The sequence below is a fragment of the Actinomyces succiniciruminis genome, from assembly GCF_900002405.1.
Classification (GTDB): Bacteria; Actinomycetota; Actinomycetes; order Actinomycetales; family Actinomycetaceae; genus Actinomyces; species Actinomyces succiniciruminis.
Genome location: NZ_LK995540.1, coordinates 90,661 through 141,838 on the forward strand (window position 1 = coordinate 90,661; position 51,178 = coordinate 141,838).

Sequence of the window (51,178 nt, forward strand, 5' to 3'; positions counted from 1 at the left end):
GGGGCCGGGCTGGTCTCCGCCGCCGGCTACCTGGCCTGGGCCGGCGGCACCGCCGTGCGCCACGAGGCCGACCGGTGGGAACCCACCGTCGTCGATGCGGCGGCGGGCCTGACCACGGGCGTCGTCGACGCCGCCGACCCTCACCACCTGCTGGCCGGCGCGGGCCTCGGCGGGCCCGCACTGCCACCGGGGCAGCGCAATGTCGGTGTCGGCGGCTCCGGGGTGAGGGTGGACTCCGGCCCCAAACCGGTTATGGGCACCTCCACCATGGACCAGTCCGTGCACGCCCCGGCGGGCGTGGCCGGCGCGGTCGGCGGCTTCATGCTCGCCGCCGCGGTGGTGTGCGCGATCCTCGCGCTGGTGCTGGGCAGCGAATGGCTGTTGGGCACGCTGGCTCTTGCTATCGGTGGCATCCTCGCCGTCCGCCTGGCTGGAGACTGGCTCGGCGCGATCTGACCGCGAGATGCGCGAGATCGGCGGCAGTTTCGCGCCGAGGTCGGCGGTAGTTACGCGCCGAGGTCGGTAGAAGTTACGTGCCGAGGTCGGTCGATATGGCGGCCTAAGCGATTCACACGGACGCGGCCGGGTAGGCTGGGCCTGGACTCGCTCCCGCCCGACCGCATCCAGGAGGACCGATGGGACGCATCGTCGTCGAGGTCATGCCCAAGCCCGAGATCCTTGACCCGCAGGGCAAGGCCGTCATGGGCAACCTACCCCGCCTAGGATTCGACCAGTTCACCGGCGTGCGCCAGGGCCGCCGCTTCGAGCTCACGGTTGACGGTCCCGTCACCGACGCCCACCTGGCCGCCGCCGCCGAGGCCGCCGAGAAGCTTCTGTCCAACCCGATCATCGAGGACGTCGTCTCCGTAACCGCCGACCCGGCCGACGGCGCGGACGCCGCGTCGAACCCTGAGGAGGCCTGAGTGACCCGCATCGGCGTCATCACCTTCCCCGGCACGCTCGACGACGTCGACGCCGCCCGCGCGGTCCGGCTCGCCGGCGCCGAGCCCGTCTCCCTGTGGCACAAGGACGCCGACATCCACGGCGTGGACGCCGTGGTGGTCCCGGGCGGCTTCTCCTACGGCGACTACCTGCGCTGCGGCGCCATCGCCCGCTTCGCCCCCGTCATGGACGAGGTCATCGCGGCCGCCGGGCGGGGCATGCCGGTGCTCGGCATCTGCAACGGCTTCCAGATCCTCACCGAGGCCCACCTGCTGCCCGGTGCGCTGATCCGCAACGACCACCAGAAGTTCATCTGCCGCGAGCAGCGCCTGCGCGTGGAATCCACCACCACCGCCTGGACCAACCTGTTCGAGGAGGGGGAGGAGATCGTCGTCCCGCTGAAGAACGGTGAGGGCAACTTCATCGCCTCCCCCGATGAGCTGGACCGCCTCGAGGGCGAGGGGCTCGTCGTCTTCCGCTACCTGGACAACCCCAACGGCTCCGCGCGCGACATCGCCGGCGTGCGCAACCAGCGCGGCAACGTCGTCGGACTCATGCCGCACCCCGAGCACGCCGTCGAGCCCGGCTTCGGCCCGGACTCTCCGGCCGGCGCCCGGCAGGGCGTAGACGGCCTGCGCCTGTTCCAGTCCGCCATCAGCGCGCTGGTCGGCGCCTGAGTTCTAGTCGCTGGCCGGCGTCACGCCGGTTGCGCGTCAACTCCGCCGCCCGGCGGTCTACTCCGTGCGCCACCTTCGGGCCTACCCCCGACGGCCGGGTGGCGCGCCAGCAGCGTTTGGGGCCGTCATGCGGGTGCGCTGCAACTGCAGGCAACAGTAGGGACGATTGTCCCATTGCACTTAGTTAAGTAAGTGAGTTAAGTTGTGGCGGTCGGTAGAGACCGTGACCGATCCAGCGGCGACGTACTTCCCCGGCCGCGTCGAGAGGTCCTCGCCAACGATGGCGAATACGGAAAGTAGGCACGCAATGCAGCTGCGCAACACCCCCACCACCCGCCGCTCCTTCCTGGCCTCGACGGCGGCGGTCGCCGCCGTCGGCACCCTCGCCGCCTGCGGGGGCGGCTCGGGCTCGAACTCCTCCGGCGGAGGGGCGGGCGGCTCGGGCGGCACCCTGACCATCTTCAACGGCGCCACCGGCACCGTCACCGCCAACTTCAACCCCCAGAGCCCCACGGCACTACAGCCCACCCGCGGCGTGATCTACGAGCCCCTGTTCTTCTACAACCTCGTCACCGGCGAGGAACCCCAGCCGATGCTGGGCACGGAGTACAGCTGGAACGACGACGGCACGGTCCTAACGGTCAAGACCCGCGAGGGCGTCACCTGGTCCGACGGCGAACCCTTCACCGCCAACGACGTGGCCTTCACCTTCAACCTCATCCAGAAGACGCCGGCACTGAACACCTCCGGACTGGCGGCGACGGCCGAGGCCCCCGATGACACCACCGTCGTGCTCACCTTCCAGCAGACGTCCTTCACCTCGGAGGCGGACACCCTGGGCAACCAGGCGATCCTCCCCGAGCACCTGTGGAAGGACGTCGCCGAGCCCGACACCTACACCAACGAGCAGCCCGTCGGCACAGGCCCCTTCGTGCTGGACAGCGTCTCCTCTCAGTCCTACTCCCTGGTCGCCAACGAGAACTACTGGAACGGCAAGCCGAAGGTCGAAGAGATTCGCTACATCTCCCTGGAGAACGCCGACTCGGCCTCCGCCTCGCTGGTCGCCGGCGAGGTCGACTGGATGAGCGCGTTCCTGCCGAGCATCGACGACATCATCGCCTCCAACCCCGACCTCACCTACGTCAACACCCCGACGCTGACCAGCTGCATCTACGCCTCCTGCAACCCCGACCTCGGCTCCACCGGCCCGCAGACCGATAAGGCGGTGCGGCAGGCGATCTACTACGCGATGGACCGCAGCCAACTCAACCAGCTGGCCGGCGGCGGGCTCGCCGGCGAGGCCTCCCCGTCCTACCTGGTTCCCGGGCGCGACGACGACTGGATCGCCGACCAGGACAACCTGGTCGTGCCGCAGAGCCCCGACGTCGACAAGGCCAAGCAGATCCTCGAAGACGCCGGCTGGACCGAGGGGTCCGACGGGGTCCGCGTCAAGGACGGCGAGCGCCTGGCACTGAACATCCAGACCGTGACCGGCTGGTCGGACTTCATCTCCATCAACGACACCCTGGTGCAGCAGCTCGCCGAGGTCGGCATCGAGCTGAGCACCTCCCAGGTGTCCTGGAACGAGTGGAACCAGAAGGAGGTCACGGGCGACTTCCAGCTCTCCCTGGACTCGCTCAACCTGGGCGCCTCCACCGACCCCTACTTCACCTACAACCGCATGCTGCACTCCGACAACACCGAGCAGGTGGGGGATTCCGCCACCGGCGGTAACTACAGCCGCTACGTGAACGAGAAGGTTGACGCGGCCATCCGTGCCGCCGGGCAGACCAACGACCCCGAGGAGAAGAAGGCGCAGTACGCGATCGTCCAGGAGCAGATCGCCGAGGACCTGCCCTACATCCCGATCTACGTCAACTCCATGCTCACCGAGTTCAACACCTCCCGCTACACGGGCTGGCCCACCGAGGACGACCTGTACGCGCTGCCCGCCTCCTGGGGCAGCTGGTCTACCGGCATCATCCTGCAGCGGCTGGAGCCCGCGTCCTGAGCCGCGGCGACGGCGGACCCGCCACAGGTGAGTCCGCCGTCACCGTATGCAGGCACCGACCACTCGGAACCCTAAGGACCCCAGGTTGCGTTTTCTCCTACGAAAGATCGGGTTTTACGCCATCGCCCTGTGGGCGGCCGTAACCCTCAACTTCCTCCTGCCCCGGCTGCTGCCGGGCAACCCCGTTGACATCATGGTCTCCCGCCTGGCCACGCATGGCCAGGTCAGCCCCGCCACGCGGCAGGCGATCGAGGCCCTGCTGGGCGCCGACACCGGTGCGAGCATGTGGGATCAGTACGTGCAGTACCTGGGCCAGCTGCTGCGCGGCGACCTCGGCGTATCCGTGGCCTACTTCCCGACCCCGGTAGGGCAGGTCATCGGCCAGACGCTCCCCTGGACGATCGGGCTCGTCGGGCTGGCGACCATCATCTCCTTCCTGCTCGGCATTGTGCTGGGTACGGCCGCCGGCTGGAAGCGCGGACACTTCTTGGACAACATCATCCCCGGGCTGACCATGCTGCAGTCCGTGCCCTACTTCTGGCTCGCGCTGATCCTGCTGTTCCTGTTCTCCTCCACCTGGCGGATCTTCCCGATCCACGGCGGCTACGACGTGTACGGCACCGTGGTCGGACTCAACTGGCCGTTCATCAAGTCGGTCGTCTACTACGGAATCCTGCCGGCGATCACCATCGTCATCTCCTCGGTCGGCGGCTGGACGCTGGGCATGCGCAACATGATGGTGTCCACCATGAGTGAGGACTACATCCTCACGGCGGAGGCCAAGGGCCTCACACCCCGCCGCATCCGCACCTGGTATGCGGCTCGCAACGCCGTCCTGCCATCCATCTCGGGCTTCGCCATCTCCCTGGGATTCGTGGTCGCCGGCTCGCTGGTCACCGAGCAGGTCTTCTCCTACCCCGGCATCGGCACCGCCCTGTACCAGGCAGTGAACAACAACGACTACGCCCTCATGCAGGGGATCTTCCTGGTGATCACCCTGTCCGTGCTGGGCGCCAACCTGATCGTCGACCTGCTGTACGGCGTCATCGACCCGCGCACGCGCGCCCGCGGCTGAAGGAGGCTCCACCATGTCCACGCAAACCTCTACCGCGGCTGGCAGCAGGCCCGCCCGCAGGAGCGGCAGCCGTTTCCGCCTCCGCGTCACCCCCAAGCTCGTCGTCGGCACCACGATCGTCGTGCTCACCATCCTGTTCGGGCTGATCGGACCGCTCGTGGTCGGCAACCCCTCGACCGTGCGCAACCTCGGCATGACGGCGCCTTCCGGCGAGTTCCCGCTGGGCACCACGCAGACCGGGCAGGACGTACTCGCTCAACTCACCTACGCCACCCGCGGGTCGCTACTGATCGGGCTGATCGTCGGCAGCCTCACGCTGCTGCTGTCCGCGTTCTTCGGAGTCGTGGGCGCCTTCATCGGCGGCATCGTGGATGACCTGTTCTCCCTGTTCACCAACATCATGCTGGTGATCCCCGGGCTCCCGCTGGTCATCATCATCTCCAGCTACGTGCCCAAGAAGAGCATCTGGCTGGTGGCCTTCATCCTCTCGCTGACCAGCTGGGCGGGGTCCGCGCGGGTACTGCGCGGCGTCACCCTATCGGTGCGCAATCGCGACTACGTGCTGGCGTCCCGCGTGAGCGGGGAGAAGACCTGGCGGATCCTGACCATAGAGATCCTGCCCAACCTGATCCCGCTGCTGGCCTCCCAGGTGGTCGGCGCGGTCATCGCCGGCATCCTCGGCGAGGCCGGGCTGTCCTTCCTCGGCCTGGGCGCTTCGGGCTCCTTCACCTGGGGCACGATGCTGTTCTACGCCCAGAACGGACTGGCACTCAGGCTCGGCGCCTGGTGGTGGTTCGTGCCGCCGGGCCTCATGCTCGCGCTCTTCGGCGCGGCACTATCGATGATCAACTACTCGATCGACGAGACCATCAACCCGAAGCTGCGGGCGGCCACGGACGCGAAGAAACGCCGTCGTGCACGCAAACGCTCCGAGTCCGCCCGCAACCGCACCCCCCAGAAGGTCGCCGCATGAGCCCCCGAACCACGATCGACGGCACCGTCCGGCCTGCCGGCCGCTCCCCCCGGCCCGCCGTCCTCGATATTGAACACATGTCGATCGACTACGACGTCGACCCACCCGTACACGCCGTCAAGGACGTGTCCCTGACCCTCCACCGCGGTGAGATTCTGGGCCTGGCGGGGGAGTCCGGCTGCGGAAAATCAACGCTCGCCTACGGCGTGGTACAACTGCTCAAGGACCCGGCCCGCCGCGTGAGCGGCTCCGCGGTCTTCCACTCCCGCGAGGGCTACGACATCGACCTGACCGCCCTGACGGGCGCCGACCTGCGGGCCGTGCGCTGGGACAAGATCGCCATGGTCTTCCAGGGGGCGATGAACTCCCTGAACCCGGTGCTCAAGGTCAAGACCCAGCTGGGCGACGTGCTGACCACCCACCGTCCGGAGATGAGCAAGCAGCAGCGGCTGGAGCGCAGCGGCGAACTCCTGGAGAGCGTGGGCGTGGACCGCAATCGCCTGGACGCCTACCCCCACGAGCTGTCCGGCGGCATGCGGCAGCGCGTCATGATCGCCATGGCGCTCGCCCTCGAGCCGCAGATCCTGATCATGGACGAGCCCACCACCGCGCTCGACGTCGTCGTCCAGCGGGAGATCCTCCAGGAGATCTCCCGGCTGCGGGAGGAGCTCGGCTTCGCGGTCATTTTCATCACCCACGACCTGCCGCTGTTGCTGGAGATCTCCGACCGCATCGCCGTCATGCGCGACGGGGTGGTCATCGAGCTCGACGACGCCATCGAGCTGTACACCCACCCCAAGGAGGAGTACACCAAGCAGCTGCTCAGCTCCTTCCCGTCGCTGACCGGCGAGCGAGGCGCGTTCGTCCGCACCCGCCGCACCCACGTTAAGGAGCAGTCATGACCGTCCTTGAAGCGCGGAACCTCGTCAAGGAGTACACACTCCGCAACGGGCTGCACACCTCCACCCTGCGCGCGGTGGATGACGTCTCATTCCGGCTGGTGCCGGGGAAGACCATTGCGCTGGTCGGACAGTCCGGCTCCGGCAAGTCCACCATCGCCAAGCTCCTGCTGCAGCTCGAGTCGCCCACCAGCGGCGAGATCCTGCTCGACGGCGAGCCCGTCAGCCGCCGCGGCCGGGGACTGGCACGCTACCGCAGCACCGTGCAGATGGTCTTCCAGGACCCCTTCGCCTCCCTGAACCCCTACCACACGATCGGCCACCACTTGGCGCGTCCGGTCCGGCTCCACAATCCGCACCTAGGCAAGGACGCGGTACGCGAGGGGGTGCTGGAGCTGCTGCGCCGCGTGCGGCTGGATCCGGCCGACGACTACGCCGATCGCAAGCCGCATGAGCTGTCCGGCGGCCAGCGCCAGCGCGTGGCCATAGCCCGTGCCCTGGCCCCCGACCCGGGCATCCTCATCGCCGATGAACCGGTGTCCATGCTGGACGTGTCGATCCGCCTGGGGGTGCTCAACCTGCTGGCCGAGCTGCAGCAGGACAACGACCTCGGCGTCCTGTACATCACTCACGACCTGGCCACCGCCCGCCACTTCTCCGACGAGATCATGGTGCTCTACCACGGTGACGTCGTAGAACGCGGGCCGGCAGACACGGTGATCCTCCACCCGAACCACGAGTACACCAAGCGGCTCCTGGCCGCCGCCCCCGACCCGGAGCGCCGCCTGGCCCAGCTGCGCCGTCAGCAGGGGGCGAACCAGTGACACCCCCGGCAAACCCGCAACCCCAGCGGTGGCTGTTCACCGGCGACTCGATCACCGAGTGGGGCCGCATCGATAAGCGCGACCCGCACGACCTGGGACACAACTACGTGCAGCTCCTGGCCGAGGAACACCTGGCCGGGCGCACGGTCCTGAACACCGGCATCGGTGGGGACCGCCTGGTGGACCTCGCGGAGCGTTGGCAGCGAGACGTTATCGATCTGGCCCCCGACGTGCTCAGCGTCTACATCGGCATCAACGACACCTGGCGACGCTATGACGAGGGCATCATCTCTCCCATTCCCGACTTCGAACGGCGGCTGCGGGAACTGCTCGCTCCATTCGCCGCCGCCGGCACGCCGCTGGTCCTGGTCTCCCCCTTCGTGCTGCCCTACACCGGGGAGGACCGCAGCTGGCAGGAGGACCTGAACCCGCGGGTGCGGGCGATCGCACGGATCGCCCAGGAGCTCGAGGCCGTGTACGTGCCGCTGCAAGAACCCATGACGGCGCTCGCGGCCCAAATCGGTGATGCCGCCGTCGCTGCCGACGGCGTCCACCCCACGCCCGCCGGCCACCGCGCCATTGCCGACGCCTGGTGGCAGGCCTGGCGGGCCGCCGGCATGGACGCCCCGGAATCATCCGCACACTGACCACTCAGGAAAGACCGCCCATGATCACCACGACCACGCTGAACTCCGGCTGGCGACTGAGCCATCTGGCTGGCGCCGTCCCGGAGGAGCCCCGGATCCCCGAGACGGTGCCGGCAACCGTCCCCGGCTGCGTACACACCGACCTGTTGGACGCCGGCCTTATCCCCGACCCGCTGGACGCCGACAACGAGGAGCGCCTGGCCTGGATGTGGCGCTGCGACTGGCGCTACGAACTGCGCTTCGAAGCCGCACCGGCCGCGCCCGGTGAGCATGTCGAGCTGGTATTCGAGGGCCTGGACACGATCGCCACGGTCACCCTCAACGGCGTCGAGCTGGGCCGCACCGACAACCAGTTCCGGCAGTACCGGTTCGACGTCGGCCACCTGCTGCAGGCCGGTGAGAACCGCCTGGTGGTCGACTTCACCTCCGCGCTCAACGTGGCCGAGGAGCGCGAGCGCCTCCACGGCGAGTACCCGTTCGTCAACGCCCACCCCTTCCCCATGGTCCGCAAGAGCGCCTGCTCCTTCGGCTGGGACTGGGGGCCGGTGACGATCACCGCCGGCATCTGGCAACCGGTGCGCCTGGAGCGCTGGTGCGGGACCCGGGTACGCGGCGTGCGCCTGGGGGTGGACCTGGAGGGGAGTGTGGGCGTCGCCCGGCTGGTCGCCGAAGTCGAGCGGGACCCGGACGCGCCGGCCGCGTCCCTGGCCTACGCCGTCGCGGGAACCACCGTGGAGGCAATGGCCGAAGCCCCCGGCATCAGCGAGGTCGTGCTCGAGGCGCGCGTGGCCGACGCCGACGTGTGGTGGCCGCGCGGCTATGGTGACCAGCCCCTGTACGAGTCGACGTTGCACCTGGACGGGGAACCCGTCTGGTCCCGTCGCGTCGGTTTCCGGCACATGGAGGTGGATCTGACGCCCGATGAGATCGGGACGCCGCTGCGGCTCAAGGTCAACGGAGAGCTGGTGCTGGCCAAGGGGGTCAACTGGATCCCCGACGACGTCTTCCCCACCCGCATCACCCGTGCCCGCTACCGGCGCGCCCTGGCGGACGCGGTGGAGGCTAACTGCAACACCGTGCGCGTGTGGGGCGGCGGCATCTACGAGTCCGAGGACTTCTACGACGCCGCCGATGAGTTCGGGCTGCTGGTGTGGCAGGACTTCATGTTCGCCTGCGCCGCCTACAGCGAGGATGCCTGGCTGAGGGACAACGTCATCGCCGAGGCCCGCCAGGCGGTGGCCCGGCTGGGTGGACGCGCGTGCCTGGCACTGTGGTGCGGCAGCAACGAGAACGAGACGGCCTTCCAGGACTGGGGCTGGAAGGAGCGCCTGCGGGGCCGCGCCTGGGGGCAGGGCTACTACCGGGAGATTCTCCCGGCGATCGTCGCCGAGCTGGATCCGAGCACTCCCTACATCCCCTCCAGCCCGTTCAGCCCTGATCCCGAGGCCGAGGCGAATAACCGCACCGACGGCGACACGCACGTGTGGGACGTGTGGAACGAGCTCGATTACCTGCACTACGCGGACCAGACGCCGCGCTTCGCCTCCGAGTTCGGCTTCGGCGGGCCCATGGCCTACTCCACCCTCACCGCCGCGGTGCACGATGAGCCGCTGGACGTGAGCGGCGCGCAACTGGCCGTGCACCAGAAGGCCGAGGACGGCTTCACCAAGCTGCGCCGCGGGCTGGAGGCCCACTTCCCCGAGCCGGTCGACTTCCGCCACTGGCACTGGGCCACTCAGCTCAACCAGGCGCGCGCCCTCGACTTCGGAGTGCGCCACTTCCGCTCGCTCCAGCCGCACTGCACGGGATCGCTGATCTGGCAGCTCAACGACTGCTGGCCGGTCATCTCCTGGGCCGTGGTCGACTCCGCCGGGGTGCGCAAGCCCGCCTGGTACGCGTTGCGCCACGCCCAGCAGGACCGCATGCTGTGCCTGGAGCCCGCCGAGGGCGGCCGGGTCCGGCTGGCGGCGGTCAACGACCTGGCCGAGCCTTGGGTCGCGCACGTCAGGATTGGATACGGCACGCGCTACGGGTTGGAGGTCGCGTGGGAGGAACGCCGAATCGAGGTCGCGCCCCGCGCTGCCGCCGCGGTCGAGCTGGCCCTGCCGGAGGATCCGGATGGCTTCCTCATGGCCGAGGCCGACGACGCCCGCCGCGTCGTCTGGTTCGTGTCCACCGACCGCGAGGCCGGCCTGCCCGAATTCGACGCGGACGTGAAGGTGGCCCGGATTGCGGGCGGCTACCGGGTCGACGTGACTGCGCGAGTGCTGTTGCGGGACGTGGCGGTAACCGCCGATGCCGAACGGCCCGGCGCCGTCGTCGACGACATGCTCACCACCCTGCTGCCCGGCGAGCAGGCCTCATTCACTGTCCTGACCGACGGCGAACCGACAGACCCGCAGGTGCTGGCCACCTGGCCGGTGCTGCGCAGCGCCAATCATTTGGCCGGCTGACCGCGACGGCGATCGGGCCTATTGCGGTCACGTGCCGCCGTCACGGCTGCGGCGTCACCTCCGCCACGGAGGCGCGCCGCAGCCAGTGGTGGGCGGGCTCGGGAACTTCGAAGGAGGTCTGCCCGGACTCAATGCGCAGCACGCATTCGGCGATGGTCCGGCCAAACGCATGTACATCCTGCGCGATCGCGGTGATTGGGGGTGAGGCCAGCTGGCAGGAGGAGGAGTCGTCCCAGGCGATGAGGCTGACGTCGTTGGGCACGACGGCGCCCAGAGCGGAGGCGGTGGCCAGCCCGGCCAGCGCCATGGTGTCGTTGTCGTAGATGATTGCCGTCGGACGCGTGGCCGCGGGGAGCTTCAGCAGCTCCGCGGTGGCCCGCTGACCGGAGGCCTCACTGTAATCACCCGGGACGATGCGCAGCTCTACGCCGAGCTCCTGTGCCACCCGGCGGGCCATCGTGTCCCGGATCAGGGTGTGTGCCAGGTGCTCGGGGCCGCTTACGCGGGCGATGCGCTCGTGGCCGAGCTCGTGCAGCCGCTCCATCGCCCCGCGGGTTGATTCGGCGTTGTCGGAGACGATCGAGGCGGTGCCAGGCGCAGCCTGCTCCACACCCGCGTGGAGCGTGGCCAGGCCCAGCTCATTCAGGAGCGCCGGACGCGGATCGTCCACCAGCGGGTTGACGAGAATCACCCCGCGGACGAAGGCCTCGGCGGCCCAGCGGCGATAGACCTCCAGCTCCTCGCACAGTCCGGGAACTTGATGCAGGAAGAACAGTACAGAGGTGCCGCGCAGGGTCTCTTCGATGCCGTCGGCGTTCTCCGACCAGAAGGACTCGGCAGTAAGTAGTCCCCGGGGGCGGGCGAGGACCATGCCCCAACGGTGAGTGTCCGAGCCGGTAGTCATGTGGGCCTTTCAGTCTTAACCAATTGCTGGTCGGGCCGAGATCAGCGGCACCCGGGAAGCCGGCCGGTGTTAGCCGGGACGCCCCCTATCCTAGGTCGGAACGGGGATGTGGCCTGCCGCATTTGTCCGGGATATCGGGATTTTGCGGGATTACGAAGGAGGCAGTGGATGGTACGAGGTACCGATACCAAGGCGCTGGTGTTCGACCTCGTGCGCGCTCTGGACCGCACCTCACGGGCGGAACTGGTCAAGCGGACCGGGCTGACCGGAGCGTCGATCTCGACCATTACCCGTCGCCTGTTGGATGAGGGGTTGCTTGAGGAGACCGGTAGAGCTCCATCAACCGGCGGGAAGCCGCGAACCTTCGTGCGGGTTGCGCCGGACGCGAGATATGCGGTCGGTGTGCACCTGACGCGCACCGACATGGTGCTGGTGCTGACCGACCTGTTGGGCGCGATCATTGGACGCACCCGGAGAGAGCTGCCAACGGGCCCGCGGGAGGGCGCGGGACAGGATGGTCTGCGGGCGACGGTGCAGGAGGCCATCGCGGAGATCATTGCCGGCACCGGAATCGACGACGCCAAGTTGGTTGGTACCGGCGTGGTGCTGGCGGGACCCGCCGACCGCGGTCTGCCCGGGGCGGCCTCCGTGACCGACCGCGATGAGCTGCGCGCGGCGTTGGAGCGGTCGACCGGCATGCCCGTACTCATGGAGAACGACGCCACTGCGGCGGCACTAGGCGAATGGTGGGTTTCTCCGAGCGGGCGCGCAGACGACGCCCTGGTGGTCTACCTGGGCGCCGGCATCGGCGGAGGACTGCTGGTCGGCGGGCGCTTGCAGCGGGGGACCTCGGCCAATGCCGGCGAGCTCGGGCACGTTTGCGTGGACCTCAACGGCCCGGTGTGCACCTGTGGGGCCCGCGGCTGTGTGGAGGCGGTTGCCGGACCACAGGCGGTGGTGTCCAGGGCGCTGCTGGACCCCGACATTGCCGGGCCCGCAGGATTGGGAGCGCAGGTCGGTTCACGCGGTTCGGTCGAGGCGGACTTCGCGGCGGTCGCCCGGGCCGCACACCTGGGGAACGAGTCCGCGCGGCATCTGCTAGATGAGTCCGCTCGCGCCCTGGCAGTAGCGATACGGTCGGTGGTCAACGTGCTGGACAATGCGGCCGTCATCCTCACCGGGCCGAGCGCTGCCGGCGCCGGCGCGATTTACCTGCGGGCCATTGCGAGCGAACTCAACCTGCGCTATGGGGCGGCCGCATCGCGTCCGGTGTCGGCGAGGCTTTCACCGAACTGTGGCACCGCCGCGGCGCTAGGAGCCGCAGCCATGGTTTTAGATGCCGCAATCCGCTCCTCCTGAACGGGCTCTTCCGGTTTGTGGGTGTGGCGGGTGCTGCCGGCCTAGTTGGGTTGGGTGTGGGTGTGTGCCCGGGTGCCCCCGTCGGCGGCGGAATGTCAGAATTCGGCACTAAGGCCGTCGGCGACCGCTAGGGCCGATTTGGAAACCGCATGATTCCAACGTTCTGCCCATGGCCGCGGGCAGCGTCGGAGCTGTTTATGCCGATCCTGGACACTTTGGGCCGCCACGCACGGCACTCGGTGCCGACGGCGGGCCGTGGGCGGACAGGCCGCCCACGTGTCTGACACCACCCAACCCCCGCCTCCACACCCGCAAACCGGAAGAGTCACTGACTGTCGAGCGGGGTGCAGGCGTGCTCGCCGGCCGACCCGGCGGAGAACGAAACGACAAATGCATGGTCGCATCCACATTGCCTGTGGAAAATGTCGGGAAGTGCTGGTTGGGAATAGCGGTGATCGGGTGGCAACTGGTGGACTGCGGGTGGATGTCGGTGCGGCCGGCAACACCGGGAACAAGGCGCATGCGCCCGCGGATTACCGGCGGCCGGCTGCCGGAGGCGACGTTGCAGAACCGCATAATTGCAACGATTTGACCGGGCGGCGCGGGTGGTGGTACTGGCCGCTCGACGCGGTACGATTCCAGCCCGACGCCGGACTGTCGGCCCGTGGAGTGGGTGGCCCGATGGTCGCCCACAGGCTAAGCGGCGGCATTTCCGGCATCGCCAGGTCTGTGCACAAACCTGTGGATCAATTCTGTGGATAACCGTTGGTGGGGTGGGGCGCGGGCAGACGTCGGCGGCGGCGCCGTCCTCTCGCGAACGGCCCCGCCGCCGGTGTGGTTCTGCTCACTCCAGGGCGCCGGCGATGGCGTCGACCAATTCCAGCAGGTGACGGTCGGGCAGGAACTCCCGGCGCACCGACTCGTGCGCCGCCAGCCCCATGTCGTGTGCCCGCTCCGGGAAGCGCAGCACGTCGGCCACGGCCTGCGCCCACGCGGCGCCGTCGGTGGGGTCCACCAGCACGCCGTCGACGCCGTCGTCGATCTGGTCCTGAATGCCGCCCACCGCAGAGGCGACCACGGGCGCCTTCTTCCACATGGCCTCCGCCACCGGCAGCCCGAAGGCCTCCACCAGGGAGCGCTGGGTGACCACGTCGGCGACTCGCTGCACGGCGTTGACCACCATGGCGTTGACGTCCCGGTCGTGCATGGGCACGGCGGCGATGTGCACGCGCGAGGCCACCGACTCCGGCAGCAGGTCCCAACGGTCCAGCACCTCGCCCAGCACCGCCGCGGACTCGGCGTCGCGCTCGGGGTCCGGGTCCGGCCCCACCAGCAGCAAGTGCGCGTCGGTCGGCAGCGTGGCCACGTTGTCCGCGAAGGCGTCGATCAGCTCCTTGGCGCCCTTGAGGCGGTCCCAGCGGGACACCTGCGCGATAACACGCACGCCCTGCGGCACCGGCAGGCCCGCGCCGGCAAGCGTGGGCAGCTCGCGAAGCGCGTCGGGCCGCCCGTCCTCGTGCACGAAGGCGACCGCGTCGAAGGGTGGCTCGCCGGCGAACACGCCCGCCAGCCTCGCCACCGACCAGGCCTCGTCCAGGTCCAGCACCCGGTTCTTGGGGGAGTCGGGGTTAATCGAGGGGGCAATCACCGCGCAGCGCTCCGGCTCCACGAAGGGCGGCCGGTAGTTGGGGCGTGAGACGACGACGAGGTCCACCTCCTCCAAGTAGCGGTCCAGGAAGGCCCAGGCGCGCTGGCCGGCGTCGCCGGTGTCCTGAGCGCCCAGGTGGCAGCGCCAGATGACGGTGGCGCCGGCCGCCTTCAGCGCCTTGGCCAGGCCGGCCGTGGGCGGGTCGTGCAGGATGACCACATCGCCGTCGCGAATGTCGTCGACGATGTTCTCCGCGTTGGAGGCGATCACGTGCTCGTAGATGTCGCGCTGCTTCTCCGCGAGCTTGCCGCCGTCGCCGCGGTCGCCGTGAATGCCGGCGTGCAGGCGGGCTGCGATCGTGTTGAACTCGCGCGGCGCGTCCAGCACCAGCCAGCGGGCGTCCACGCCGATGTCCAGCGCGTATCCGACCAGTGGGGCGACGATCTCCGCCGGCCCCGACGCCGCCGCCGACGTGGGCGTGATGGTCCAGACGGTGCGTCCCTCCAGGAGGTTGCGGGCCGCGGCGACGCCGTCGCGCAGGCGTCGGGTGGCGACCTCGTCCAAGTGGCTTTCGAGGTCCGACAGTGGGAGCGGGGCGACGTCGATGGTTCTCATGTCCCGATACTGCCCCAAAGCCGTGTGATGCGCAGCGCTTTCGACGGCGCGCCGTGCGTTTCAAGGTGTTGTGTCACCCTCAGTTGTCCGCACCGGCTTGCGCGTCGGGAGGCGCGGGGGAGAGGCTAGCCGGGTAACGAGTGTGTGGAGGAGTGGTTGTGTGCGGGTGCCGCCCGCGATCCCCTCCCTGCTCGGTTCGACACGCCTGAAGGAAAACAGTCATGAGCCAGAGCCCCAACATCCCCGATCCCGGCCAGCCGCAGTACACGCCGCAGCCGACCGGATACGGGTCGCCTTCCGACCCCTACGGGCAGGCCGCGACCTCCGGCTATGCGCAGGCGACGCAGCCCCCGGCCTACGGCAATGCGCAGCCGAGCTATCCCTACAGTCAGCAGCCGGCGTATGCGGCCCCCGGTTACGGGGCGCCCTACGGGCAGGCGGGGTATGTGCAACCCGGCTACACGCAGCCCAAATCGAAGGCCGCTGCGGCGGTGCTGGCCTTCTTCCTCGGCGGCCTGGGGATCCATAACTTCTACCGGGGGCAGACCCGCAAGGGCATCATTCACCTGTGCTTGGTTGCCGCGGTGGTCGTGCTTTTCATCATCGGTGGCGTAGTCATTGCGGCGAACACGGATGACTTCGGATATACGCCGGACGGGCCCTCCGCTGCGGCTGGACTCATCTTCATGATCGCTTGGCTCGTCGCCCTTGGGAACCGCATCTGGGCCTTCGTGGAGTTCATCATGATCCTGGTCTCCAACGACGGCAGCCTCCAGTGAAGGCGCTCCGCGCCGTCTCCTCAAAGTAATCGCCCCCGAGGTCGGTCGACGTTACCGCCGAGGTCGGTCGTTGTTACCACCGAGGTCGGTCGATGTGGCTGTCCGGGCGGGATTTGGCGGCGCGGTGATCCTGGGCCGTTGGTGTTTCACTGAAGGAGTCGGTTGTGGAGACGCTTGCTGATTTCGACGAGCGCGTCGGCGCATTCCAGACCGACTCGGTCCCCGTCGAGCCGGTGCTCGGGCTGCCCGCGTCCCTGGAGGAGAAGGTGGCCCGACGAGTCGGCGTGCTGCGGCCCTTCTATGGGGACACGATCGCCTACTTCCTCGACGATCAGGATCGAGAGCTCATAGGGGCGATCGCGCATGACCTCCACGGCCGTTTCGGCGAGTCGTTGTCGCTGCCGCTGCCCGTGGAGATGGCCCATGTGACGCTCCACGATCTCCATTCCGGCTCGGACCGGGCGCGGGTGTGGCCGCTGGTCGAGGCCTGCGCGGCGACGGCCGCGGAGCTGGTCGCGCGGGCGCGTGCGATCGGCCCGATCCGCACCAGGTGCACGGCGGTCTTCAACCTGGTGAATACGAGCGTCGTCGTCGGGATCCGGGCAGTTGACGAGCGCGAGCACCACAGGCTGCTGTCCGCTCGCGCATTGTTTGACGAGATCCTGCCCTCTGGGCCGTTCACGCCCCATATCACGCTCGCCTACTACCGGCCGGAGGCGCCCGCTGCGCTGCCTCCCGACGAGCTTCGCGCCACGCTCAGGGAGCTGACCGGCGCGGTTGGGGACAGGCCTGTTGACCTTCTCCCGGAACGCCTGCACGCCCTGCATTTCGACTCCATGAGCAACTACTGGGTGGCCGAGCGGTAGCAGCCGGCGCGGCGGAGTCCGGATCGCGAGCGTGTGCGCCGCAACCGCGACGCCGGAGCTCTGGTACGCCTGGCCGGGGTGCGCCGATCCCCTCCCCGTAGACGCCGCCCGCGGTGCCTCCCGGCCGCTCGCGATCCCCCGTCCACAGGCATGCAGGCGACCATCACCTGGACGGCGGATGGGCGGCTGTCACAACGACCGACCTCGGCACGTAAGATCTACCGATCTCGCGAGTTGGGGCGGCGGACACGGGGGCGGAATAGGCGTGGGGCGGTCGCGCCGGGTAACCTCGGTCCCGGTTCCACCGCCCACCCAGGAGCAGCCATGTCCGCCGTCGAGCCCAACGCCGTGACCGAACCCGCCCGCCCCGCCCGGGCCGCCGACCACCCCGACACCGTCGCCCACGCCGCGGCCACCCCCGACCAGGCGATGCCCTACCGCGAACTCGGTCTCAAGGACGAGGAATACGACTCCATCAAGACCATCCTCGGCCGTCGCCCCACCGCCGCGGAGCTGGCCATGTACTCGGTGATGTGGTCCGAACACTGCTCCTACAAGTCCTCCAAGCTCCACCTGCGCCAGTTCGGGGAGAAGACCACCCCCGAGATGCGCGAGCACCTGCTGGTCGGCATGGGGGAGAACGCCGGCGTCGTCGACATCGGCGACGGCTGGGCCGTCACCTACAAGGTCGAGTCCCACAACCACCCCAGCTTCGTCGAGCCCTACCAGGGCGCCGCCACCGGCGTCGGTGGGATCGTGCGCGACATCATCTCCATGGGTGCCCGCCCCGTGGCCGTCATGGACCAGCTGCGCTTCGGCGCCGTCGACCACCCGGACACCGCCCGCGTGGTGCACGGCGTAGTGGCCGGCGTGGGCGGCTACGGCAACTGCCTGGGCCTGCCCAACATCGGCGGCGAAACCGAGTTCGACCCCTCCTATCAGGAGAATCCGCTCGTCAACGCCCTGTGCGTGGGCGTGCTGCGGCACGAGGACATCCACCTGGCCAACGCCTCCGGCGCGGGCAACCAGGTGGTCCTGTTCGGTGCCCGCACCGGCGGTGACGGCATCGGCGGTGCCTCCATCCTCGCCTCGGAGTCCTTCGAGGACGGCATGCCCGCCAAGCGGCCGAGCGTGCAGGTAGGCGACCCCTTCATGGAGAAGGTCCTGATCGAGTGCTGCCTGGACCTGTTCGCCTCCGACCTGGTGCTCGGCATTCAGGACCTCGGCGCCGCCGGCATCTCCTGCGCCACCAGCGAGCTGGCCTCCAACGGCGACGGCGGCATGCACGTGGACCTGGAGAACGTGCTGCTGCGCGACCCCACCCTCACGGCCGGGGAGATCCTCATGAGCGAGTCCCAGGAGCGGATGATGGCCGTCGTCGCCCCGGACAAGCTCGACGACTTCATGGCGGTGATCGACAAGTGGGACGTCGAGGCCTCCGTGATCGGCGAGGTCAACGGCTCCGGCCGGCTCACCATCGACCACTTCGGGGAGCGGATCGTGGACGTCGACCCGCGCACGGTCGCCCACGAGGGCCCCACCTACGACCGCCCCTACGCCCGGCCCGCCTGGCAGGACGCCCTGAACGCCGACACCTCCGACGCACTGGCCCGGCCCGAGACGGTCGCCGAGCTGGCGGAGCAGGTGCGCGCCGTCGTCACCAGCCCCAACCAGGCCTCCGCGGCCTGGGTCACCGACCAGTACGACCGCTTCGTGCGCGGCGCCACCGCCCTGGCCCAGCCCGACGACGCCGGCGTCATTCGCGTGGATGAGGCCACCGGCCGCGGGGTCGCCATCGCCACCGACGCCAACGGCCGTTTCACCAAGCTCGATCCGGCCACCGGCGCCGCCCAGGCGCTGGCCGAGTCCTACCGCAACGTGTGCACCGTGGGCGCCCGCCCGCTGGCCGTCACCGACTGCCTCAACTTCGGCTCCCCGGAGGACCCCGACGCCATGTGGCAGCTGGTCGAGGCGATCACCGGCCTGGCCGACGCCTGCCGCGAGCTGGGTGTGCCCGTCACCGGCGGCAACGTCTCCCTGTACAACTCCCACGGGAAGGTCAAGGGACTGCCCGATTCCTCCATCAACCCGACCCCGGTGGTGGGTGTGCTGGGTGTGATGGATGACGTGCGCCGGGCCAACCCGTCGGGCTGGCAGGAGGAGGGCCTGGCCATCATCGCCCTGGGCGAGACCCGCGACGAGCTGGACGGCTCCGCCTGGACCCGCGTGGTACACGACCACCTGGGCGGGCTGCCGCCGCGCGTGGACCTGGAGGCCGAGGCCGCCCTCGGGCGGGTGCTGGTGGCCCTGAGCGAGGCGGACCTTCCCGACGGCTCCCGGTTGGTGCGCGCCGCCCACGACCTGTCCACCGGCGGGCTGGTGCAGAGCCTGGTCGACGCCTGCCTGCGCTTCGGCGTCGGTGCGGCCATCGACCTGGCCGCCCTACCTGGCGACGTGGACGACTTCACCGCCCTGCTGTCCGAGTCCGGCGCCCGCGCCCTGGTGGCGGTGCCGGAGGCGGCCGTGCCCGCGGTGGCGGCGGCCGCCGAGGCCGAGGACGTGCCCTGGGGACGCCTGGGCACCACCGGCGGGGACATGCTCGTCGCCACCGGCACCGACCTGCTGGCCGACGGCGGCTCCGGCCGCCCGCTGGTGCTGGACCTGGATGAGCTACGCGCGGGGGTGGACGCTACCCTGCCGGCGCTATTCGACTGAGCTCAACCGAGCTGGTCCGGAAGACGTCTGAACCCGTCCGGAGCGGGTGTGTGGCTGCTTGCGCTGCCCGCGACTCAGGGGCGTTTTGCCAGCACAGGATGGGTTTCTTGATGCCGAGCACGTTTCGAAGGCCACTTCGTGGTCTACCACGCCACTTTGCGTTTTGCTGAATACCTCTGAGCCCTTCAGTAGACCGCTAAGTGGTGTAGTGGACGGTGAACCGGCGTAGCCGTGCGTCGTCCTGGGGCGGTCTACTCCCTTGCGCAGGAGGCCTCGATGTGGCTGACATCGAGCCGGCATACCGTTTTCCAGTCGGAGCAACGGGTAGTGGCGCGTGACATCATACATGGACCTCTGAGGACTGTGGTTCATGTGCGACTTGTTCGCCTGTCGCCTATCGAGGCTGACATGTTGATTCGGTTCGATTCAGGCCGAGTTGAGCCGTCACTGCTCTTGTATGCCCGTGGCCGGAGGTGTACGCTCGTGATCAAGTCCTCAGAGGAGTTGAGCTGGTATGGCCCCGTCTCGTATCGACACCGCAGTTGCCGAGTTGCTGCGTCGCGTCGTGGACGGCACCTATGCCGTGGGCTCGGCTCTGCCGGGGGAGGAGGCGCTCGCCGCCGTCCTGTCCGTCTCCCGGCTAACCGCGCGCGAGGCGGTGCGGGTCCTGATTACACGGGGGGTCCTCTCGGCCCGCCAGGGATCGGGCACATACGTCAACGATCCCGCCGACTGGCAGGACCTGGCCAGCCTGGTCGCCCTCGCCCGCCACGAGGGCTCGGAGCACGAGATCGGCCTGGCCCTGCTCGAGGTGCGCCGCATGATCGAGGTCGGCAGCGCCGGCATCGCCGCCGCCCGCATCACCCCCGAGCGGCTGAGCGAAATGGAGGCAACCATCGCGGCCCTCAATGCTGCGGACGCCGCCGACGACGTCGAAGCCGCCACCGCCGCGGACCTCGCCTTCCACGACCACATCATCGAGGCCACCGGAAACCTCTTCATCCACGCCACCTTCGCACCCCTGCGGCAGGAGCTGATGACTGCGCGGCGGGTCACCTCCGCCCACCACGAGGTGCGCGCACACGCCATCGCCCAGCACGAGCGCATCCTCCTGGCCCTGCGCCTCGGCTCCCCGGACGCCGCCAAGGCAGCCATGCGCGCCCACATGGATCAGACCACCAACGACCTTCTGGAATACGCAACCTGACCGCTCCGCCGTACCGGCGTGCGGCCTGAGGCCGGCAATCCGGACGACGCCGACAACCTCATATCCGAGAACATCAGTCACAAAGGAGTGCACTCATGAAGACGCTGGACGAGCTCACCACGGGCATCCCCGCCGGCCCGGCCGTGGATCCGGCACAAGTATCCGCCGCCTTGACTCGGGCGCTGGTCGTCCTCGACGACGACCCCACCGGCACCCAGTCGGTCGCCGACCTGCCGGTGGTAACCGGGTGGGCGGTCGAGGACCTGGAATGGGCCCTCGCCACCGGCGCCAGCGCCGTTTACGTAATGACCAACTCGCGCAGCCTCGACCCAGCCGAGGCCGCCCGCGTCAACACCGAGGTCGTCACCAATGCCCTGGCTGCAGCCAACTCCGTCGGCAGGGAGATCGCCTTCGTGTCCCGCTCGGACTCCACACTGCGCGGCCACTTCCCGCTGGAGCCCGACACCATCGCCGACCTGTTGGAACGCGCCGGTACGCGGGTGGATGGCATCGTCCTGTCGCCCGCCTTCCCCGACGCTGGACGCATCACCGTGCACGGTACCCACTACGCCGGCAGCGCGCAGACCGGTTTCGTGCCCGTCGGAGACACCGAGTTCGCCGCCGACAAGACCTTCGGCTACCGGGCCTCCTACCTGCCCGAGTGGGTAGCGGAGAAGACCGCCGGCGTCACCCGGGCGCAGGACGTCGTAGTGATCGACCTGGAGATGCTGCGCACCGATGAGGACGCCGTCGTCGACCGGCTCACCTCCGTGCACAACCGCACGCCGACCGCCGTCGACTGCGTGGAGGAGAACGACTTGCTGCTGCTGGCCCGCGCCCTCCAGCGGGCGGAGGCGGCCGGCGCGAACTTCGTCTACCGCGTCGGCCCGCCCTTCGTCCGGGCACGCATCGGGCAGGTGCCGCACGCCCCGCTCACCCCCGAGCAGGCCCGTCCGGCCGACTTCGCCCCCGCCTCCGACGCCGCCGGTGGGCTCATCGTGGTCGGTTCGCACGTGGGCCTGACCGGGCGTCAGGTCGACGCATTGCGCGAGGCCACCGGCACGCCCGAAGTCGTAGTCGACGTCCCCACCGTGCTCGACCCGGACCGGCGCGACGCCCACGTCGAACAGGTCGCCGAACAGGCCGCCGCCGCGCTGCGTGAGGGCAACGTGGTGGTCCGTCGCGGCGGCGCCTTCGTGGCAGGACGAGACGCCGAGGAGTCCCTCGAATTCGCCCGACGCGTGTCCGCCGCCGTCGTCGAGATCGTCCAGCGCATTGTCGCCGCCCGCTGCCCCCGTTTCGTCATCGCCAAGGGCGGCATCACCTCCTCCGATGTCGCCTCCCGCGGCCTGGGCATGCGTAGGGCGCTGGTCCGCGGTCCCATGCTGCCCGGCATCGTCTCCCTATGGGAGCCGCAGGACGGCCCGGCCGCGGGCGTCCCCTACATCGTGTTCGCCGGCAACGTCGGCGACGAGAACTCACTCACCGCCGTCGTGCGCACCCTCAACGCCTGATCGCCTCGCCGGGCGGCGGTGCTGCATACCTCACCATTTCCCATCAACACCCGGGGGCAGTTGCCCCACAACCGATCAAAGTAGATCTCATCATGACCACCACTGTTGCCGTCTTGGGACTAGGCGCCATGGGCCTGCCCATGGCCACCAATCTCTCCCAGACCTTCACCGTCCGCGGCTTCGACATCTCGGCCGAACGACTGGCCCTCGCACAGCAGGCCGGAGTCGTGCCCGCGGCCTCGGCGGCCGACGCCGTGGGCGACGCCGACGTCGTGCTGGTGGCCGTCCGCAACCAGGCGCAGTTGGAGGAGGTGCTGTTCGGCCAGGACGGCATCGCCGCCGCCATGCGCCCCGGCGCCGCGGTCCTGCTCACCTCCACGGTGGGCGGGGCCGGCGTGGAGGCCGTCGCCGGTCGGCTGCGAGACATGGGTCTGTTGCTGGTGGACGCCCCCGTTTCCGGCGGGCCGGTGCGTGCCGGTACCGGTGACCTGCTTGTGGTCGTCGGCGCCGATGATGAGGCCTGGGCAGTGACCGAGGATGTGTTGGAGGCGATGTCCTCCACGCTGGTGCGCGTGGGCGACGAACCCGGCTACGGCCAGTCCATGAAGACCGTGAACCAGCTGCTGTGCGGCGTGCACATCGCCGCCGCCGGTGAGGCACTGGCGCTGGCCCAGGCCCTCGGCCTGGACACGGAGGCCGCGCTGAAGGCGCTCATGGCCGGCGCAGCGGAGTCCTTCATGCTTGGCGACCGTGGGCCGCGCATGCTGCAGGCCTACGACGAGGACGGGCCCGAGGTGCGTTCACGGCTCGACATCTTCGTCAAGGACATGGGCATCGTTACGGCCGCCGCCAAGTCGGTCGGGTTGTCCACTCCGGTGGCGGCCGCCGCCGAGCAGTTGTACCTGCAGGGGGCGCGGCGCGGCCTGGGAGCGCAGGACGACTCCACGGTCATCACCGTGATCGCGCCCGAGCAGGACTGAGGGCGGGACCATGTCCACCACCGTCCTGCTGTTACTGGCGGTAGCGGCGATAGCCGTTCTGCTGGTACTGGTCATCAAGGCCAAAATGAGTGCCTTCGTGGCCATGATCCTGGTGTCCATGGTGCTCGCGCTGGCCGCGCGCATCCCGATCGGGGACGTGGTTCAGACGATGATCGACGGCATGGGCAAGACCCTCGGGTCCGTGGCCATGGTCGTCGGCCTGGGGGCGATGCTGGGCCGGGTCATTGAGGCCGCCGGCGGCGCGGAGGTCCTGGCCGAGCGCTTCACTCGGATGCTGGGGCGTGAGCGCGTGGTTGCGGCCGTCGTCGCGGCCGCCTTCATCCTCGGCATCCCGATCTTCTTTGACGTCGGCTTCATCATCCTGGCGCCGATCGTCTTCGGCTTCGCCTACATTGCGAAGATCAACCCGCTCAAGATCGGCCTGCCGGTGGCGGCGACGATGCTCGCCCTGCACGTGGTCATCCCGCCTCATCCGGGGCCGGTCGCCTCGGCGGCCACGCTCGAGGTTGACGTCGGTTTGCTGATGCTGCTGGCCCTGCCCGTGTGCGCGTTGGTGGCGGTCGTGGTCTACTTCACCTCCACGCGACTGGGCCTGGAGGCGGTTCCGGTCGGCCCGACGCCGCTCGGCAGCGTCACGGAGGCCGCCGAGTCCACCTATACGCCCGGCGGCGCGGTGCCCCGGGCGCACGCCACCGGCCCCGGAACGGTCGTCTTCCTGATTCTCGAGCCGATTGTGCAGATCATGGTGGGCACCGTCGGGCAGATGCTGGTGGATGAGGAGTCCTCCGCCCACGCGGTGCTCGGATTCATCGGCTCTTCGACGACGGCGCTGCTGACCGCCGTGCTGCTGGCCTACTTCATCGTCGGCCATCAGCAGGGGTGGTCCTTGGAGCAGCGCGGCAAGATCCTCGACTCCGCACTGCCCGATGTGGCCACCATTGTGTTCGTCACTGGCGCCGGGGGAGTGTTCGCCGGCGTGTTGGTGGCCAGCGGTATCGGCGATGCGCTGGCGCAGGCCCTGGTGACCGCGCACCTGCCGATCCTCTTGACCGCCTTCGTCATTTCGGCGGCGCTGCGGGCCTCGCAGGGCTCGGCGACGGTGGCGATCCTGACCACGGCAGGGCTGCTGGCGGACGCGATTGCCAGCGGCGGCTACTCGGCCCTGCAGGTGGTGCTGATTCAGATGGCGATCGGCTTCGGCGCCCTGGGCTTCTCCCACATCAACGACTCCGGCTTCTGGATCGTCACCAAGTACATGGGCCTGTCCGTCAAGGACGGGCTGAAGAAGTGGACCCTGCTGTCGACCGTCGGCGGACTCACCGGCTTCCTGCTCACCGGCGTCGTCTGGCTGATCGCCTGACTCCGGCGCCCCTGGCGTCGGCCTACAGCCGCGCCGTCCAGGCGACCTCCTCCGGCCCGACACCGGGCAGGACCTGGCCGCAGACGATGGCATCGGCCCGCTCCCAGGGGCGGTCGGCGGCGAAGAAGGGCCGTTCGGCCGCCTGCCAGTGGTGCCAGAACCGCACCGACTCTTCGGCATCGCCGTTGGTGCCGTCGGCGATGTCCCGGCCGATGCCGCGCTCCTCGGCGACGGCGTAGTCGGTCTGGACCCACAGGTGCGCGTCCACCAGCTCGACCACCGCCCGCATACCGGCACCGGTGCCCTCCACCAGCACCAGCGGCGTGCCGGCGGCGATGGTGATCGCTCCGGTGCGGCCGTGGCGGGGCCAGGCCGGCGGCGTGAACTCCAGTGCGCCGTCGGCCCGCAGCCGCGTCAGCGCCTCTACCAGTAGGTGGTCCCACTGGTAGAGCGGCTCATTCCAGTCCAGGTCGTCGATGTGCAGTACCCGTGCGAGGGGCTCCAGCGCGGCCAGCCGGCGCGTAAGGGTGGTCTTCCCGCTGCCAGAGCGCCCGTCGACGGCGACGATGACGGGACGGCCCGTCGGCTCGCTCGCGCGACCGAGCGCGTATCGGAGCAGGTCGGGCAGCGCGGTGACGGTCCAGGAGTGGACCGCCGGCTCCTCGGGTTGCAGGCGGATGTCCCGCAGGCCGGGCATGGTGCGCGAAGCCGACGCGGCTGCGGCGTCGGACTGATCAGAGGGGCTGGGCATGGGGCAACCCTAGAGTCCGACGGAGATAGTGCAGAGGAGTAAGAGGAGACGGCTGAGTCTGAGCGGGCAAACATCGGCGGAGACCCATGCGGTGCTAACCCGGCTGCCCGGAGATGCGCGCGTGAGGGGAACGTTATGAGGCGGTCGGAGTCGCCGTCGAGGTGGTCACTGCCGGATCAGTGCACCGGCCACTGCTTGCCTCCCGGCGGCGCTCGCCAAGACGGCCTCGATGCCGGTTTGCGGGTGTGGTGGGCGGGGGTTGGCGTGGTGCCTGGGGTGTGTGGTTGCTTGTGGGTCGGGTCGACTGGCCCGTGTCTCCTTGGACCGTCTGGCTGCACTTGGACCGCCCCAGACGCACTCCCAGGCGGTCCAACTGCAGATTCGCAGTCCAAGTGGGGATCTGGAGCAGGTACGGGCGCCGGTCCCGGCCGGTCCCACCGCCGCCTGTCCGCCTGCGGTGGTTCGCTGTTGGCGCTTGTTACCGTGCGCAGCGGCCCAAAGTGTCCAGGATCGGCATAAACGACTCCAATGTCGCCAGCGGCCGTGGTCAGAACGTTGGAATCATGCGGTCTCCCGATCGGCCCAAACGGTCGCCGACGGCCTTTGTGCCGAACTCGGACATTCCGCCCCCGGCGGGGCACCTGGACACACGCCACTCACCCGCCAGCACCCAACCCACCTGCCCGCCTACCAGGCCGGCAACACCCACCACACCCACAAACCGGAAGGCCTGATTGGGCGTTATTACGCCGCATACCGGTAGCCGATGCTGTCATAGATGTTGTTGGCCAGGTCGCGGATGGCGCGGAGGAGGACGATGCCGAACACGATCTTCGGCAACCCACCCCCCGCGTCCACCAAACATAGTCAATCGGCCACAGCCCATAGGACCGTCCGGGAGACCGGTGAGGCGGCGTAGACGGACCGCATGCTGTCACCGCCTCGACCGACCTCGGCACGTATCGTCTACCGACCTCGGCACGTAACATCTACCGACCTCGGCGTGTTCTCGGAGGCGGTGGGACGGCGCATGGGGGCCCGCTCGGTGCCTGGCTGCGGCCGGGCGGCGCTCCTAGCCTGAGGCTGCGCGGCCGTCCGGGCTGCGGGAGAGGAACCACCATGACCGCCACCACCGACGAATCCGTCTTCGCCGCCGAGAACGTCTTCGGCAAGGGTGAGTTGAACACCGCCTTCGCCCAGTACTTCATCGGCGACAGCTACCTGAACAACCTCATCGACGACCCCGAATGCGTCGTCGGCGTCCACAACGTCACCTTCTCGCCCGGCTGCCGCAACAACTGGCATATCCACCACGCCACTTCCGGCGGCGGCCAGGTGCTCATCTGCACCGCCGGCTCCGGCTGGTATCAGGAGGAGGGGCAGGACGCCGTCTCCCTCGAGCCCGGGTCGGTGGTGTTCATCCGCGCCGGCGTCAAGCACTGGCACGGTGCCAAGGCCGACTCCTGGTTCTCCCACATCGCGCTCGCGGTTCCCGGGGAGAACACTTCCAACGAGTGGCTCGAGCCCGTCGACGACGTCGCTTACGCTGCTCTGTGAGTGGCCCCCGCGTTCGCGGTCGCCACTGCCTCCCTCTCCCCAGCCTACGGTCGAAACATGAGATGTTTCGTCTCAGTTACCGGCGGGGTGGGAGTGTTTAGCCCAGCGCGGGATGCCCGCCCTGCTCAACGACGTGCTCCTGCGCAGCCATCGCAGTCGCGATACTGACAGGTGAAGGAGTTCCCCATGCAGGACGTCGTTGAGAAGGTTTATGAGCAGGTTGTGGCTCGCAACCGCGGGGAGGCCGAGTTCCACCAGGCCGTCCGCGAGGTGCTGGAGTCGCTCGATCCGGTAATCGCCAAGCACCCCCACTACGCCGAGAATGCGCTGCTGGAGCGCATTGTGGAGCCGGAGCGGCAGATCATGTTCCGGGTTCCGTGGGTCGACGACGCCGGCGAGGTCCACGTCAACCGCGGTTTCCGCATCGAGTTCAACTCGGCGCTTGGCCCCTACAAGGGGGGCCTGCGCTTCCACCCGAGCGTCAACGCCGGCATCATCAAGTTCCTCGGCTTCGAGCAGATCTTCAAGAACGCGCTCACCGGCCAGGGCATCGGCGGCGGCAAGGGCGGCTCCGACTTCGACCCGCACGGCAAGTCCGACGCCGAGGTCATGCGCTTCTGCCAGTCCTTCATGACCGAGCTGTCCCGCCACATCGGCCCGAACACCGATGTCCCCGCCGGTGACATCGGCGTGGGCGGCCGTGAGATCGGCTACCTCTTCGGTCAGTACAAGCGCCTGCGCAACAGCTACGACGCCGGCGTTCTGACCGGCAAGGGTCTGGCCTGGGGCGGCTCCCTGGTGCGCACCGAGGCCACCGGCTACGGCACGGTCCTGTTCGCCCAGTCCATGCTGGCCACCAAGGGCGACTCCCTGGAGGGCAAGACGGTCGCCGTCTCCGGCGCCGGAAACGTCGCCATCTACGCCATCGAGAAGGCGCAGCAGCTGGGCGCCAAGCCCATCACCTTCTCCGACTCCTCCGGCTACGTCGTGGACGAGGCCGGCGTGGACCTGGAGCTGCTCAAGCAGGTCAAGGAGGTCGAGCGCGGCCGCGTCGCCGACTACGTCTCTCGGCGCCCCGGCGCCCGCCTGGTCACCGAGGGCCGCCCCTGGGACGTCCCGGTCGACGTCGCCCTGCCCTGCGCCACCCAGAACGAGCTCGACGCCGACAACGCCGCCACCCTGCTGCGCAACGGCTGCGCCGTCGTCGCCGAGGGCGCGAACATGCCGTCCACCCCGGAGGCCATCGAGGCCTTCCAGGCGGCCGGCATCCTCTACGCCCCCGGCAAGGCCTCCAACGCCGGTGGTGTGGCCACTTCCGCCCTGGAGATGGAGCAGAACGCCGGCCGCACCCGCTGGGACTTCGCCACCGCGGAGGCCAAGCTCACCGGCATCATGGCTGACATCCACGACTCCTGCGTCGAGGCCGCCGAGACCTACGGTCGCCCCGGGGACTACGTCCTGGGCGCCAACGCCGCCGGCTTCACCCGCGTGGCCGACGTCATGATCGCCCACGGCATCGTCTGATCCGATGATCCGAAAGACGGGGGTAGCCAATCGGCCTAGCCGATCGGCCGATGCGTAGCGCGGATGCGGTTACCTCGCGGTCACGTGTTCCGGGGCTCGCTGCCCGACGACGGCGCCCGGTCGCTTCTCAAGCGGCCGGGCGCCGTCGTGGCATATGCGCGGTATGGAGCCGGAAAGTGGGAGGCGCGGTGGCGGTGATCCGGGTTCATAGGTGGAGGCCTGCCTAGCATCACCAAATCGTCATGATTACTAATTGGTATGTGCCCTGGCCCATAGGTGTCCTGACACTTATGGTGATGTCAATCGTTCGACCTACTGATGATCACTACGAGGACCACCATGAGATCGCGACACCTGGCCCGGCTGGTCGTCCCCCTGACGGCCCTTTGCCTCGCTGCCCTTGATCCCGGCGCAGTGGCTGCGCCGACCGCGGTTACCGGTTCCGCCATCGGCGGTCCGGTGGTAGTGGCCGCCCCGGTAGGCGGCATGCTGAGCGCGAGCCCCGGCGCGAGTGTCGCCGACGAGCAGGCGGCTGCCGCTGCCGCCCCTGCCGGTGCGGACGCTGCGACCGTCACGATCAACCTGCTGGGTATCAGCGACTTCGGCGGCCACATCGAGCGGGTGTCCACCGACAGCGAGGGCGCGCAGCTGGTCTCCGAGCCCGGCGCCGTCGCCCTGGCGTGCGAGGTCGCCGCCGCCCGGTCAGCCACGCCGGGCACCCTGCTGGTCTCCACCGGCGACAACGTGGGCGGCTCGGCCTATATCTCATCGGTGCTGGACGACCAGCCCACCATCGACATACTCAACGCCATCGGCCTGGACGTCACCGCCGCCGGCAACCACGAATTCGACAACGGCGCCACCGACCTCTCCGCCCGCCTGCTGGGCGCCTTCGACGCCCCCGTGCTGGCCGCCAATGTCACCGGCAACGACGCCCTGCTCGCCGAGGGGGACGGCGACGGCGTGTGGACGACGCAGGTGGACGGCGTGACCGTCGGCTTCATCGGCCTGGTCACCGACTCCCTGCCCAGCCTGGTGGCCGGCTCGGCCCTCGAGGGACTCGAGGTCGCCGACCTCGTGCACACCGCCAACGCCCGTGCCGCCGCCCTGAAGGACGGCGATCCGGACAACGGGGAGGCCGACGTCGTCGTCGTCCTGGCCCACGAGGACGCCGCGGTCTACGCCACCCAGTTCAACGGTTCTGTCGATGCCGTCTTCGGCGGGCACACCCATGTCGCCCACGCCACCACCGTCACCGGGAAGGACGGTAACCGCATCGCGGTGGTCCAGTCGGGCCAGTACGGGGAACTGCTGGGCAACATCACCCTGTCCTTCGACCCCGCCACCGGTGCCGTGGGCGTGGTGCAGGCCGCCAACATCGACCTGGCCGCCTCGAGCTGCGCCACCGACGCCTATGGCGTCCAGGCCATCGTTGACCAGGCCGCCCGCGAGTCCCGCGCCGCCGGTGCCCGCGTGCTGACCAGCCTGGGCACCGGCTTCTACCGTGGTACCAACACCGGCTCCGACCCCGGTGCCAACCGCTCCACCGAGTCCACCGCAGCCAACCTCATCGCCGACTCCTACCGCGCCTGGCTGACCACCGATATTCGCCCCGAAGGCGACCACTATGTGGGGCTGATGAACCCCGGCGGCGTGCGCGCCGACTACCTGTTAGGCGACCTGACCGAGGGGGAGGCCTACACCGTCCAGCCCTTCGGCAACGAGATGGGGTACGCCGCCTATACCGGCGCCCAACTCAAGGACGTGCTCGCCCAGCAGTGGCAGCCCGACACCTCCCGGCCGGCGCTCATGCTCGGCGTCTCTGCCAACGTGCAGGTCTACATCGACCAGGACGCCGCCGACGAGCTCGAGGAGTACTGGAGCCGAATCTCCAACGGCGCGCAGACCGCCGCCGAACTCGAGTCCGCCATCGACGCCGCTCGCGCCCGCGTCATCCGCTCGGTTTACGTCGACGGTGTCGAGCTCGACGACGACGCCAGCGTGGTGGTGGCCTCCAACTCCTTCATGCTGTCGGGCGGCGACGGCTTCACCGTCCTGCGCGGGGGCGAGGTCTCCAGTACCGGCATTCTGGATCGCGCCGTCACCGCCGAGTACCTCCAGGGAGGCGGTGCCGCCTCCGCGGACCTGGCCAAGCGGCAGATCGGCGTCGACCTGGACGTTGACGCCGCCGGCGGCAGCGCCACGGTCCGTTTCACCGGGCTGAGCTTCACCGCCGCCTCCGAACAGGCCGCGCCCGGCGCCGCCGCGGAGGTCACCGCCACGGTGGCCCTGGCGGACGGCGGCACTCAACATCTGACCAGTGCCGCCATTGATGCGACCATCACCCCCGAACTTCCGGAGACCGGCGCCAGCACGCTGAAGATCACCCTGCCCGCCGACGTCGACACCACTACCTGCCCGGCTGACGCCGGCAGCGGCGCCGGCGTCAGCGCCAACGCAGCCTGCGCCGTCGTCTCCTTCACCCTGGTGGCTCACGACGGTTCCACCCGCAGCGTGGACCTGCAGGCCCTGGTGCCGGTCGCCGCGGCCGCCGCTCAGGCCGATGTCGGCGTCCCGGAGGCGGCCGATCAGGTGATCGTCGCCCCCGCTGACGACCCCCTGGCCGGCTTCGAGGTGCCGGACTTCCTGGGCTCCTTCAGCGTGATGGCGGTGACCGTGGTCGCCGCCTCGGGGCTGGCCTGCTACCGCGTGATCCGCCGGGGCCTGCGCAGGCGGCACTATGCCGTACCGTCGGAGGCGTGAGACGACGTATTGATCCCGCCGCGGGCGCCCACGCCGTGCGCCAATGGGCGGCCGCAACCGATGCCGACGCTCGGCCGCAGCGCGCCGATACGGCTACCGCGGTGCGATACACCCTGGAGGAGCTGGCGACCTGCGCTCCCGGGCATGCCGTGGAGGTGCGGGTGCCGCCCTTCGGCGTCACCCAGGCGGTCTCCGGCACCGTGCACCGCCGGGGGACCCCGCCCAGCGTGGTGGAGACCGACGCCGCCACCTGGCTGGCCCTGGCCACCGGCCGCCTGGGCTGGCGGGAGGCGCTGGACTCCGGGGTGCTGCACGCCTCCGGCGAGCGCTGCGACCTGTCCGCCTACCTGCCGCTGCTGCGCGCCTGAACGCCCGGTCGGACAAGAAACTTCGTTGAAGTTCGCTGGCCTCTTCACAAGAGCGTCCGTTCGGGCATATGCTTATGCCCGAACGGACTTCAGGGTGGAGGTACGCAGTGAACGCCGAGCAGCGCCAGCAGGACATCGTCGATGCCGTGTCCCATGAGGGTCGCGTCGCCGTCGCCGACCTGGCCGCCCGCTACGGCGTCACCGTTGAAACCATCCGCCGCGACTTGACCGCCCTGGACCGCGCCGGCGCCGTGCGCAAGGTCCACGGCGGCGCCGTCCCCGCCACCGTGCTGGCCCTGCCGGAGACCGCCGTCGCCGAACGCGAGCTGCTGGGCGCCACCGCCAAGCAGGCCATCGCCGCAGCCGCCGTCGGCGCCCTGGGCTTGCGCCCCGGGGCCACCATCCTGCTCGACGCCGGCACCACCGTCGGCTGCCTCGCCCGGCTCCTGCCCGAGGGTCTGGGGCTGACGGTGGTAACCGACTCCGTACTCACCGCCGCCCTGCTGGCCGGCCGCAGTGACCTGACCGTGCGCATGCTCGGCGGCCAGGTCCGCGGCATCACCCAGGCCGCCGTCGGCCCCGAGGCCCTGGATGCGCTCGCCACCCTGCGCGTGAGCGTGGCCGTCATGGGCACCAACGGCCTGACCGCCGAGCACGGCCTGTCCACACCCGACCCGGACGAGGCCGCCGTCAAGCGTGCCATGGTCCGCGCCGCCCGCCGCGTCGTCGCCCTGGCCGACGCCACCAAGATCGGCCAGGAGCACCTGGTCTCCTTCGCCGACATCGACGACGTCGACCTGCTGGTCACCGACGCCGCCCTCCCTACGCCACTGGCCGCACAACTCGCCGACACTGGAACCGAGGTCCTCATCGCATGATCATCACACTCACCCCCAACCCCTCACTGGACCGCACGGTCACGCTCGCCGGTCCGCTCGTGCGCGGTGGCGTCAACCGGCTGCAGTCGGTCACCACCGAGCCGGGCGGCAAGGGACTCAATGTCGCCCGCGTGCTGGCCCGCGCCGGCGAGGCCGTAACCGCCGTCCTGCCCGCGCCCGAGCACGACCCGCTGGTGACTGCGGTCAAGGCGCTGGACGCGCCCGGTCTGAGCACAATCCCCGTGGATGTGGCCGGGGCCGTGCGCATCAACACCGCCGTCACCGAGCCCGACGGCACCACCACCAAACTCAACGAGCCCGGCGCCACCCTGACCGACGCCGAGGTCGCCGCCGTGGAGGCGGCCCTGAGTCGAGCCGTGGAGGCGGGTGCGCCCGTCGGCGCTGGGGCCGACACTCACAGCTGGGCCATCCTGTCCGGTTCGCTGCCGCCCGGCGCCCCCACCGACTGGTACGCGCGCCTGGTCGGTCTGCTGCGTCGGGCAGCCCCCGGGCTGCGCATCGCGGTCGACACCTCCGACGCCCCCCTGGCCGCCCTGGCCGCCGCCCTGCCCGAGGCCGCCCCCGACCTGATCAAACCCAACGGGGAGGAACTCGGCCAGCTCGCGGGCCTGCCCCCCGAGCGCGCCACCGCCCTGGAGGAGGGCGCGCTCGCCGGCGACTACGCCCCCGTCGCCCAGGCCGCCCGCGTCCTGGTGGACCGCGGCGTGGGCGCGGTGTTGGCCACCCTCGGCGGCGCCGGTGCCGTCCTGGCCACCGCCTCCGGTGCCTGGCGGGCCACCGCCCCCGCCGTCCCCGTCATCTCCACCGTCGGCGCCGGGGACTCCTCCGTCGCCGGCTACATCCTGGCGGACGTGCACGGCGCCGCCGCCCCCGAGTGTCTGGCCACCGCCATGGCCTACGGCTCCGCCGCCGCCGGCCTGCCCGGTACCACCCTGCCCGGCCCCGCCGACCTGTCCACGCAGGCCGCCGAAATCACCGAGCTCTGACCAGCCCGCAACCACACCACCACTAACCAGGAGACCACAAGGAAGACAACATGTCCCAACCCACCAACGCAGCGAACACGCCGCTGATCGTGCCCGAACTCGTCCGCCTGGACGCGTCCGCCGGCACCGACAAGCAGGCGGTCATCAACTACCTGGCAGACGTCGTCGCCGCCGCCGGCCGCGCCGACACCACCGAGGGGCTCGCCGCCGACGCCCTGGCCCGCGAGGCCACCGCGCCCACCGGCATCCCCGGCGGCATCGCCATCCCACACTGCCGCAGCCCGCACGTGCTCGCCCCCTCGCTCGGCTTCGCCCGCCTGAACCAGCCGGTCGACTTCGGTGCCGCCGACGGGCAGGGCGCCGACCTCGTGTTCATGATCGCCGCCCCCGCCGGCGCGGACGACTTCCACCTGCAGCTGCTGGCCAAGCTTGCCCGCGGGCTGATGAAGTCGGAGTTCACCGGCGCCCTGCGCGCCGCGGCCACCCCCGAGGACGTCGCCCGACTGGTCACCGAGCAGGTCCAGCCCGAGCTGCTCGACGACGGCGCCGCCCCCGCTCAGGAGGATGCCGCTGCGCCCGCCGCGGCTCCCGCCGACACCGGCCGCGTCATCGTCGGCGTCTCCTCCTGCCCCACCGGTATCGCCCACACCTTCATGGCTGCCGAGGCGCTCGAGCAGGCCGGCAAGGAGCGCGGCGTGACCGTGCGCATCGAGGGGCAGGGCTCGGGCAAGATCGACTGGCTCGACGCCGACCTGGTGGAGGCGGCCGACGCCGTCATCTTCGCCCACGACCTGCCGGTCAAGGGCCTGGAGCGCTTCGCCGGAAAGCCCGTGATCGACGTCGGCGTCAAGGCCGCCGTCAACGACGCCGGGTCCCTGGTGGATCAAGCTCTGGCCGCCATTGATGATCCCGGCGCCAAGCGGGTGGCGGCGGGCGCCGGTGGCGGCGAGGCCGAGGGCGAGGAGGAGCACGTCCACTGGGCGCGGCGCCTGCAGCGCTCGGTGATGACCGGCGTGTCCTACATGATCCCCTTCGTGGCCGCGGGTGGTCTGCTCACCGCCCTGGGCTTCCTGTTCGGCGGCTACGACATCACGAACAACGCCTCCAACATCGTCACCGACTCCAGCCTGTGGAACCTGCCCGACCTGGCGAACCCGGACATGGCCGCCCCCAACGCCCTGGGCGGGTCGCCGCTGATGGCATACATCGGCGCGGTCTTCTTCATGCTCGGCTCCACCGCCATGAACTTCCTGGTGCCGGCACTGGCCGGGTACACCGCCTTCGGCCTGGCCGGACGCCCCGGCATCGCCCCCGGCTTCGCCATGGGTGCGCTGTCGGTGGCCATCGGCGCCGGCTTCATCGGCGGTCTGATCGGCGGCCTGCTCGCCGGCTACATGGCCTCCTGGCTGGCGGGGCTGGACGTGCCCCGGTGGCTGCGCAGTCTCATGCCGGTGGTGATCATCCCGCTGTGCACCACGCTGGTGGTCGGCTCCCTGATGTACATGGTCCTCGGTAACCCGCTGGCCTCCTTCATGACCTGGATGAGCGACTCGCTGACCTCCATGGCGGAATCCGGCTCCGGGGTCGTCCTGGGAATCATCGTCGGACTCATGATGTGCTTCGACCTGGGCGGGCCGGTCAACAAGGCCGCCTACCTGTTCGCCACCGCCGGCCTGTCGGCGGCCACCACCGCCTCCTACGAGATCATGGCCGCGGTTATGGCGGCCGGCATGGTGCCGCCCCTGGCCCTCGCGCTGGCCACCACGGTGCGCCCGGGCCTGTTCACCGACGTCGAGCGGGACAACGGGCGGGCCGCCTGGCTGCTGGGCGCCTCCTTCATCTCCGAGGGCGCCATCCCCTTCGCCGCCGCCGACCCGCTGCGCATCATCCCGCCGTCCATGGTGGGCGGTGCCGTGACCGGCGCCCTGTCCATGGCGCTGCACGTGGGCTCGCGCGCCCCGCACGGCGGCATCTTCGTGTTCTTCGCGATCGACAATCTGCTCGGGTTCTTCATCTCGATCATCGCGGGCATGGTGGTCACCGCCACCGGCGTGCTCATCCTCAAGCAGGCCCGGGCTCGCAAGCTCGTCGCCGAGGCCGCCGCCGAAGCGGCTGCCGCCTGACCCGGAGCGGCGCCTCCGAACACGGGCGCCCCTCCCCACCGAGATCGGTAGAAGTTACGTACCGAGATCGGTAGCAGTTACGTGCCGAGGTCGGTCGATATGACCGGCCTCGGCACGTTGCTCGTGGCGCCCCGCCAGATCGGGGCCGGGCAAGCCCTTTCTCCCCGGGCTTCTCTGTGTTACCGGCGGCGGCTGCGGAGCCAGTTCGGTAGGTGTCAAGCCCCGGGTTTCGTAGAGGCTGTTTTATCTGGCGCCGGTGGTTGCCGGCTGGGGTTGGTTGATGGTGGTCTGCTCGCCGACGTCCTGGGCGTCGGCGGTGTCGGTGTCGTCTGGTGGGGTGTATGCCTGCTCGTGCTCGATCGGGGCGTGCATGCCTATGGCGGAGTGAGGCCGGACGGTGCCCGACCAGTTGCACCCACTCGACGTTGGCGAGCTCGACATCGTCGATGCCCTCCCAGGGCCCGTGGGAATCGAGGTACTTGTGGTTGCGGATGAGCTGCCTTGTAGAGCGAGTTGAGGGCCTCGGCCAGCGCGTTGTCATAGGAGTCGCCCTTCGACCCCACCGAGGCCACCGCATCACAGTCGGACAGGGCCTGCCCGCATTCGGATGGCCCGGTACAGCCGCACCCCGGTCGGAGTGGTGAATCAGGCCGGTAAGGTCGGTCCCTTCTCGCTGGCGCTGCCAGATGGCCATTTTCAGGGTGCCCCTGGGCCAGGTCGGTGTACAGGTTGGTGGAGGTCTGCCACCCGATGATCCGGCGGGAGTAGACGTCGGCGGGCGAAGGCGACGTACACCCAGCCGGACAGGGTGCGTACGTAGGTGGGGGTACCTCCCACGTAGTGGGGGAATGTCCGCCACCCACAGCTCGTTGGGCATGAAAGCCGAGAAGTGCCTCCTGACCAGGTCCGCGGGGCACTGCTCCTTAGGAGCCGACCGGGTCGTCCTGGGCGATTTGGCGCGGCGGATGCCGTGCAACCCCATGTCCCGCATCAGGCGCACGGGCGGTGCAGCAGGCATCGCATGCCCCAGACCATGCCGGGCGGAGGCCTCAGGCCGGCCCCGCATGGCATGCATCTTGCGGGCGCCCAGTACGCAGTAGTTGTCGGCGTGGACCCGCCTGATCTCGGTCTTCAGGGCCTGGTCGCGCACAGCCTTGGCGCTGGGGGGACGGGACTTGGCTGCGTAGTAGGTGCTCGGGGCGAGCTTGACATCGGCGCTGGTCAGCGCCTGGCAGAACCGGCACAGGCCCCGCAGCTCCTCCTTGCGGGAGTCGATGTACTCACAGATCAGCGGGACGGGCGGCCTGGCTCCGCCGCGAAATAAGCTGACGCGCTCCTCAAGATCGCATTCGCCCGCCGCAGCTCGCGTACTTCCTTCTCCAGCTGCCTGATCCGTTCAGCATCCTGACTGGTGGTTCCCGGCCGGGCGCCCGCGTCAATCTCGGCCTTCTTGACCCAGGTACGCAGCGCCTCGGGGTGGACACCCAGCTCCTCGGCGATCCTCCAGGTTCGCGCCCCTGGACCTCTCGGGGTCCCGGCGGGCCTCTGCACAGCCAACCTGGTGGCCCGCTCCCGCAACTCCTCGGGATACTTCCTCTGCGCACTCCCGGCAGTGATCCTTCCGTGTATTCACTGCCTCCATCAAACCCGGTGCAGTTCACGAGGTAGGTCCGTGCGCGGATCTACTCGCTAGCACGATTAACCGGAAGAATACGCATGCTGCGCGAGTGTGTGTTGGTGCTGCTCGGGGAATCGACCGCGGCGGTGCCCGCGTGCGTGGTGTTGGGGTTAGTCGTCGACGTAGTTCTCCCCGTATTTTTCAATATAGTACCGCTCGCGCTCGTTGATTGCGGTTACAGCTGGAGACTTGATCGTGACATTGATGGATTTGTCTGACACTGACATGCTCAGTGTGACCTGATTTGCGAGTATCCACTTGGTTCTCTGTCTTCCGCCACGCCCGCTCGAAGCCTCGCCAACGCCGTACAGGTACGTAAGCTCCTTGATGTAGCTGTCGTAGGCCGAGCGTAAGGACGTCGCCCACCTTTCGTCCGCCGCCGCGGATAGGGCGAGTGAGCTGAGCTGGAACGACGCGCCGCTGCATTGGCCTTCAAAACGCGTAAGGTTTCCGTCTTCTTGGCTGTCGGTGGACAGTTCGGTGGTGAAGAAGCGTCCGTCGTCGGGGGCGGGTGTCCAGCCGAGTTTGTCGCGGGTGGCGAAGGCGGTTTCCCAGGTGATGGGCCAGTCGAGTTCGGTCCAGGCGCGAATCCACTCGATAGCGCGCTCGACGGGTAGGATTTTCATTTCGGTCATTGGTGGTTTCCTATGTCGCTGGCGTGGGTCGGCGTGTGCCCGGGGTGCTGGTATTGATTCTACAGGGCGGCCATGGCCTCCTCCATGGCCTGGATTATCTGGGGCGTCAAAGAAAAGTACGTCCTACCGCTGGCCTGGGCGGGTCCTGCCTCGGGGGTTGAGTACACCTCGACAAGCAGCTTGGTGCGCCCGTCTTTCACGTACTGCCATATCTGGGGATTGTCATGGAAGTACTGGACCACTCGGGGATCGGTGACCATACGGTCACGCACGTAGGCCGGCGTGGCCTGGGTCGCGGGACCCTCAAACCTCGTGGAAACCTTCTTGGTGGGCACCTTCGCAGTGCCTCCCTTGAACTCGGGAAACACGATCTCACTACCATCGGACTTGATCCCCATGCTATCAAGATGGTTCCTGCCCGGACCGGAAGCACCGAGACCCTTGGACCGGAACGGATCCGGAATCTCATACCCCTCGCGCGCCAGAGCCTGCTCCCCGCCCCGCTCACCAATGTACTCAGCAACACGCCGCTCCACAGGCCGTGCCTTCGTGGCCTGCTCCGCGGCATCACGGAGCGTGTCTCTCTGTCGACGGCTGTAGCCGGCGTCGGTTAGTTCATCGAGCGTGTTGTCGAGGTTTTTTTCGTTGAAGGCGCTCATGTCGTAGCCGGGCGGCATGGCGTCCTTGAGACGCTGCTCGGCCGCCTGGCGGCTGGTCCTGGCTGCGTCACGCTGAGCAAATAGACTGTTGAGCTCCGCCAGATCAGCGGCCTCACGACGCGCGGCTTGTTCGGCTGCGGTTTCGGTGGCTTGGCGGGTGGCTTGTCTGGTGGCGGCGGTGGTGACCGTTCGGCGGGCGCCCAGTGCGATGGTGGAACCGGGGATGAAGGTGAGGGCGAAGTCGAGGGCGTCGAGTAGTAGTTGGCCGGGGGTGGCGTTCTTGAGGTACTCGGCGATGGCGGTGTTGGGGTCGCGTAGGTAGGAGGCTAGACCGTGGCCGTGGGCGAAGGCCCAGGTGACTGCTCCGGCGACCCCCAGGGCCAGTCCCACTGAGGCGCAGGCGGCCAGGGCGAGCATGGCGATGTAAGCGGTAACCGCGATCTGCTGGCCAAAGGAGAGCTGGTCCCACCAGTAGGCCAGGGCGTCCAGTAGGCCAGCGAAGAAGACCTGGTCTCCGTCCACGGTTACCGACGGGCCGATGGTGCGGGCCATGCTCAGCCCGTAGGCCAGGCAGGCCGCGGAGGCGGCGATGCCGATCGTGAGGGCGATGAGCCGGAACCGGCTCCGGGAGGCGGGCTCGGAGCCTGCGACCACCCGGGCTTGAGCCTGGGCGCGGGCCTGGATGACCGCCGCTTGTGCCTGGCGGCCGGCGACCATGCGGGCCGCCCGGTCCAGACCCGGCCGGGCGTAGGCGGCCAGAATGGTGGTGAGATCAGCCCGTGTGGAGGCCGCCAGCGCCCGCACCAGTCCGGCCAGGCCGCGCAACCACCCCGACAGGGCAGAACCGACGCTTGGAGCCGGAGCCGGCATCCCGGAACCAGGCGCCGGCGAGGGGCCTCCCACTGGTGGCGGAGAGCCTTCGGCCGACAGCACGCCGCCGGAACCGGTGCCGATACCCGGGACCGGGTGTGTTGGTGGTGCTGCGGTTTGTGCCGCTGGCGGTGGGGTCGTGGTGTCTGTGGTGGGTGTTACGGCGTGCTGCTGGTGATAAATGTCGATGAGTAGGCACGCTAAGAAGGCGATAGCTGCGAGCCAGGGCTGGGCGTGCCCGCGGCCGCCTGCGGCCCACGCCAAGATCATCCAGTCGGGTATGCCCTGCCCGGATTCCAGCCAGGAGAAGAATGCGGCGGTGGCGTTGTAGGCGGCGTGGTCGGTGACCACCACCAACCCGGTCACCAGCCCGGGAACCCATGCCAGAATCCGGCGCGCCACCATCCGCCCCGCGCCCGGCCGCGCGGCGGCCACGTGTCCGGCTGGTGTGACGGGGTTGCGCCACAGGGCGATGCCGATCGCGATCGCACTGGCTACGAGCATGGTGGAGACCTGGTGGCCGACCACCATGGTCGACCCGCCGCGATCATCCCCGACCAGCACGCCGATCAGGCCGGAGTCGGGGATACTCAAGGCCCCGGAGGTGAAGGGGTTCAGGCCGTAGGACACGCGCCGCTCACCGATCAGTGAGACCAGTAGTCCAGGGGAGGGCAGGCGTCGGGCCCCGTCTTCGGCGATCGTGAAACCCGCGCCGGCGGCCATGCCCAATAGTGCCCAGTCCACCGTGGACATGTGCCGAACCCGCCCCGGCGCCACCACCGCCACGACCAGCAGGGGCAGTAGTTTGCCGGGCTCTTCAATGAATGCGGCCAGGGCGATGCTCATCCCGTCATCGACGTCGCTCATACCCGCGGATGCGCCTAGGGCCCGGGTGAACAGGGCTACCAGGCCCGCCCACGGCACCGCCAACGACAGCATCAGGGCGATAGAGCGCCACTTGATGGTGCGGGTACGCGCGGCCAGGGCCAGCAGCCCGGTGCAGGCGGTCATGAACACCGCCGGCACCATCGCCACCCCGACCCGCGGTACCACCGCCAGCACCACCAGCAGCAACACCGCGGCGGCCCACTGGCTGAACCTCGAGACCCGAAACAACTTCCGTGCAAACCGCTCGTGCCGCCCCAGCCAGCCGCACCATCCCGCCAACGCCCGCTCCCACAGCTCCGGCGGCACCGGAGGGGACGGGGCAACCGGGGCGGGCACCTGCGCAGCCGCGGACAGCGGACTCATAACAGGTACCACGCCAGAAACCGGCACCGGCATGTCAGGAGGCGGTGATGTCGGCTCGCCGTAGGGCCGCGACGTCGGCGGTTGGTCTGGCATTACCCCATAGGTGTACTGCCTCGGTGCCTGTGCGCCCGGACCCGCCGGGCCGGGGCTCACCCACTCCCCGGAACCCGGCACGAACGACGGCGGTGGTGCGTCAGCGTCACCGGGAACCAGACGCCCTGAGCCTGTAGGCGGTTGCCCAGGAGGAGGCGACGCAGGCGATGGCGAACAAGACGACGAGGGCGACGGCGCAGGTGCGGCAGGTGGCGGAGGAGGCGGAGGTGGAGCGGGCGCACCCCCAGCAGCCGCCGATGCCAACCGGCCCCGCCAGGCGTCGTCGTCGCCTGCCGCCTCGCGCACAGCGCCCTCGCCGTCGGCCATCAACCAGCCCTCTCAGGAACCACCAGGAATAAGTAACGAAACTGTAACTCCTGGTACGTTGCGATGTCAAAACACGCGCTGGCAGCCGACTCCCGGAGACGCGGCTCCATTGGGTCCGCGGCGGTGTGAAGTGACCTACACTGGGCTGGTCTTCCACCCCACCAACCTCCCGAGATTGCTCATGCCACACCTATATCGCCGCCTCGTCGCCTTCACGGCGGCCCTGGCCCTCGGCGCCTTCGCCCCGGCAACCACCGCCCCGGCCACGGCCGCGGAGGCCGCCGAGGTCACCACGCTTTCCATTCTCGGCATCACCGACCTACACGGCCACATCGAAACCACCGGCGACGAGCCCGGCGCCGTCACCCTGGCCTGCGAGGTCGCCGCCGCCCGCGCGCGCATCCCCAGCACGCTCTTCGTCTCCAATGGTGACAACGTCGGCGGCAGCGCCTACATCTCCTCGATCCTCGACGACCAGCCCACCATCGACGTCCTGAACGCCATCGGCCTGGACGTCACCAGCGCCGGCAACCACGAGTTCGACAAGGGCATCACCGACCTCGCCGACCGCCTCCTGCCCGCCTTCAACGCCCCGATCCTGTCCGCGAACGTCACCGGCAACGCCGCCCTGGGCGCCGAGGGCTCCGGCAACGGCACCTGGATCACCGAGGTCGACGGCGTCACGGTCGGCTTCATCGGCGTCGTCACCGAAGAGCTGCCCAGCCTGGTGTCCAAGTCCGCGCTCGAAGGCCTCACGGTCTCCGACGCGACCGCCACCGCCAACGCGCGCGCCACCGCGCTGAAGGACGGCGACGCCGCCAACGGAGAGGCCGACGTCGTCGTCGTCCTGGCCCACGAGGACGCCGCCATCTATGGCAACCAGTTCAACGGCGCCGTCGACGCCGTGGTCGCCGGCCACACCCACGTGCCCTTCGCCGACGTCGTCAAGTCGACCGACGGCACGGACATCGCCGTCGTCCAGCCCGACCACTACGGCCTCAAACTCGGCGAGATCTCCCTGACGGTGACCACCGCCGCGGACGGCACCAAGGACGTCACCGCCGCCACCGCCCGCAACCTCGACCTGGCGGAGTCCGACTGCACCACCGACGCCTACGGCGTGGCCGACATCGTCGCGAAGGCGAAGACGGACTCCGAGGCCGCCGGCAACGAGGTCCTCACCACCCTCGGCTCGAACTTCTACCGCGGCACCGACACGGGCACGGACTACGGGGCCAACCGCTCCACCGAGTCCACCGCCTCCAACCTCATCGCCACCTCCTTCGCCTCCTGGATGGCCGAGGACATTCAGCCGTCCAGCGACTACGCGATCGGATTGATGAACCCCGGTGGCGTGCGCGCCGACTACCTGGCCGGCGACCTAACCGCGGGGGAGGCCTACACGGTGCAGCCCTTCGGCAACGAGATGGCCTACGCCACCTACACGGGCGCCCAGGTAAAGCAGGTGCTCGCCGAGCAGTTCCAGCCGACGACGACGCGCGCCGCGCTCATGCTCGGAACCTCGGACAACGTCGAGGTCTACCTCGACCAGGACGCCGCCGACCAGCTCGAGGACTACTTCACGCAGATCTCCACCGCCGCCTCCGAGGCGGATCGGGCCGCACTGGTTGAGAGCCTTGCCGACGACATCGCCGACGCACGCTCGCGGGTCATCGACGCCGTCTACATCGACGGCGAGCTGCTCGACGACGCGGCGACCGTCACCGTTGCCTCCAACACCTTCCTCCTCGCGGGCGGCGACAACTTCGACACCCTGGGCGAGAAGACGATGATCAACACCGGCATCCTCGACCGCACGGTCACCTCCGAGTACCTGGTGCGCATCTCCCCGGCCACCGCCTCCTACGACAAGCACCAGGTCGGCACCTCGCTCGCCATTGACGGCGACACCGTGACCGCCCGCTTCACTGGACTCAGTTACTCGGCCACTGCCGAGCAGGGCGTGCGCGACGCGGCCACCTCGATCGCCGCCACCGTCGCCATGGCCGACGGCACCACCCGCACCCTGGCGACGAGCGACATCGACCAGTCGGTCACCCCGGGCCTGCCCGAGACCGGCCAGGCGACGCTCACCTTCACGCTTCCCGACGGCGTCGCCACCCAGGACTGCACGGTCGACGGCGTGAGCACGACGTGCGCGACCGTCTCCTTCACCATCACCAGGGCCGACGAGTCCACCGAGACGCTCGCCGTCACCGCCCAGGTCGTGCACGCGGTCTCGCCGGAGACACTGGCACCGCCGACGCCCAGCGCGGCGGTGGGACCGGCCACCGGGGCTCCGATGACGGCCGGCGTGGTCCCGGTAGTCGCCGGTACGCCCGCCACCGGGAACGGCTCGCGTGGCGCCCTGGCCCGCACCGGCGCGCCGATCGCCCTCGGCATGCTCGCCCTCGGCCTCATGGGCGGTGGCACCCTGCTGACCGCCCGCCGACGCGACTAGGGCCCGCCGGATCGGCTTGTGGGATGATGCTCCGGTGAGCTTTGGTGACCCCGACCGGACCACCCCGCCCTCCGGCGGCACACTCGCCCCTGCCCGCCCCGCTCCGCCGCTCGCCCTCGGCGAGGAGGTGAACGAGGAGTGCGGCGTCTTCGGCGTCTGGGCGCCGGGGGAGGAGGCCGCGCGGCTTACCTACTTCGGCCTGTACGCCCTCCAGCACCGCGGCCAGGAGGCCGCCGGCATCGCCTCCACCGACGGCAGCAAGATCCTGGTCTACAAGGACCTCGGCCTGGTCTCCCAGATCTTCGACGACGGCACTCTGTCCAGCCTCACCGGCCACCTCGCCGTCGGACACGTCCGCTACGCGACCCAGGGCGCCGGCACCTGGGAGAACGCGCAGCCGATGCTCGGGCCCGCCGCCGGCTCCACCCTGGCGCTGACCCACAACGGCAACCTCACCAACACCCGGGAACTCATGGAGGCGGTCCACCGCACCAGCGGGGAGGACCTCACCGGCGAACTCGGCCGCGGCTCCTCCACCGACACCGCCGTCATCGCCGCCCTCATGGAGCTGGTCTCCCAGCGTGGCCGCCTGGACGCCTGGGACTATGACGCCGTCGACGCCGACACCCCCCTGTACCTCCCGGTGACCGATGCCGACGCCGCTCCGCCCTTGAGCATCTCCGCCACCGCCCGGCGGGTGCTGCCCCTGCTGCGCGGCGCCTTCTCCCTGGTGTTCATGGACGAGCACACGCTGTACGCCGCCCGCGACCCGCACGGCGTGCGTCCCCTCGTCCTCGGCCGCCTGCAGCGCGGCTGGGTGGTCGCCTCCGAGAGCGCCGCCCTGGACATCCTCGGGGCCGCCTTCGTCCGCGAGATCGAGCCCGGCGAGCTGATCGAGATCGATGCCGACGGCGTGCGCTCGACCCGCTTCGCCACGCCCCGCCGAGCCGGCTGCGTATTCGAGTACGTCTACCTCGCCCGCCCGGACACGCGCATCGCCGGCACCTCGGTGATCGCCGCCCGCAACGCCATGGGGGCGGCCCTGGCCCGCGAGCACCCGGTCGACGCCGACCTGGTCATCGCCACCCCCGAATCCGGCACTCCTGCCGCCATCGGTTACGCCCAGGCCTCCGGCATCCCCTACGGGCAGGGACTGGTGAAGAACACCTACGTCGGCCGTACCTTCATCCAGCCCACCCAGACCCTGCGTCAGCTCGGCATCCGGCTCAAGCTCAACCCGGTGCGGGAGGTCATCGCCGGCAAGCGCCTCATCGTCGTCGACGACTCGATTGTGCGCGGCAATACCCAGCGCGCCCTGGTGCGCATGCTGCGGGAGGCCGGCGCCGCGCAGGTGCATGTGCGCATCTCCTCCCCGCCGGTGCTGTGGCCCTGCTACTACGGCATCGACTTCGCCACCCGCGCCGAGTTGATCGCCACCGGCATGAGCGTGGAGGAGATCCGCGACTCCATCGGCGCCGACTCCCTCGGCTACCTGTCGGTGGACGGTATGGTCGCCGCCTCCGGGCAGGACGCCGACGCCCTGTGCACCGCCTGCTTCACCGGCAACTACCCCACCGCCACGCCCACCACGGGCCCGCTACCCGGTGCGCCGGCCGCCCGCGTCCCCGGCGCCTACCGGCGTCGTCGCGCCGACACCGACGCCGCCCCCGTCCCCGCGGCCCCGCGCCGCGTCACCCGCCCGGACCTGAGCGCCGGCAGTCCCCACCGGGCCCCAGCCGACCCCGACGCCGCCATGTCTTCGGGTGCCGACGCCGCATCCGCCCGGCACGCCGTCACCCCCGCCGACCCCGCACCGGAAGGAACCGTCCGATGAGCCAGAGCGACGCCCCCAACGCCCCCATCACCTACGCCGCCGCCGGCGTCGACACGGCCGCGGGCGACCGGGCGGTCGAACTTATGAAGGCGTCGGTTGCCGCCACCATGACCCCCGCCGTCGTCGGGGAGGTGGGCGGTTTCGCCGGAATGGTCGACGTCTCCGAGCTGCGCAACTACCGCCGCCCCCTGCTGGCCACCTCCACCGACGGGGTCGGCACCAAGGTCGCCATTGCCCAGGCCCTCGACATCCACGACACCATCGGTCAGGACCTGGTGGGCATGGTCATCGACGACATCGTGGTGGTCGGCGCCCGCCCCCTGCTGATGACCGACTACATCGCCTGCGGCAAGGTGATCCCGCAGCGCATCGCCGACATCGTGCGCGGCGTGGCCCAGGCCTGCGCCGCCGTCGGCACCCCCCTGCTGGGTGGGGAAACCGCCGAGCATCCCGGGCTGATGGGCCCGGACGACTACGACGTCGCCGGTGCCGCCACCGGCGTGGTGGAGGCCGACCGGGCGCTCGGTGCGCAGCGGGTGCGTCCCGGCGACGTGCTCGTGGCCCTGGCGTCCTCCGGCCTGCACTCGAACGGCTACTCACTGGTGCGCCGCGTGGTGGATCAGGCCGGCTGGTCCCTGGACCGTGAGGTGCCCGAGTTCGGCCGCACCGTCGGGCAGGAGCTGCTTGAGCCCACGCGTCTGTACACGCGGGTGCTGCTTGACCTCATCGCCCAGATCGACCCCGCCGACGTCGACCCCGCCGAGTTGCGCATCCGCGCCCTGGCGCACGTCACCGGCGGCGGCCTGGGGGCGAACCTGGCCCGCGTCCTGCCCGCCGGGACCATCGCCGTCGTCGACCGGGGTACCTGGGTGGTGCCCGCGGTATTCGACGTCGTGCGCCGCCTGGGCGCAGTCCCGTGGGACGACCTGGAGTCCACCCTCAACCTGGGGGTGGGAATGGTCGCGGTGGTATCCCCGGACGCTGCCGATGCGGTGCTGAGCGGAGCCGCGGCCGCGGGCGTGCCCGCCTGGGTACTGGGCGGCGTCGAGGACGCCGCCGACTACACGCCCCGGGGCCGGCTGATTGCCGGCACCAAGGGCGTGGACGGCGGTGGCGTGGACCTGCTGGGGACCTACCGGATCGCTTGAGCCGGCACCTGGGCGGGACCGCCAGAGGCCGTTGCGGGCCCGGCGGTGCGTCGCGGCGTCATGCGGAGACGCTCAGGCGCCGCACTCGCGCATGGCGGCGTGCGGCGAAGCGCCGGGGCAGGCGTCAGGCGTCCTCGTCGTCCCAGTCGTCGTCGACCGCGTACTTTGCGGCCAACTCCTCATACATGTCGTCGTCGGACTCGGCGTCGGGGGACGCTGCGGAGGACGCTGTGGCGAGCTCGCGTTCGAGCGCCGCATAGTCGGTCTCCGGGCTGAAGTACTTGAGCTTGCGGGCGACCTTGGTCGCCTTGGCCTTCTGACGGCCGCGCCCCATAGGCTCGACCCCCTCCAACATATCTCTGGGCGCGCACGTGGGCGCGCAGCAACTGGGCAAATGTGTCGTGGGGCAACCGTACAACGTCGCCGCGCCGAAACACCATTCCACAGGCGGCGCTTCGGCCGTGGTAAGGCCCACGGATGGGGCGCCGCACCGCTGGGAATACGTGTATGTGGGCGGGGTCGGGCGGCGCGCGGGATGGCGGCGGCGTGCGCCTAGCGGCGCAGGGCCTTGATCAGGGCGAATACGCTCAACCCGGCCAGTCCCGCCACGGCTCCGGTGACCAGTGCGAGTGCCTGCGGATCTCCGTCCTGGGCGTCGTCGAGCAGACGCCGGGCCCGCTCAATGAGTGACAGGCTGTCGGCTCTCGGCGCGTCGGCGGACACCAGTGGAGCGCCGGCGTCGCCCTGCAGGCGGGCCTTCAGGCCGGTGGCCGCCGATTGGGCGCGCTCGCGCAGGTCGGCCACGGTTGCCTCGGTGGTGGAGCGGGCCACCGCCTTGAGGGCGTTGGGGGCCAGGCGTTGAGTCAGCTCCTCAACATCGTTCACAACCGATGCGCGCAGGTCGGCCAGCCGGGCCTCGATCTCCTCCGGGGTAGCCGCTGCGGCCGAATTGTTCTCACTCACTGCTGGCTGCCCTTCTCGAAGCCGGTGGCGGCGGCGGACTTGACGGTGTTCAGATCATGCTGGAGGGCGCCCTTCGGGTCGGGCATGTCGGCCTTGGCGGCCTGGAGGCGCTTGGCCCCCAGCAGTGCGGCGATGGCGGCGACGATCAGCAGCACCACGGCGACGATGAGCTTGGCTGCCCAAAGGGGCAGCGCGAGTGCAATCAACTCCACGATGGTTCCCAGCAGGAAGCCCACGCCGTACAGGGCGACGACTCCAGCCACGGCAAGCAGGGCACCGCCCACGCCCATGGTGGTGGCCATGCGCTTGCCCTTGGCCTTGGCCAGATCGATCTCACCATGCACCAGTGCGGAGACGTTGTCCGAGATCCGGGTCACGAGCTCACTGAGCGTCGGCTGCGCCGCCGAGGCGGATGACGAGGACGCCGTTGGGGGCTGTTTGGGTTGTTGGGCCTGCTGGCTCATGGAACCGACCTTCTCATGCCTGCTGATGAACAATCCCGGGGCGGCGGACGGCCGCTCCTACTGCTTGCACCAGAATCTCACATGCCGGGCCCTGATCGCAGCCCTCCGGCCGGGTGCGCGCGTCTGGTTCGCCCAAAGCGGTGCCAGCGCAACCGCGCGGTGATGTTTGGGCGGCGCGGTGGTGTTCAGGTCGGCAATACTGCCGGGCGCGGCGTGCCTGTTTGGACCGCTCACGCGCGGTTGGACCGCCGTAACCGGCGGCTACGGCGGTCCAACGGGGGCACAGCGGTCCAATGGGGGCGCGGCGGTCCAAGTGCGCTGGAGGGAGGGCGGCCCTACTCCTGAGACCAGGCCTCCCACAGGCTCGCGTATTCCCCGCCGCGGGCGACCAGCTCGTCATGCGTGCCCAGCTCCACGATCCGCCCATCCAGCATGACGGCCACGCGGTCCGCGTCCTGCGCGGTGTACAGCCGGTGCGCCACCTCGATCACCGTGCGCCCGGCCAGCGCCGTGGACAGCGTCCGCTCCAGGGTGCGCGCGGCGTGCGGGTCCAGCAGGGAGGTCGCCTCGTCCAGGATCAGCGTGTGCGGGTCGAGCAGCACCAATCGCGCCAGCGCCACCTCCTGCGCCTGCGCGGGCGTGAGCGTTAGGTTTCCCGAGCCAACCCGCGTGTGCATGCCCTCGGGCAGCGCCTCCACCCATGCCTGCGCGCCGATGGCCGTGATCGCGCGGGCAATGGTGGCGTCGTCCGCGTCCGGGCGGCCCAGGCGCACGTTGTCGGCGATCGTGCCGGAGAACACGTGCTGCTCCTGCGTCACCAGAGCCACATGCCGGCGCAGCTCCGTCTCCGTCAGATCGGTCAACGGCACGCCGCCCACCGTCACCGACCCGGAGGTGGGCGGGTTGATGCCCGCCAGCATTCGCCCCAGCGTCGACTTGCCTGAGCCCGACGGGCCGACGACGGCGAGCCGCTCCCCGGGCACCAGGTCCAGGTCGATGCCGTGCAGCACCTCCACGCCCCGGCGGTAGGAGAAGCGGACATCGCGCAGACGCATACGCGTGTCCTCGGGCACGGCCCCGGTGGGGGTGCGGTCCTCGGGCACCTCCTCCACCCCCAGGATGCGCGTGAGCGACGCCTGGGACACCTGCACCTGGTCGATCCAGTACATCAGCTGGCCGATCGGCTTGCGCAGCTCCATGGCGTACAGGGTCACGGTGGTGATCGCCCCGAGGCTCGCCCAGCCGCGGGAGGCCAGGAACCCGCCCCACAGCAGGATCACCACCACCGGCGCGCGCCAGGCCACGTCCAGCACCAGGTACAGGCGCAGTCGCAGCCAGGCGGTGAACTTCTCCAGGCTCCAGGCCTCCGCGATCGATGCGGCGATGACCTCCTCCCGGCGGCGGCCGATTCCGAGGGCGTCAACCGTAAAGGCGTGGTCGACAGTCTCCGAGACGACGCCGTTGACCCGCGCATCGGCGGCAGAGCCGGCACGGTAGGCGGGCACCGAGATCGGCAAGTACCAGCTCATCATCGCCCAAACCGGAGGGCCCACCAACAGCAGCCCTGCCGCCAGCAGGGGATCCGACACCGCCGCCGCGGCGATCGTGAACACGATCGTCACCGTACACACCATGATCTGGGGCACGCCCACCCGCACCAGGAACTCGATGCGGGACACGTCATTGGTGGTCCTGCCCACCAGATCGCCGGTCCCCGCGGACTCGACCGCGGACAGGGGCAGGTGCACCACGCGGGTCATCATGCGCTCACGCAGGTCAGCGAACACCGACTCCCCGAGCGTGCGTGCACGCAGCTGGGCGAAGCGGTTGATCATTGCCCCGACGAGCGTGACCAACACGATCACCAGGACGATCTTGTCCACATAGTCGACGGTGGCGGTGCCGGCGGAAACGCGAGTCACCAGCCGACCCAGCAGCTGCGGGGCCACCAGGGTGGCCAGCACCGCGGTGATCTGCAGGATCAGCACCCACACGAAGCGCATGCGGTAGGAGGCCATGATGCCGAAGGTCTTGCGCATGGCCACCTTGCCGGGGGCTACGGGCAGCGCCATTAGCGGGCCACCTCCTCGGTGGGGGCGACGGCGTTCGGTCGCGCCGACGGCGGGGTCCGCGGGGTTTGGGCCGCGCCCGCCTGCGGTTGCTCCCCCGTGGCCCGGGCGACGACGGCGCGGTAGGCGACGGCGTCGGGGTCACCGGCCCGGGCGCGGGTCAGCAGCTCCCGGTGCGGGGCGCGCAGGCGCTCGCGGCCGGCGTCGTCGAGGAAGACGACCTCATCGCAGACCTCCAGCACCAGCGGGGAGGCGGTGGTGACGATCGTGGTGCTTCCCGCTCGGGCGGCGCGTACCCGCCGCGCCACCCGGGCCTCCGTATGCGAGTCCAGAGCGCTGGTCGGCTCGATCAGTACCAGCGTCGGCGCCTGCGTGAGCAGCGCCCGGGCCAACGCCACGCGCTGCCGCTGCCCGCCGGACAGTGACCGCCCCCGCTCGGTGATCATGCCCGCCAGCCCCAGGTCCAGGGAGGAGAGAACGTCGTGGGCGTCGGCCACCTCCAGGGCGGCCAGCAGGCGCTCGTCGCCGTCCGCGCGGGTCACCGCCGCGTGCACGTTCTGGTCCACATCGGCGACCCCGGAACGCTCTCGTTCGGCGGCCACCAGAGTGTCAACGTCAACCGGTGCGGGTGCCGCCCCGCCGCGCACGTCCAGCGCCTCGCGCAGGGTGCCGGTGAACAGCTGCGCCGTCGCCCCGGAGACCACGATCGAGGCGCGCACCTGTTCCAACGGCATGTCGGTCAGGGCCCGTCCGGCGAGCGTGACGGTCGGAGCGGCGTCGTCGAAGCGGCCCAGGCGGGTGGCCAGTGCGGCGGAGGCATCCGGATCGGCGGCGACAAGCGCGGTCATGCGCCCGGGTGCCAGCACCACCCCCGAGGCGGAGTCCACCAGCTCGCCTTCCACGGGTGCAGCACGCGTCGGGTCCAGCGCGAGCCGCTCCGAGACGGTGCCGGCCGCGGGTGCCACCGCGAGCAGGCGCGCCAGGCGCCGACTGCCCACCAGCGCCCGCGTGAAGTCCTGCACCGAGTAGGAGAAGACCATCAGTGGCCAGGACAGGTAGGCGGTGTAGCCGTAGAAGGTGACCAGCTCTCCGGCAGTGATCGCCCCGGTGATGGCCATGCGGGCCGCCGCCCACACGACGACGGCGACGAACAGTCCCGGTAGCAGCACCTGCAGGCTCATCAACAGTGACTGGGCCCCGGCGACGTCGACGCCACGGCGCCGCAGCTCCTGGGAGGCCTCCCGGTAGCGGCGGGACCACCGGCTACCTGCCCAACCCATCCATGG

40 protein-coding genes (1 of these 40 cut by a window edge) are annotated in these 51,178 nt (G+C 69.8%); 28 read left to right on the forward strand and 12 right to left on the reverse strand.

Annotated elements, in window-relative coordinates:
• The 10 genes from BN1056_RS14860 to BN1056_RS12925 form a co-directional block, all read left to right on the forward strand.
• On the forward strand, positions 1–456 hold the 3' portion of the coding sequence (locus BN1056_RS14860; RefSeq protein ID WP_244671712.1) for a PsbA protein. It extends 414 nt beyond the left edge of the window; only the last 456 of its 870 coding nucleotides appear in the window; its start codon lies beyond the left edge, outside the window; its stop codon occupies positions 454–456.
• A gap of 179 nt (positions 457–635) precedes the next feature.
• A complete protein-coding gene (purS, locus tag BN1056_RS12885) occupies positions 636–923 on the forward strand; it encodes a phosphoribosylformylglycinamidine synthase subunit PurS (RefSeq protein WP_111819559.1) in 288 nt (95 codons plus the stop codon).
• Positions 924–1,619, forward strand: a complete 696-nt coding sequence (purQ, locus tag BN1056_RS12890) for a phosphoribosylformylglycinamidine synthase subunit PurQ (protein ID WP_210581805.1) — start codon at positions 924–926, stop codon at positions 1,617–1,619.
• Positions 1,620–1,926: 307 nt separating this feature from the next.
• Positions 1,927–3,630: an ABC transporter substrate-binding protein gene (locus BN1056_RS12895; protein ID WP_210581807.1), complete on the forward strand. Its 1,704-nt coding sequence runs from the start codon at positions 1,927–1,929 to the stop codon at positions 3,628–3,630.
• Between the two features lie 85 nt (positions 3,631–3,715).
• Complete coding sequence (locus tag BN1056_RS12900; protein ID WP_210581809.1) at positions 3,716–4,705, forward strand: ABC transporter permease; 990 nt, start codon at positions 3,716–3,718, stop codon at positions 4,703–4,705.
• A 13-nt stretch (positions 4,706–4,718) separates the two neighbouring features.
• Positions 4,719–5,678, forward strand: coding sequence for an ABC transporter permease (locus BN1056_RS12905; RefSeq protein ID WP_210581812.1), 960 nt, complete (start codon positions 4,719–4,721; stop codon positions 5,676–5,678).
• A complete protein-coding gene (locus BN1056_RS12910; protein ID WP_111819557.1) occupies positions 5,675–6,580 on the forward strand; it encodes an ABC transporter ATP-binding protein in 906 nt (301 codons plus the stop codon). Before BN1056_RS12905 ends, BN1056_RS12910 begins: the two co-directional genes overlap by 4 nt.
• Positions 6,577–7,401 (forward strand): ABC transporter ATP-binding protein, encoded by an 825-nt coding sequence (locus BN1056_RS12915; protein WP_210581814.1) that lies wholly within the window; start codon positions 6,577–6,579, stop codon positions 7,399–7,401. The genes BN1056_RS12910 and BN1056_RS12915 overlap by 4 nt, the downstream gene beginning before the upstream one ends.
• Positions 7,398–8,048, forward strand: coding sequence for an SGNH/GDSL hydrolase family protein (locus BN1056_RS12920; protein WP_210581816.1), 651 nt, complete (start codon positions 7,398–7,400; stop codon positions 8,046–8,048). Before BN1056_RS12915 ends, BN1056_RS12920 begins: the two co-directional genes overlap by 4 nt.
• Positions 8,049–8,068: 20 nt before the next feature.
• Complete coding sequence (locus tag BN1056_RS12925) at positions 8,069–10,501, forward strand: glycoside hydrolase family 2 protein (protein WP_210581818.1); 2,433 nt, start codon at positions 8,069–8,071, stop codon at positions 10,499–10,501.
• A gap of 40 nt (positions 10,502–10,541) precedes the next feature.
• Here the strand turns inward: BN1056_RS12925 and BN1056_RS12930 are convergent, their stop codons facing one another.
• On the reverse strand, positions 10,542–11,405 hold the full coding sequence (locus BN1056_RS12930; RefSeq protein WP_210581820.1) for a substrate-binding domain-containing protein: 864 nt from the start codon (positions 11,403–11,405) through the stop codon (positions 10,542–10,544).
• 168 nt (positions 11,406–11,573) lie between these two features.
• Between BN1056_RS12930 and BN1056_RS12935 the strand changes: the two genes are divergently transcribed.
• Entirely contained in the window at positions 11,574–12,764 is a 1,191-nt protein-coding gene (locus BN1056_RS12935; RefSeq protein ID WP_210581823.1) for an ROK family protein, read from the forward strand.
• An 844-nt stretch (positions 12,765–13,608) separates the two neighbouring features.
• Here the strand turns inward: BN1056_RS12935 and BN1056_RS12940 are convergent.
• Positions 13,609–15,027 carry a glycosyltransferase gene (locus tag BN1056_RS12940; RefSeq protein WP_210581825.1) on the reverse strand — a complete coding sequence of 473 codons (1,419 nt, stop codon included), beginning with the start codon at positions 15,025–15,027 and terminating at the stop codon, positions 13,609–13,611.
• Positions 15,028–15,248: 221 nt separating this feature from the next.
• Here BN1056_RS12940 and BN1056_RS12945 point away from each other — a divergent pair, with 221 nt between their 5' ends.
• From BN1056_RS12945 to BN1056_RS12975, 7 genes are all read left to right on the forward strand, one after another.
• Positions 15,249–15,806, forward strand: a complete 558-nt coding sequence (locus BN1056_RS12945) for an NINE protein (RefSeq protein ID WP_210581827.1) — start codon at positions 15,249–15,251, stop codon at positions 15,804–15,806.
• A 164-nt stretch (positions 15,807–15,970) separates the two neighbouring features.
• Positions 15,971–16,672, forward strand: coding sequence for a hypothetical protein (locus BN1056_RS12950; protein WP_210581829.1), 702 nt, complete (start codon positions 15,971–15,973; stop codon positions 16,670–16,672).
• A 324-nt stretch (positions 16,673–16,996) separates the two neighbouring features.
• Positions 16,997–19,387, forward strand: coding sequence for a phosphoribosylformylglycinamidine synthase subunit PurL (purL, locus tag BN1056_RS12955; RefSeq protein WP_210581831.1), 2,391 nt, complete (start codon positions 16,997–16,999; stop codon positions 19,385–19,387).
• A 514-nt stretch (positions 19,388–19,901) separates the two neighbouring features.
• Complete coding sequence (locus BN1056_RS12960) at positions 19,902–20,594, forward strand: FadR/GntR family transcriptional regulator (RefSeq protein ID WP_210581833.1); 693 nt, start codon at positions 19,902–19,904, stop codon at positions 20,592–20,594.
• 95 nt (positions 20,595–20,689) lie between these two features.
• Positions 20,690–22,108, forward strand: coding sequence for a four-carbon acid sugar kinase family protein (locus BN1056_RS12965; protein WP_210581836.1), 1,419 nt, complete (start codon positions 20,690–20,692; stop codon positions 22,106–22,108).
• Between the two features lie 92 nt (positions 22,109–22,200).
• Positions 22,201–23,088, forward strand: a complete 888-nt coding sequence (locus BN1056_RS12970) for an NAD(P)-dependent oxidoreductase (RefSeq protein ID WP_210581838.1) — start codon at positions 22,201–22,203, stop codon at positions 23,086–23,088.
• A 10-nt stretch (positions 23,089–23,098) separates the two neighbouring features.
• Entirely contained in the window at positions 23,099–24,469 is a 1,371-nt protein-coding gene (locus BN1056_RS12975; RefSeq protein ID WP_210581840.1) for a GntP family transporter, read from the forward strand.
• Between the two features lie 22 nt (positions 24,470–24,491).
• Here the strand turns inward: BN1056_RS12975 and BN1056_RS12980 are convergent, their stop codons facing one another.
• Positions 24,492–25,220, reverse strand: a complete 729-nt coding sequence (locus tag BN1056_RS12980; protein WP_244671713.1) for a uridine kinase family protein — start codon at positions 25,218–25,220, stop codon at positions 24,492–24,494.
• A 1,119-nt stretch (positions 25,221–26,339) separates the two neighbouring features.
• On the opposite strand from BN1056_RS12980, the gene BN1056_RS12985 reads away from it, so the two are divergent.
• The 7 genes from BN1056_RS12985 to BN1056_RS13015 all read left to right on the forward strand — a co-directional run bounded on the left by BN1056_RS12985 (position 26,340) and on the right by BN1056_RS13015 (position 35,440).
• Positions 26,340–26,777: a cupin domain-containing protein gene (locus tag BN1056_RS12985; RefSeq protein ID WP_210581842.1), complete on the forward strand. Its 438-nt coding sequence runs from the start codon at positions 26,340–26,342 to the stop codon at positions 26,775–26,777.
• Between the two features lie 186 nt (positions 26,778–26,963).
• Positions 26,964–28,301: an NADP-specific glutamate dehydrogenase gene (gene gdhA / locus BN1056_RS12990; protein ID WP_210581844.1), complete on the forward strand. Its 1,338-nt coding sequence runs from the start codon at positions 26,964–26,966 to the stop codon at positions 28,299–28,301.
• Positions 28,302–28,640: 339 nt separating this feature from the next.
• Positions 28,641–31,064: a bifunctional metallophosphatase/5'-nucleotidase gene (locus tag BN1056_RS12995; RefSeq protein WP_244671714.1), complete on the forward strand. Its 2,424-nt coding sequence runs from the start codon at positions 28,641–28,643 to the stop codon at positions 31,062–31,064.
• Positions 31,061–31,432 (forward strand): sterol carrier family protein, encoded by a 372-nt coding sequence (locus BN1056_RS13000; protein ID WP_210581846.1) that lies wholly within the window; start codon positions 31,061–31,063, stop codon positions 31,430–31,432. Before BN1056_RS12995 ends, BN1056_RS13000 begins: the two co-directional genes overlap by 4 nt.
• A gap of 107 nt (positions 31,433–31,539) precedes the next feature.
• Complete coding sequence (locus BN1056_RS13005; RefSeq protein WP_210581848.1) at positions 31,540–32,310, forward strand: DeoR/GlpR family DNA-binding transcription regulator; 771 nt, start codon at positions 31,540–31,542, stop codon at positions 32,308–32,310.
• Complete coding sequence (locus BN1056_RS13010; RefSeq protein WP_210581851.1) at positions 32,307–33,317, forward strand: 1-phosphofructokinase family hexose kinase; 1,011 nt, start codon at positions 32,307–32,309, stop codon at positions 33,315–33,317. The genes BN1056_RS13005 and BN1056_RS13010 overlap by 4 nt, the downstream gene beginning before the upstream one ends.
• A gap of 50 nt (positions 33,318–33,367) precedes the next feature.
• On the forward strand, positions 33,368–35,440 hold the full coding sequence (locus tag BN1056_RS13015; RefSeq protein WP_210581853.1) for a PTS fructose transporter subunit IIABC: 2,073 nt from the start codon (positions 33,368–33,370) through the stop codon (positions 35,438–35,440).
• 243 nt (positions 35,441–35,683) lie between these two features.
• Here BN1056_RS13015 and BN1056_RS14990 read toward each other — a convergent pair whose 3' ends face one another.
• From BN1056_RS14990 to BN1056_RS13030, 4 genes are all read right to left on the reverse strand, one after another.
• Positions 35,684–35,812 carry a hypothetical protein gene (locus BN1056_RS14990; protein ID WP_280516476.1) on the reverse strand — a complete coding sequence of 43 codons (129 nt, stop codon included), beginning with the start codon at positions 35,810–35,812 and terminating at the stop codon, positions 35,684–35,686.
• Between the two features lie 915 nt (positions 35,813–36,727).
• Positions 36,728–37,069, reverse strand: coding sequence for a transposase (locus BN1056_RS15145; RefSeq protein ID WP_425306132.1), 342 nt, complete (start codon positions 37,067–37,069; stop codon positions 36,728–36,730).
• Positions 37,070–37,228: 159 nt separating this feature from the next.
• Positions 37,229–37,753, reverse strand: coding sequence for a DUF6301 family protein (locus BN1056_RS13025; RefSeq protein WP_210581857.1), 525 nt, complete (start codon positions 37,751–37,753; stop codon positions 37,229–37,231).
• Between the two features lie 59 nt (positions 37,754–37,812).
• Entirely contained in the window at positions 37,813–40,533 is a 2,721-nt protein-coding gene (locus BN1056_RS13030; protein ID WP_210581859.1) for a hypothetical protein, read from the reverse strand.
• A 601-nt stretch (positions 40,534–41,134) separates the two neighbouring features.
• On the opposite strand from BN1056_RS13030, the gene BN1056_RS13035 reads away from it, so the two are divergent.
• The 3 genes from BN1056_RS13035 (at position 41,135) to purM (ending at position 46,396) form a co-directional block, all read left to right on the forward strand.
• Complete coding sequence (locus tag BN1056_RS13035) at positions 41,135–43,414, forward strand: bifunctional metallophosphatase/5'-nucleotidase (protein WP_210581861.1); 2,280 nt, start codon at positions 41,135–41,137, stop codon at positions 43,412–43,414.
• A 127-nt stretch (positions 43,415–43,541) separates the two neighbouring features.
• A complete protein-coding gene (gene purF, locus BN1056_RS13040; RefSeq protein WP_244671725.1) occupies positions 43,542–45,248 on the forward strand; it encodes an amidophosphoribosyltransferase in 1,707 nt (568 codons plus the stop codon).
• The gene (purM, locus tag BN1056_RS13045; RefSeq protein ID WP_210581865.1) at positions 45,245–46,396 is read left to right on the forward strand and encodes a phosphoribosylformylglycinamidine cyclo-ligase; all 1,152 of its coding nucleotides are present in this window, start codon (positions 45,245–45,247) and stop codon (positions 46,394–46,396) included. Before purF ends, purM begins: the two co-directional genes overlap by 4 nt.
• Positions 46,397–46,520: 124 nt before the next feature.
• Here the strand turns inward: purM and BN1056_RS13050 are convergent, their stop codons facing one another.
• The 5 genes from BN1056_RS13050 to BN1056_RS14865 form a co-directional block, all read right to left on the reverse strand.
• A complete protein-coding gene (locus BN1056_RS13050) occupies positions 46,521–46,730 on the reverse strand; it encodes a DUF3073 domain-containing protein (protein ID WP_210581867.1) in 210 nt (69 codons plus the stop codon).
• Between the two features lie 218 nt (positions 46,731–46,948).
• Positions 46,949–47,359, reverse strand: a complete 411-nt coding sequence (locus tag BN1056_RS13055) for a hypothetical protein (protein WP_210581869.1) — start codon at positions 47,357–47,359, stop codon at positions 46,949–46,951.
• A complete protein-coding gene (locus BN1056_RS13060; RefSeq protein WP_210581871.1) occupies positions 47,356–47,823 on the reverse strand; it encodes a phage holin family protein in 468 nt (155 codons plus the stop codon). The genes BN1056_RS13055 and BN1056_RS13060 overlap by 4 nt, the downstream gene beginning before the upstream one ends.
• A gap of 335 nt (positions 47,824–48,158) precedes the next feature.
• Positions 48,159–49,895 carry an ABC transporter ATP-binding protein gene (locus BN1056_RS13065; RefSeq protein WP_210581873.1) on the reverse strand — a complete coding sequence of 579 codons (1,737 nt, stop codon included), beginning with the start codon at positions 49,893–49,895 and terminating at the stop codon, positions 48,159–48,161.
• Positions 49,895–51,178: ATP-binding cassette domain-containing protein (locus tag BN1056_RS14865; RefSeq protein WP_244671715.1), on the reverse strand; the 1,284-nt coding region annotated here is incomplete at its 5' end. The genes BN1056_RS14865 and BN1056_RS13065, both read right to left, overlap by 1 nt.

Coding starts and splice junctions, on each gene's coding strand:
- BN1056_RS12970 (WP_210581838.1), top strand. CDS start 22,201: ATGACCACCACTGTTGCCGTCTTGGGACTAGGCGCCATGGGCCTGCCC.
- BN1056_RS12915 (WP_210581814.1), top strand. CDS start 6,577: ATGACCGTCCTTGAAGCGCGGAACCTCGTCAAGGAGTACACACTCCGC.
- BN1056_RS12985 (WP_210581842.1), top strand. CDS start 26,340: ATGACCGCCACCACCGACGAATCCGTCTTCGCCGCCGAGAACGTCTTC.
- BN1056_RS12930 (WP_210581820.1), bottom strand. CDS start 11,405: ATGACTACCGGCTCGGACACTCACCGTTGGGGCATGGTCCTCGCCCGC.
- BN1056_RS12935 (WP_210581823.1), top strand. CDS start 11,574: ATGGTACGAGGTACCGATACCAAGGCGCTGGTGTTCGACCTCGTGCGC.
- BN1056_RS12945 (WP_210581827.1), top strand. CDS start 15,249: ATGAGCCAGAGCCCCAACATCCCCGATCCCGGCCAGCCGCAGTACACG.
- BN1056_RS12925 (WP_210581818.1), top strand. CDS start 8,069: ATGATCACCACGACCACGCTGAACTCCGGCTGGCGACTGAGCCATCTG.
- BN1056_RS12895 (WP_210581807.1), top strand. CDS start 1,927: ATGCAGCTGCGCAACACCCCCACCACCCGCCGCTCCTTCCTGGCCTCG.
- BN1056_RS12975 (WP_210581840.1), top strand. CDS start 23,099: ATGTCCACCACCGTCCTGCTGTTACTGGCGGTAGCGGCGATAGCCGTT.
- BN1056_RS12980 (WP_244671713.1), bottom strand. CDS start 25,220: ATGCCCAGCCCCTCTGATCAGTCCGACGCCGCAGCCGCGTCGGCTTCG.
- BN1056_RS13025 (WP_210581857.1), bottom strand. CDS start 37,753: ATGACCGAAATGAAAATCCTACCCGTCGAGCGCGCTATCGAGTGGATT.
- BN1056_RS14990 (WP_280516476.1), bottom strand. CDS start 35,812: ATGCACGCCCCGATCGAGCACGAGCAGGCATACACCCCACCAGACGAC.
- BN1056_RS12960 (WP_210581833.1), top strand. CDS start 19,902: ATGGCCCCGTCTCGTATCGACACCGCAGTTGCCGAGTTGCTGCGTCGC.
- BN1056_RS13015 (WP_210581853.1), top strand. CDS start 33,368: ATGTCCCAACCCACCAACGCAGCGAACACGCCGCTGATCGTGCCCGAA.
- BN1056_RS12910 (WP_111819557.1), top strand. CDS start 5,675: ATGAGCCCCCGAACCACGATCGACGGCACCGTCCGGCCTGCCGGCCGC.
- BN1056_RS12905 (WP_210581812.1), top strand. CDS start 4,719: ATGTCCACGCAAACCTCTACCGCGGCTGGCAGCAGGCCCGCCCGCAGG.
- BN1056_RS13060 (WP_210581871.1), bottom strand. CDS start 47,823: ATGAGCCAGCAGGCCCAACAACCCAAACAGCCCCCAACGGCGTCCTCG.
- BN1056_RS13010 (WP_210581851.1), top strand. CDS start 32,307: ATGATCATCACACTCACCCCCAACCCCTCACTGGACCGCACGGTCACG.
- purM (WP_210581865.1), top strand. CDS start 45,245: ATGAGCCAGAGCGACGCCCCCAACGCCCCCATCACCTACGCCGCCGCC.
- BN1056_RS13030 (WP_210581859.1), bottom strand. CDS start 40,533: ATGAGTCCGCTGTCCGCGGCTGCGCAGGTGCCCGCCCCGGTTGCCCCG.
- purS (WP_111819559.1), top strand. CDS start 636: ATGGGACGCATCGTCGTCGAGGTCATGCCCAAGCCCGAGATCCTTGAC.
- purL (WP_210581831.1), top strand. CDS start 16,997: ATGTCCGCCGTCGAGCCCAACGCCGTGACCGAACCCGCCCGCCCCGCC.
- BN1056_RS12965 (WP_210581836.1), top strand. CDS start 20,690: ATGAAGACGCTGGACGAGCTCACCACGGGCATCCCCGCCGGCCCGGCC.
- BN1056_RS13050 (WP_210581867.1), bottom strand. CDS start 46,730: ATGGGGCGCGGCCGTCAGAAGGCCAAGGCGACCAAGGTCGCCCGCAAG.
- BN1056_RS12995 (WP_244671714.1), top strand. CDS start 28,641: ATGAGATCGCGACACCTGGCCCGGCTGGTCGTCCCCCTGACGGCCCTT.
- BN1056_RS12940 (WP_210581825.1), bottom strand. CDS start 15,027: ATGAGAACCATCGACGTCGCCCCGCTCCCACTGTCGGACCTCGAAAGC.
- BN1056_RS13035 (WP_210581861.1), top strand. CDS start 41,135: ATGCCACACCTATATCGCCGCCTCGTCGCCTTCACGGCGGCCCTGGCC.
- BN1056_RS13065 (WP_210581873.1), bottom strand. CDS start 49,895: ATGGCGCTGCCCGTAGCCCCCGGCAAGGTGGCCATGCGCAAGACCTTC.
- gdhA (WP_210581844.1), top strand. CDS start 26,964: ATGCAGGACGTCGTTGAGAAGGTTTATGAGCAGGTTGTGGCTCGCAAC.